This window comes from Amycolatopsis sp. NPDC047767 (assembly GCF_040704195.1).
GTDB lineage: Bacteria > Actinomycetota > Actinomycetes > Mycobacteriales > Pseudonocardiaceae > Amycolatopsis.
In genome coordinates this window covers 1-56,416 of record NZ_JBEYSJ010000038.1, presented here as the reverse complement: position 1 = coordinate 56,416, position 56,416 = coordinate 1, and the positions used below count along the sequence as shown (strand labels likewise).

Genomic DNA, 56,416 nt, shown 5'->3' with positions numbered 1-56,416 from the left:
ACGCACTCGCCGGCTTCCACCGCCTTCACTGCGTCGCGGTAGGCCCCCGCGGCCGTCGGCGCGCCTCGGTACACCGGGATGTGCTGCCCGGACCGCATCACCGACCCGACCACCGGCAGGTCCCACAGGCTCGACTTGGCCAGGTACCGCGGCACCCGGCCGGCGGCGAGGCAGAACGCCGTGAGCGTGGTCGGGTCGGCGAACGACAGGTGGTTCGACGCCACGAGCACCCCGCCCGAAGCCGGGATGTGGCGCGCGCCGCGCACCCGGAAGCGGCTGAACAGCACCAGGAACTGCCAGACCACCTCGATCGCGAAGCTGTACCAGGCCCCGCGGCCGGCGCGGGCGAAGCGCCGGCCGTAGGCCTCCATCTGACGGAAGGTGAGCAGCTCCCCCTCGTGTTCGAGCGGGATCCAGCGGTCGCGCGACCGGTTTCGCAGGGCCATGAGCGTCATTCGTAGCCGAAGACCACCCGGCTCGGTGACCCCGGGTCCCGGACGCGGCGCGGATCACACCCGCTCGAGGACCACCACGGGGATCTCGCGGTCGGTCTTCTTCGCGTATTCGTTGTAGTCCGGCCACACCGAGGCGAGCTTGTCCCACAGCCGGGTGCGTTCCTCGCCGGAGACCGTGCGGGCGCGAGCGGTGAACTTGTCGGCCAGCACCTGGACGCGAGCCTCCGGGTTGGCCTGCAGGTTGAGGTACCAGCCGGGGTGCGCCGGCGCGCCGCCCTTGGAGGCGACGATGACGGGGTTGCCGTCCACCTCCTGGTAGATGAGCGCGAACTTGCGGTCCTCACCGGATTTGCGGCCCTTGGTCGTCAGGACCAGGGTCGGCACACCGGGCTGCCACTCGTGGCCGACCTCGCCGTCGGTCTCCTCGTAGCGGCGGACGTGCTCGTCACCGTAAAGCATCCGTGTGATTCCTCTCGGCTCGTCGATCTCGTGCTCGGCCCAGCCTGCCGCGAACCGGTCCGTCGTGCTGATCAGCTCGTGCAGGGTCCGGGGTTCGTCGAAGGCGTGCCCGGCGTCGGAGATCATCTTCAGCTCCGCACCTGGCAGTACCTGCGCCAGCTCCCACGCCGTGGTGGCGGGAGTGACCACGTCGTACCTTCCCTGGACGAGAACGCACGGGATGCCCGCGAGCTTCCCGGCCTCGCGGATGAGCTGGTCCTCGGCCAGCCAGCCGCCGTGGCGGAAGTAGTGGTTCTCGATGCGCGCGATGGCGAGCGCGAACTCCGGTTCGGTGAACGCCGAAACCACTTCCTCCTGCGGCGTGAACTTCACCGTCTCGCCCTCCCACCGGCTCCACGCGACCGCCGCCGGTCCGTGGACTTCGGGGTCCGGGTGGTGCAGCAGCTCGTGGTAGACCTCGAGCAGGTTGTCGCTGCGGCGCGCGTACGGCACGGGCGCGAGGAAGCGCGACCACGCCTCGGGGAACAAGCACGCGGCGCCGCCGCCGAAAAGCCACTGGATCTCTTTCACCCGCAGTGTCGCCACCCCGCGCAACACGAGCTCGCTGACCCGGTGCGGGTACTGCTCCGCGTACGCGAGGGCAAGCACGCTGCCCCAAGAGCCCCCGAACAGCTGCCACCGGTCGATGCCGCGATCCTCGCGCAGGAGCTCCATGTCGGCGACCAGGTGCCAGGTGGTGTTCACCGACAGGTCCGCCTCGGCCGTGCTGCCGTGGGGTGTGCTGCGGCCGCAACCGCGCTGGTCGAAGAGCAGGATCCGGTACCGCTCGGGGTCGAACAGCCGCCGGTGCCGCGCCGACGCGCCGCCACCGGGACCGCCGTGCAGGAACGCGACCGGCTTGCCCGCGGGGTTCCCGCACTCCTCCCAGTAGATTACGTTGCCATCGCCCACCGGCAGCATCCCGTGGTCGTAGGGTTCGATTTCCGGGTACAGACCGAGCATGGGGCCACTATGCCCGAGGAACCACCATGGAGGAGCGATGAAGTCCGGGCCGCACGTGACGCTGGCGGACGTGGCACAAAGCGCCGACGTGTCACTCGCCACGGCTTCGCGGGTGCTCAACGGCACCGCGTCCGTCCGCACGGACCTGCGCGACCGCGTGATGTCGGCCGCGGCTGAGCTCGCGTACGCACCGAACGCACACGCGCAGGCACTCGCCGGAGGGACACATCGGACGGTCGGGGTGATCTGTCACGATGTGTCCGATCCGTACTTCTCCGCGGTCGCCGGCGGGGTCATGAAGGTGGCCAACGGCAACGGCCTGCTCGTGATGCTCGCCGACACCTTCCGCGACCCCGACCGCGAAGTGGCGTACGTCTCGGCGCTGCGGGCGCAGCGGGCGTCGGCGATCGTGCTGATCGGGTCGGCGTTCGAGGACCGCTCCTGGGAACGCGCGATGGCCGCGGAGCTCGACCCGTACCGCCGCGGCGGCGGCCAGGTCGCGGCCGTCAGCCGCCACCGCGGGCTCAAAGTGGACACCGTGCAGCCCGACAACCGCGGCGGCGCGGCCGCCCTCGCGAAGGCGCTGGTCGGGCTGGGGCACAAGCGCTTCGCCGTGCTGGCCGGTCCGATGCGGCTCACCACGGTGTGCGACCGGCTCGACGGGTTCGCCGAGGAGCTCGCCGCCCACGGCCTGCCGCTGTCCGACGAAGACGTCCTCGAGACCGAGTTCACCCGCGACGGCGGCTACGACGCGGCGAAGCGGCTTCTGGAGCGCCCGAAGCGGAAGCGCCCGACGTGCGTGTTCGCGGTCACAGACCTGATGGCGATCGGTGCGCTGGCCGCGTTGCGCGAGGCCGGCGTCGCCGTGCCGGGCGAGATCTCCGTGGCCGGCTTCGACAACATCCCCGTGGTCCGGGATCTCACTCCGGCGCTGACCACGGTCGCGCTTCCCCTGGAACAGCTGGGCGAACGCGCGATGGACCTGGCGCTCAAGGGGTCGGGCACGCGGGCCCGCACGGTCCGCGTCAACGCCGAGGTCGTGCTGCGCGAGAGCACCGCGCGCCCGCGGCGCTGAGCACCGTCCTATGTAGACGAAAAGCGCCGCCGCGGGTTTTCCGGCCCGGTCCGGCCGGGGTGTTGGTTAGGCTGCTCCCGTGGCCAAGGTGCTGGTGGTGGAGGACGACCTGACGATCGGCGGCGTCCTGGAGTCGTCGCTCGCGCGCCACGGTCACGAAGTGCGCTGGTGCCGCGACGGCCGCAGCGCCCTGAACGAGGCCGGCGCCGAGCTGGTGCTGCTCGACCTGGGCCTGCCCGACCTCGACGGCGTCGACGTGTGCCGCCGCCTGCGCACGAGCATGCCGGGCGCCGTGGTCGTGATCCTCACCGCGCGGGCCGACGAGATGGACGTGGTCGTGGGCCTCGACGCGGGTGCCGACGACTACCTCACCAAACCCATCCGCCTCGGCGAGCTCCTGGCCCGCGTGCGCGCGCACCTGCGCCGCGGCGCGCCCGCGAACCCCGCCGTGCCGGTCGTCACCGTCGGCTCGCTCGTGGTCGACCCGGCGAGCCGCCGGGCGATCGTCGGCGGGCAGGAGGTCGACCTGCGGGCGCGGGAGTTCGACCTGCTGGCCCGCCTCGCCGAACAACCCGGCGTGGCGGTGAGCCGGGAGCGGCTGATGGCCGACGTCTGGGACGCGAACACGCACGGCTCCACCAAAACGCTCGACGTCCACATCGCCGCGTTGCGGCGCAAGCTCGCCGACGCCGCGCCCGAGCCGGCGGACGTGCCCCGGATCGCCACCCTGCGCGGGCACGGCTACCGCCTGGAAGAGGCCTGAGCGTGCGCCGCCGGATCGTCACGCTGACGGTGCTGGCCGCCGTGGTGGCCACCGTGCTGTTCGGGCTGCCGCTGGCCGTCGCGGCGCTGTGGTACTTCCGGGAGAACACCGGCTCCGAGCTCGAACGCGCCGCCGACGGCACGGCCTTGGAGGTGTCCGACGCGCTCGCCGCCGGGCGTGTGCCCCGCCAGCCCGTGCAGGGCAGCGCGACCGTCGGGATCTACGACCCGCAGGGACGGCTCGTCTCCGGCACGGGCCCGGACACCGCCGACGCGGTGGTGAGCCAGGTGTCCGCCGCAGACGTCGACGTGGCGTCCGGACCGGTCGACGGCGAGGACGTGCTGGCGGTGCCGGTGATGGACGGCGCGCGGCTCGCGGGGGTGGTCCGCGCCGCGATGCCGCACGACGTGCTCCTGCGCCGCGTCGGCCTGACCTGGCTCGGGATGGTCGGGTTCGGCGTCGCGGCCGTCGCCGCGAGCTGGCTCATCGCGCGGCGCATCGCGGCCCGGCTGTCGAGCCCGCTGGAGGAGCTGTCGTCGGCCGCGGCCCGGCTCGGCGACGGCGACTTCACGGCTCGCAGCCCGCGCGCCGGCATCACCGAGATCGACCGGGTCGGCACGGCACTGGACGTGACCGCGGAGCGCATCGGCGAGACGCTCGATCGCGAACGCGCGTTCTCGGCCGAGGCGTCGCACCAGCTGCGCACGCCGCTGGCCGGCCTGCGGTTGCAGCTGGAGGCCGCGCTGGAGACGCCCGGGCTCGACCCGTACGAGGCGATCCGCGCCGGTATCGACTCGGCCGACCGGCTCGAGCGCACCATCGACGACCTGCTCGCGTTGTCCCGCGAACGCCGCGCACCACGCGCGGAGCTCGACCTCGCGGGGATACTCGCCGAGCTGCGCGACGCCGGCGCTCCGCTGCTCAACGGCCGCGGGCTTCGCGTCGAAGTCCAGGACCCGCCCACCGTCCGGGCTTCGGCGGCGGCCGTGCGGCAAGTGCTCGCCGTGCTGCTGGACAACGCGACTACCCACGGCCGCGGGCCGGTCACCGTCGTCGCGCGCGACGCGGGTGGCGCGCTCGCGATCGACGTGGCCGACGACGGCCCGGACCTCGGCGACACCGATCCGTTCGCCCTGGCCCGCACCGCTCCGCCCGGACACGGCATCGGGCTGCGGCTGGCCCGCAGCCTGGCCGAGGCCGACGGCGGGCGGCTGCGGCTCTCGTGCCCGCACCCGCCGACGTTCACGCTGCTGCTGCCCGCGAGTGACGACCCGGCGCGGCCCGCCACCCCGGTCGAGCCCGCTGAACCGGCCCGGCCGGCTGAAGCGTCGCCCGCCGTCGCGGAGTGAACAGATCACCGTTTCCGACCGTGAAAGTGCAATGAAACACCCAGATCTCATCCGAACGCGCAACGTTTTCCAGTTTTCGGGGCACACTTCGCTCGATACCGTGGCTCGCGCCCGATCTTCATCGCAGCCTCGACGACGAGGAGTAGCCAGGTGACGTCCACCCCGACCCGCGTACGGCTCGGCACGGCGCTGGGGCGCCGCAAACCGGTCGCGGACCTGGTGGCCGAAGCCGGCCACGGGCCGTTGAAACGCTCGCTCGGCCTGGGCCAGCTCACGATGCTGTCGATCGGCGCGACGCTGGGCAGCGGCATCTTCGTGGTGCTCGGCGAGGCCGTGCCGGTGGCCGGACCCGCCGTGGTGCTCTCGTTCGTGCTCGCCGGGGTCACGGCGCTGTTCTCCGCGCTGTCCTACGCCGAGCTCGCCGGCATGATCCCGCTGTCGGGCTCGTCGTACTCCTACGCGTACGCCACGCTCGGCGAGCTGGTGGCGTGGGTCTGCGGCTGGTGCCTGATCCTGGAGTACGGCGTGTCCGTGGCGTCGGTGGCCGTCGGCTGGGGCCAGTACGTCAACGAGCTGCTGCAGCTGGCGTTCGGGTTCGCGCTGCCGGAGTCGATCAGCGGCCCGCCCGGCGACGGCGGGCTGGTGAACATGCCCGCGATCGTCGTCGTGCTGCTGGCGATGGTGCTGCTGCTCTCGGGCGCGAAGGAGAGCGCGCGGGCCAACGCGATCATGGTCGGGGTGAAGATCGCGACGCTGGTCCTGTTCTGCGCCATCGCGTTCACCGCGGTGCAGGCCAAGAACTTCACGCCGTTCCTGCCGATGGGCCTCGCGGGCATGAGCGCGGGCGGCGCGAAGTTGTTCTTCTCCTACATCGGGTTCGACGCCGCGTCGACCGCCGGCGAGGAGGCCCGCAACCCGCAGCGCGACCTGCCGCGCGCGATCCTGCTCTCGCTCGGCATCGTGACGGTGCTCTACTGCCTGGTGGCCGTCGCGGCGGTCGGCGCCTTGCCGTGGCAGCAGTTCGACGACCAGCAGGCGGCCCTGTCCCACGTGCTGACCTCGGTGCTGGACAGCCCGTTCTGGGCCGGTATCCTCGCCGTCGGCGCCATCGTGGCGATCTCCAGCGTGGTGCTGACCGTCCTCTACGGACAGACGCGCATCCTGTTCGCCATGTCGCGCGACGGGCTCGTGCCCCAGGCACTGTCCACAGTGCACCCGAGGACCGGCGTGCCGCGCACGAACACCCTGGTGGTGTCGGCGTTCGTCGCCGTGCTCGCCGCGTTCGTGCCGCTGGGCAAGCTCGCCGACGCGACCAGCATCGGCACGCTCTTCGCGTTCGGCCTGGTCAACATCGCCGTGCTCGTGCTGCGCCGGCGCCGCCCCGACGACGCGCGCACGTTCCGCGTGCCGTTCTCCCCCGTCACGCCGATCCTCGGCGTGCTCTGCTGCGCGTACATGATGTTCAGCCTCGACGGCGCCACGTGGGTCGTGTTCGGCGGCTGGATGCTGCTCGGGCTGGTGCTGTACTTCGGGTACGGCATCCGGCGTTCGCGGCTGGCGGCGGCGAAATGATCGTCGCCGTCCACCAGGGGCCGTACGAGGAACTGCCGGCCGCACTAGCCGCCGCGGCCGAAGGCGGGGCCGTGCTCGTGGTCACCGCGGAGATGATCACCACGGGGTACGCGATCGGCGCCGCCGCGGTCGCCGAGCGCGCCGAGCCGGCAGACGGACCGCTGGCGCAGGAGCTGGGCATGCTCGCTCGTGCGCATGGTGTGGCACTGGTCTACGGCTACCCCGAACGCGACGGCGACGCCGTGTACAACTCCGCGCAACTGCTGTCGGCGCAAGGGGACCGGCTCGCGAACTACCGCAAGACGCACCTGTTCGGCGACCTCGACCGCGGCCAGTTCTCCCCCGGCACCGAACCCGTGGTGCAGGCCGACCTCGACGGTCTGCGCCTGGGCCTGCTCATCTGTTACGACGTGGAGTTCCCCGAGCTCGTCCGCGCCCACGCACTCGCCGGCACGCAGGTCCTGCTCGTGCCGACCGCGCTGATGCGGCCGTACGAACGCGTCGCCGACGCCGTTGTGCCTGTGCGAGCGTACGAAAGCCAGCTGTACGTGGTGTACGCCAACCGTTGTGACGTCGAGGGCGAGCTGTCCTACTGCGGCCACTCGAGCGTCGCCGCGCCCGACGGCACGGTGACGGCGGCGGGCGAAGGACCCGAGCTGATCTTCGCCGACGTCGACCCGGCCGTGCTCGCGCGGGCCCGCACCGAGAACACCTACCTGGCCGACCGCCGGCCCGCGTTGTACCGATCCCTGACCGAAGAAGGACCCCAGGCATGACCTCCGCCGTCCCGACCGCGATCCCCACGGACGAGCCGGCCGGGCGCCCGATCACCATGTTCGGCCCCGACTTCCCGTTCGCCTACGACGACTACCTCACCCACCCCGCCGGCCTCGGGACCGTGCCGGCCGAGCACCACGGCACCGAGGTCGCGGTGATCGGCGGCGGGCTGTCGGGCGTCGTCACGGCCTACGAGCTCATGAAGCTCGGGCTGCGGCCGGTCGTGTACGAGATCGCCGAGCTGGGCGGACGCCTGCGCACGCACCGCTTCCCCGGCCTGCCCGACGACGTCGTCGCCGAGATGGGGGCCATGCGCTTCCCACCGGCGTCGACCGCGTTGTTCCACTACATCGACAAGGTGGGGCTGCGGACCTCGCCGTTCCCGAACCCGCTCGCGCCCGCGACGCCGAGCACCGTCGTGGACCTCAAGGGGCAGAGCCATTACGCGCGCACGCAGGACGACCTGCCGCCCGTGTTCGGCGAAGTCGCGAAGGCGTGGCAGCGCACGCTCGACGAGCACGCGTCCTTCGCCGAGATGCAGACCGCGATCCGCGACCGCGACGCGAAAACCGTGAAGCGGATCTGGAACGAGCTCGTACCCCGCCTGGACAACCAGACGTTCTACGGGTTCCTGTGCGACTCGCCCGCGTTCGCGTCGTTCAGCCACCGCGAGATCTTCGGCCAGGTCGGCTTCGGCACGGGCGGCTGGGACACCGATTTCCCCAACTCGATCCTGGAGATCCTGCGCGTCGTCTACACCGGCGCCGACGACGAGCACCGCAGCATCACCGGCGGCAGCAGGCAGCTGCCCGTGCGATTGTGGGACCACGCACCGGAAACGCTCGCGCACTGGCCCGCCGGCACCAGTCTCGCGGCGCTGCACGAGGGCGGCCGGCCGCGCCCCGGTGTCACGCGGCTGCACCGCACGGCGCCGAACAACGTGACCGTCACCGACGCGTCCGGGCACATCCGCACCTTCCGCGCCGCGGTGTTCACCGCGCAGAGCTGGATGCTGCTGTCCAAGATCGAATGCGACGAGTCGCTGTTCCCGATCGACCACTGGACGGCCATCGAGCGCACGCACTACATGGAGTCCTCGAAGGTCTTCGTGCCCGTGGACCGGCCGTTCTGGCTCGACCGCGACCCCGTGACCGGGCGCGACACGATGAGCATGACGCTGACCGACCGGATGCCGCGCGGCACCTACCTGCTCGGCGACGACCCGGACAAACCCGCCGTGATCTGCCTTTCCTACACGTGGGCCGACGATTCGCTGAAGTGGCTGCCGCTGAGCGTGTCCGAACGCGTGGAGGTGATGCTGCAGTCGCTGCGCGAGATCTACCCCGGCGTCGACGTGCGCAAGCACCTCGTGGGCGACCCGGTGACCGTGTCGTGGGAGGCCGAACCGCACTTCATGGGTGCGTTCAAGGCGAACCTGCCCGGCCACTACCGCTACCAGCACCGCCTGTTCACGCACTTCAAGCAGGACAACCTGCCCGAGCGGTACCGCGGGCTGTTCCTCGCCGGAGACGACGTCTCGTGGACCGCGGGCTGGGCCGAGGGCGCGGTGCAGACGGCGCTCAACGCGGTGTGGGGCGTGCAGCACCACTTCGGCGGCGAGTCGGCGCCGGCCAACCCCGGCCCCGGTGACCTGTTCGACGACCTGGCCCCGATCGAGCTGCCCGACTGACCCCGCGGCCCGTCAACCCGTACCCGGCGGTAGCCAACCGATGGTGTCGCCCGGGCGCGACACCGCCGGAGATCGGTCGGCCCCACTGAACCGATCATGCGAAAATATTACTCATGAATACGGAGCCGGCGCCGAAGTGGCGGAGACTGGAACCGGACGAGCGCAGAGAGCAGATCTACGCCTGCGCGGCGCGCCTGTTCGGCGAACGGCCCTACTCGGCGGTGTCCACTTCGGACATCGCCGCGGCCGCCGGGGTCGCGCGGGGGTTGATCAACCACTACTTCGGCACGAAACGCGAGCTGTACCTGGAAATCGTGCGGCGCGCGCTGACCGTGCCGCGGCTCGCGATCGAGATCCTGCCCGAGGGCCCGCTCGAGCTGCGCGCCGACGCCGCCATCGACTGGTTCCTCGACATGGTGCGCGCGCAGGAGAAGACGTGGCTCGCCGCGATCGCCCCGGAGGGCATCGGGCGCGACGCGGAGGTCGACCGCATCCTCGAACAGGCCGACCGCGAGTCGGCCGACCGCGTGCTGGAGGCCGTCGGGCTCTCGCGCGACAGCGAGCACGGCGAGGAGCTGAACGCGGCCGTGCGGGCGTTCGCCGGCATGGTGAAGGCGGCCGGACGTGAGTGGCTCGTGCGGGGCTCGCTGAGCCGCGACCAGGTGCACACGCTGCTGAGCAAATCGCTCGTCACGCTCATCGGTGAGGTGTTCCCGCTGATCCAGGGCGAAGTCCCCGGGGAATGACGGAACCCCCGGCACCACGAGGGGGGAGGAAAGTGCCGGGGGCCCCGGCCGGAAGCCTCACGACCCCCGGCTGCTTTCCACGTTACCCCTGGTCGACGTGGGTTCGGTGTCAGTTTCCCCCGGATTCCACCGGGGTGGTCACACGTTCGGCCCACGCCGGAAGGCTGCCGCCACCCGATCAGGCGCGTGGCTCGGCCTCGAGCTCGGCCAGGCGGTGCGCCAGCCCGTCCACGCAACGGCGCACCGCGTAGTCGTACAGGCGGGCGCACCAGCCGGCCGCCAGCTCCGGGTCGGCCAGCAGCTCCCGCATCGCCCGGCCCTGCGCGGCCATGCCGGGCAGATCGGCGCGGTCGTGGTAGGTCGCGTACTCCTCGGTGTTGTCCAGGCTCAACGCGAGCGTGCTGTCGCGGTCGTCCTCCATCGCGACGAACTGGCAGGCCGTGGCGACGAGCAGGTTGTAGGCGAGCACGCTCTCGTCGCCGAAGCCCGCGGCGAGCAGCACGCTGACCCCGCGGTCGATGGTGCGGATCGCGGCCGACACCGACGGCCCGAACAGCACCAGCCGCCGCGCGGTGCCCGGGTGGGCCCGCAGCACCGTGCGCAGCTCGGCCAGCAACTCGGCGAACCAGTCCTGCCACGGCAGGTTTTCGTCGGGCAGGCTCAGCAGGCCGACGACGCGGTCGAGCACCGCGGCCACGACCGCGTCCCGGTCGCCGACGTGGTGGTAGATCACCGCCGGGTAGGCGTCCACGGCCGCCGCGAGCTGGCGCAGCGTCCAGTTGTCGAGGCCGCGCTCGGCGGTCAGCGCGACCGCCGCGTCGATCACCTTCTCGGCGGTGACGGCCGGCAGTCCCGCCGCCGCGCGCGAGCGAGGGCGGTTCCCGGCCCGCGAGGACGAAGACGGCATGCGATGTACCGTATCCGGACAACGACGGCCCGTGCCAGGATTCGGGGATCTAGGGCAGGATCAGGGCATGCCCCGTGCCCTGGCCAACGGCCTCGAACTCGAGTACGACACTTTCGGCGACGCCGCGAACCCGCCACTGGTGCTCGTGATGGGCCTCGGTGCCCAGATGGTGACCTGGGAGACCGGGTTCTGCGAGCTGATCGCGAGCCACGGTTTCTTCGTCGTCCGCTTCGACAACCGCGACATCGGCCTGTCGGCCTACCTCGACGACCTCGGCGCGCCCGACCTGGCGGGGATCGCGGCCGGGCAGGCCTCGGCGCCGTACCTGCTCTCGGACCTCGCCGACGACACCGTCGGCCTGTTCGACGCGCTCGGTTTCGCGACGGCCCACGTGGTGGGCGCGTCGATGGGCGGGATGGTCGTGCAGCAGCTCGCCATCGACCACCCGGACCGGCTGCTGAGCCTCACCTCGATCATGTCCACGACCGGCGACCCGACCGTCGGGCAGACCTCGCCCGCCGCGCTGGCCACGTTGACGCGACCACCCGCGGCGACGCGCGAAGAAGCCATCGAGCAGAGCATCGCGTCCTACCGCACCACCGGCTCGCCGGGGTACCCCGCGACCGACGAGCACCTGCGGTTCAAGGCGGCCCGGGGCTACGACCGCGCGCAGCACCCGATGGGCACGCTGCGCCAGGCCGCCGCCATCGTCGCTTCGGGCGACCGCACGGAAGCGCTGCGCTCGCTGCGCCTGCCGACGGTGGTCGTGCACGGCGACTCGGACCCGATGATCGACCTCAGCGGCGGCAAGGCCACCGCGGCCGCGATCCCCGACGCCGAGCTCGTGGTCCTCCCCGGCATGGGCCACGACCTGCCCGAACCGCTGTGGCCGGAGATCGTGGGCGCGATCGTGCGCGCCGCGAGCCGCAGTCGCCGATCCGGCCAAAAGTAGGCCGGCCCCCCGCGCGGTACGCAACCGTTGCCACGAAGGCATTCGGCCGTGACTGTGGTCGGATCGGCAACGTTCGGCACAGTTAAGGAGATGTCAAGAAGACGGCGCGGGCTGTAGGGAAAGCGTCCGCGCCTCTCGTGCGGTGCGGGCGGGCGCGCTGAGCTGGACCCATGCGCATCACCGGTGGTTTCGGCTTCCCGCTCGGTTGCGCGGCCGTGGTGGCCGCCGCGATCGGGGCGGACGTCGCGGGGGCGACCGCGCACCCGCTCTACGCGCTGGTGCCGCTGGCGCTCGTCGTGGTCGCCGCCGCTGCGGCCACGACCCCGGCCGCGGCGGCGGGGATCGCCGTCGTGGCCTGGGCCGTCGACTCCGGCTTCGTCCTCGGCCGCGAAGGCCAGATCGTCTTCGACACCGCGAGCGGCCGCGCCGCCCTCGTGCTCGGCACGGTGCTCGTCGCAGGCTTGCTGTCTCGGCTCGTGGTGACAGCGGCGGGCCGCGCCCGCCGCCGCGTTCACCCGCGGCCGCACCGGTTCGTGGCGTCCGTCCCCTCGCCGCGATCCGCCGGACAGCGGCGAGCCGATCACGCAGCCTCCGCTTGATCGGCTCGGCCGGTACCCCGTCCGGAGCGGCCAACCCGTCGTCGTTGGCCGTTCCCGGACGGGGTACCGGCGCGTCCGGCGCTGGTCGGGCGTGGTTGGCTGTGCGGGTGTGACCGGGTCCCGGTGTGTCGAAATCGACTCGCGTCGGGCACCCGGCGGTGCCAGGCTGGGACGGTCACACGTCGTCACCTTCGGAGGTAAGCATGAGTGATCCGCAACCGTCGCCCAGCGGCGAGGAGGACGACGTCAAGCGCAAGTTCCGCGAGGCGCTGGAGCGCAAGCAGGCCCACGCCCGCTCGGGCTCCGCCCACGAAACCGGCGGCGGCAAGAACCAGCACGCCCACGGGCCCGCCGCGAACAAGCGCACGTTCCGCCGCAAGAGCGGCTGAGCGTCACCCCACCGACGAAGGCCCTCTCACCGCGGTGAGGGGGCCTTTTTCCTGCCTTTCGCAGCTCGGGTCACGGGTCTCGGGGTTCCAGGAGCCGGGCCAGCCTTGCGGTGTCGCGCAGGTACTGCTCGTACGGGAAGCCGGCTTCGAGCAGGGCGGCGCGCAGCTCGTCGTAGAGCGGTTTCCCGTTGTCGTGGAAGGCTTTCGCGCCGACCTCGGTGATCGTCACGAGCCGGCGCCGGGCGTGTTCGGGATCCTGGCGGACCTGCACGAGCCCGGCGGTCTCCAGCGGGCGCAACGCGCGGCTGATCGCCGGATCGGACACCGACAGCGCCTGCGCCAGCTGGTGCTGGGTCACCGGCTGGATGTCCTCCAGCGTGCCCAGCAGCCGCATCTGGCTGTAGCTCAGGCCCCCGGCACCGTCGGCCCGCCGCCGCGCGGCCTCCCCCATCAGGAACACCACGCGGTGCAGCAAGTCAGCGAGATCGTCGTCCACGGGACCAGTCTACCTTGAGTCTTGCGAGGTTAATATTAACCATGCAACACTCAAGCCATGACCACCACCGCTTACCTCGCCCAGTCAGCCGTTCCCCTGCTCTTCATCGTGGTGCCGACCATCGGCGCCTTCGTCCGCACGCGGCACAGCCCCTCACGCCGAGCCGCGCTGGAGACCTGGCAACGGTGGTGGGCCATCGGCGCCCTCGGCTGCAGCAGCCTCTGGATGACGCTGGCGTTCCTCGGCGCCCCGGACGTGATGTCCACGGCGATCGGCTTCACCCGGACCCCGTTCGAGTTCGAAATCGCCTTCGCCAATCTCGGGCTGGCGGTCATGGGCTTCCGCGCCGCGTCGGCATCGGCCTCGGCCCGGGAACGCATCACGATCGGCATCGGCGCCGGGATGTTCCTCTGGGGCGCGGCCGTCGGTCACCTCTACCAGTGGTTCGCCAACGGCGACCACGCACCGGGCAACACGGGCGGCGTGGTGATCACCGATCTGCTCATCCCGGCGGTGATGATCATCCTGGCGCGCCGCGCGCAGCGACTGTCCACATCGGAGCAGACGACGCCGGCCCTCGTCTGAAACCCTTCCTGAACAAAGAAAAGCGGGCGCACGGTAACTCCCGTGCGCCCGCCGTCGGGCAAGAAGTCAGACTGTCAGGATCGACCGCAGCCGGCCGACGTCGGCCATGCGGCGTTCGGCGAGCCGGTCGGCCGCCGTGGCGGGCGGGACGCCGTCGGCCTTGGCCAGGGCGTACACGGCCTTCGTGGTGTCGAAGATGGCCGTGGTCTTGCGCTGGGCGCGGGCGAAGTCGAAGCCGTGGCGCTCGTCGTCGACCTGGATGACGCCGCCGGCGTTGACCAGGTAATCGGGGGCGAAGAGGATGCCGCGGTCGTCGAGGAGCTTGTCGACGCCCGGGTGGGCGAGCTGGTTGTTCGCGGCGCCGCAGACGATGCGGGCCTGCAGAGCGGCCACCGTCTCGTCGGTCAGCACGCCACCGAGGGCGCACGGAGCGAAGACGTCGAGGTCCGTGCCGATCAGGGTGTCCACATCGGACACCACCTCGACGCCGGGGTACGCGGCGCGGGTGCGCTCGACGGCGAGCGGCGAAACGTCGGTGATCACGACCTGCGCGCCCGCCTCCACGAGGTGGCCCACCAGGATGTGGCCGACCTTGCCGACGCCGGCGACGCCGACGCGACGGCCGGCCAGCTCGGGCACGCCCCACACGTGGTCGGCCGAAGCGCGCATGCCCTGGTAGACGCCGTACGCGGTAAGCACCGAGGAGTCGCCCGCACCACCGTCTTCGGGCGAGCGGCCGGTGACGAACTTCGTCTCGCGGGCCACCACGTCCATGTCGTGCACGTAGGTGCCCACGTCGCAGGCCGTGATGTAACGGCCGCCGAGGGACTGCACGAAGCGGCCGTAGGCACGCAGCAGCGCTTCGGACTTCATCGTGGCGGGGTCGCCGAGGATCACAGCCTTGCCGCCGCCGAGGTCGAGCCCGGCCAGCGCGTTCTTGTACGCCATCCCCTTGGAGAGCGCGAGCACGTCGTCGAGCGCGTCGTCCTCGGTGGCGTAGGGGTAGAAGCGGGTGCCGCCGAGCGCGGGGCCCAGTGCGGTGGAGTAGATGCCGATGATGGCCTTGAGGCCGCTCGCCTCGTCGTGGCAGTACACGACTTGCTCATGGCCGCTGTGCCGGCCGAACACTCCTTCGGTCACGGTGGTGACTCCCTTGTCTGACCGCTCGCGGTTCGTGGCCGCGCGCTCCGGAAGGTGGTGTGCCGGATGGAGGTCGTCCACCCCGCACACCGCCAACCTAGAGCCATCCGCGCGAACCGACCACCGCAGGTCGTCGATCAGCCGGCGACGACCTTCCCGAGCGTCGCCATCGCCGCTTCCAGCTGGCTGTCGGACAGGTAGGGAGCGGGGCCGAACCGCAGGTAGGAGCCCCGGCTGTCGGTGCGGACGCCGTGCTCGGCCAGCGCGTGCTGCAGCTCGCCGGCCGACGGGCTGCGCAGCGACAGGAACCCGCCGATCATGCCGAGCGGCGTCTCCCGGTCCCTCGACACCACGTCGGCGGGCAGGCCGAGGTCGTCGAAGCACTGCGCGAGCAGGCCGACCTGGTGCTGCGACACCGTGCGCAGGAACTCCGGCGTCAGGCCGTGCTCGGCGAAGAACCGCTGCACGCGCACCCCGCGGTAGTGGCTCGACGGGTCGTAGGTCGCGCCGGCGAAGCGGTCGCCGCCGGTGGCGTAGGCGACGCGGTCCGGGCGCTGCCGGTCGGCGAGCGCGCCGAACTCCGCGTACCAGCCGGTGACGACCGGGCGCAGTTCCTGCGCGTGGGCGGGCAGGCGCAGGAAGCAGTTGCCCTCGCCGAGCTGGAGGTACTTGTAGCCGCCGCCGACCACCCAGGCGTTGGTGAGCCCCAGGTCGTGCAGGGAGAACGGCACCACGCCCAGCGCGTGGTAGGCGTCCACGACCAGCTCTACGTTGCCGTCGCGGCAGACGTCGGCCAGGTGCGCGAGCCCGGGCACGAGCCGCGAGGTCTCGAACAGCACGGCGGACACGAGCACCGCGGCGGTGGTGCTGTCGACCTCGGCGGCCACGCGTTCGGCCAGCGTCGGCACGGGGTCGACGGGCACGCGCACGACCTCGACGCCCTCTTCCTCCAGCCGCGCGAGCTGGCGGCGCAGGGTGTGGAACTCGCCGTCGGTGGTCACCAGGCGCGGCCGGGCGCGCAGCTCGATCGCCGAGAGGAACCGGATCACGAGCTCGTGGGTGTTCTGCCCGAGCGCGTACTCGCCGTGCGGGTCGGACAGCAGCGCGCGGAAGCCGGCGCGCAGCTCGTCGGCCTTGGCGAACGCGGCCGCCCACTTCTCGTCGACGTCGCGGGCCGCGTCGGCGAACGCCTCCAGTAAGCCTTTCTCCGCGACGTCGGGCCAGGCCTGGTGCGAATGCGCCGAGAGCAGCAGCCGGTCGGCCACGCGGAAGCGCGAGTAGTGCGGCGCGAGCGCGTTGTCGTCCGCGCGCAGGGAGTCCAGCGTCGTCACAGCTTGCTCCGCACGGCCCACAGGTCCGGGAACATCGGCTGGAAGAGAGTGCTGCGCAGGTACTTCGCGCCCGACGACCCGCCCGTCCCGGTCTTGTCGCCGATGGTCCGCTCGACCATCTTCACGTGCCGGTAGCGCCACTCCTGCATCCCTTCGTCGAGGTCGACGAGACACTCCGCGACCACCGAGGGGCCGCCGTCGTCCTGGTAGACCTTCAGCAGTACCGCCTGCAGTTCCGCCGACGGTGCCACCGGCCGGGTGACGTCCCGATCACCGTCCACGGCATAACCGCTGTTCGCGAGGTACTTGAGGAACGAGTCGAACAGGGACGGCCGGGCCATCGCGGCGGCGATCCGGGCGCGCTGCTCGCCGCCTTCGGGGTAGTGCGCGAACACGCGCTCGTCGCGGCGGCCGAGCACCGCCTCCAGTTCGCGGAACTGCGCGGACTGGAAGCCACTCGACTGGTCGAGGCGCGCGCGGAAGCTCGTGAACTGGCTGGGCGTCATGGTCTCCAGCACGTCGAGCTGCGCGACGATCACCTTCAGCACGGTGAGGATGCGCCGCAGCGTGCGGATCGCGTGCGCGGTGTTGCCGGCTTCGAGGTTGGCCTGCAGGAACTCCGCCTCGTGCAGGATCTGCTTGAACCACAGCTCGTACACCTGGTGGATCACGATGAACAGCAGCTCGTCGTGCTCGTCGGAACGCGGGCGCTGGGCCTGCAGCACCTCGTCGAGCGCGAGGTACGACGTGTAGCTCAGCGCGGCCTGCGTGTCGTCGGTCTGGGTCATGGGGTCCTCACCTCGTCGAAATCACCGGTCCGCACGGCACGGTCGAAGTGCCGCTGCGCCGCGGGCGCGAGCGCGGCGTACAGGTCGTGGAAGAGCTCGACGGCCGCCGCGCGCCGGCCGGGCGCGGGGATCAGCTCGCCGGGCAGCTCGGGGTCGAGCGACGGGAACACGCGGAACTCGTGGACCAGTCTCGTCCGCACCGTAAACGCTTGCGCGTCGGACAGCCCGTCCGGGCCGCGCGGGGTGCCGCCGAACTCGGTCACGAAGGCGTCGTACCGGGCGGACAGCTCGTCGAGGTCCCAGGCGCGCCCGGCGAACCGGCGGACGTCCAGCGCCGCAGAGGGGGTGCCCAGCATCAGACCGGCGTGCTCGGTCACGCCCAGCTCGGCGAGCAGGCCGAGCACCTCGGCCTCGCGGTCGTGCGGCGCGATCCACGTGCCGTCCTGCACCGGGCCGAAGCCGAGGAACCGCAGGCGCCGCACGAGCGTCTCGCGGGCCTGGCGGCGGGTCTCGGGGATGTTCTGCCACAGCACCGTCCACGCGCCGGCGGGCCGGTCGCGGCGGCCGAGGCTGAAGATGCGCCGGTCGCCGTCGGCCAGGACCGCGACGGTGCGGCTCGTGAGCGAGTAGTGCACCAGCCGGCCTTCGCGGTGGCGCGCCAGCAGGTCGCGGTTGACCAGCCGGGTGAGCGCGATGCGGGCGGCGCCGTCGGAGAACCCCAGCTCGGTGAGCAGCGACACGAGGCCGCCCGACCACACGCGCCGGCTTTCGCGCGGCTGCACGTAGCTGCCGAGGAGGGTGATCACCAGCTCCTGCGGTCCGGTGGGCGATGGCTCGGGCACGCCATGACTCTATACACCTCAGCCCGCTGCGGTGTAGCTTTCGAACGAGCAGGTTGTCAGGAGGCTGGATGAAACGGCTGGTGGTCGTCACCGGCGGCACTCGCGGCATCGGCGCGGCGATCGCGGAACACTTCACCGCGGCGGGTGACACGGTGCACGCGCCCGGCAGACGCGAGTGCGACGTGTCCGACGAGCAGGCCGTGCGCTCGTACTTCGCCGAGCTCGGCCCGATCGACGTGCTCGTGAACAACGCCGGGATCTCGTCGAGCGCCCCCACTGCCAAGACGTCGCTGGAGGACTGGCGGGGGCAGTTCGAGGTCAACGCGACCGGCGCGTTCCTGTGCACCCGCGAGGTGCTGCCCGGCATGCGCTCGCGTGACCGCGGCCGGATCGTCACGGTGGCCTCGACGGCCGGCCACGTCGGGTACCGCTACACCACGGGGTACACGGCCTCGAAGCACGCCGCCGTGGGGCTGATGCGCGCGGTCGCCGCGGAGCTCACCGGCACCGGGGTGACGGCCAACGCGGTGTGCCCGGCGTTCGTGCGCACGGACATGACGGCCGACTCGGTCGCCCGCATCCGCGAACGCACCGGCCGCGACGAAGCCGACGCCGAGGCGGCGCTGGCGGCCGCTTCGCCGTTGGGGCGGTTGCTCGAACCGTCGGAGGTCGCGTTCGCGGTGGCGTTCTTCGCCGCGGAGGAAGCGGCGGCGATCAATGGACAGACTCTCGTACTCGATGGTGGAGGAATTCAGAAATGAGCCCGTTCCGTGCGACGGCCCCGATCACCAAGTCGTGGGACCACTTCGAGTTCACCGTGGCCGACGGCGTGGCGACGCTGACGTTCAACCGGCCGGAGAAGCTGAACGCGCTGACGTTCGACGTGTATGCGGATCTGCGGGATCTGGTTTTGGAACTGCCGCACCGCGGGGATGTGAAGGTGCTCGTGATCACCGGGCAGGGGCGCGGGTTCTGCTCGGGTGGGGATGTCGAGGAGATCATCGGCGAGCTGCAGAAGATGGAGACCGCCGAGCTGCTCGAGTTCACGCGGATGACGGGGGCGGTGGTGAAGGCGCTGCGGGAGACGCCGATTCCGGTGATCGCCGCGGTCAACGGGGTGGCGGCGGGGGCGGGGTCGGTGATCGCGTTGGCTTCCGATTTCCGGGTGCTGGCCAAGTCGGCGAAGTTCGCGTTCCTGTTCACGAAGGTCGGGTTGGCCGGTGCCGACATGGGTTCGGCCTATCTGCTGCCGCGGCTGGTGGGGCTCGGGCGGGCCACGGAGTTGCTGATGTTGGGTGACAAGCTGGAGTCGGCGCGGGCTGAGGCGGTCGGGTTGGCGACGTCGGTGGTGGAGGATGCCGAGTTGGCGTCGACCGCGGCGGCGCTCGCGCGACGGCTTGCCGATGGGCCGGCGTTGGCCTATTCGACGACGAAGGTTCTCCTGACGCGGGAATTGGACATGGATCTGGGGTCGTCGATCGAGCTCGAGGCGATGACGCAGGCGTTGCTGATGACGGCCCACGACCACAAGGAGTTCTACGCCGCGTGGTCGGCGGGGCGCAGTCCACAGTGGACCGGCCGGTAACACCTCACGACGAGGCCCCGGCACACCAGGTGCCGGGGTCTCGGTTCGTCCCGGGGCCGGCTACTGCGTCGCCAGGATCAGGCTGCCGAGCCCCGTCACCTCGGCGAACAGGGTGTCCCCGCCCGTGAACGGCGTCGGCGCGCACAGCGTGCCCGTCAGGACCACGGCCCCCGCCGGAAGCGACTCGCCCGTCTCCGCGAGGTGGTTCGCGAGCCACGCCACCGCGGCGGCCGGGTTGCCGTTCATCACCGCCGCGGCGGAGCCGGGGATGACCTGGTCCCCGATTTTGAGCGTGCACTTGAGGCCCGAAAGGTCGTGTGGCACCGGCGCCTGGGGGCCGAGGAAGACGTAGGCGGCGTTGGTGTTGTCGGCGGCGAGCATGGGCAACGTCGTCGGGCCGCCGGACCAGCGGGAGTCGACGATTTCGAAGGCGGGGGCGATCGCGGTGGTCGCGGCGAGGACGGCTTCGGGGGTGGTGCCGGGGCCGGAGAGGGGGCTTCCGAGGAGGAAGGCGACTTCGACTTCGGCGCGCGGGGCGAACATGGCGGCGGTCGGCAACGGTTGCCCGGCTTGCAGCACCGTGGAAGCCAGGACGTGGCCGAAGGCGGGTTCGGTGGCGCCGTAGGTGGCGCGGGCCGGGTCGGACGTGAGCCCGACCTTGTAGCCCGCGAGGCGGTCACCGGCGGCCAGGGCCAGGTCGCGGGTCGCGCGGGAGACGCGGTAGGCGTGCGCGAGGTCGGCCACGGGTGCGGGAGCGACGGCGGGGCCGCCGTGGGTGGCCTTGAGCAGGCGCCGGGCCAGGTCGTCGTCCGTCACCGTGTGCTCCTCAGGGGGTCCGGGATGGGCCCGGACATCTGATCACACCGCGGTGTGTGCGATGGCATTGCCCTCCAGCGAGCCGAACCAGAGGCGGCCGGCGTGTTCGCGGACGCCGACGAGCATGTGGAAGCCCGGGATCTCGCCCCACCGCTCGTGCTCCACGGCGCCGTCGGCGGCGATGCCGAGCACGCCGACCTGACGTTTCGGGGTGGGCTGGAGGGCAGCCGGCAGCGAGCGCACGGCGGCGCGCAACGAGGCGGGCAGGCGGCGGACGGCGTCCAGCGCAGGCACTCGCACGGAGGCCTGCGTGACCCAGATCAGGCCGTCGCTGCCGGTGGCGATGTTGTCGGGGAAGCCGGGCAGATCGTCCACGAGGGTGTCGCGCTGGCCTTGGCGCGTGCCGTGGAGCCAGAAGCGCGTGACGCGGAACTCGCCGGTTTCGGCGACGGCCACGAAGGACTCGTCCGGCGGCAGGGCGACGCCGTTGGCGAACTGGAGGCCGTCGGCGATCAGGTCGATGGTGCCGTCCGGGGTCCGGCGCAGGAGGCGCCCGCCGGCGGTCTGCTCGATGAGGTCGTCGCGCCAGCGGTCGATGCCGAAGCGGCGCGAGGAGTCGGTGAAGTAGATCGTGCCGTCGGTGGCGACGGCGGCGTTGTTGCAGAACACCAGGGGGAGGCCGGCGGCGGAGGTCGCGAGGACGCGCACCGCTCCCCCGGCCAGCGGCATCGTGAGCAGGCCGGCGCGGGCGTCGCAGATCAGGAGGTCCTCGCCGTGGAGCTCCAGGCCCAGCGGACGGCCGCCGGTGTCGCCGAGGACGTCGATGCGGCGGCCGTCGGGGGTCACGCGCAGGATCCGGCCGTCGTCGACGCCGGTGTAGACCCGGCCCTCGGCGTCGACCACCACGTCTTCGGGTGCGTGCCCGTTGACCGGGACCACCGTGACGTCACCGAAATCCATCACGAACCTCCTACCGGTAGGTGAGCAGCCGCGCCGCCTCCGCTTCGAAGTGCGGGTGTTCGTTGAACGTCAGCAGGTTCACGCCGCCGCGGCCCGAGGTGAGCTTGGTGATGCCGGTGTTCACGGTGACGCGGTTGAACTTCAGCAGGCCGACCTCGGGCACACCCAGGATCGCGCCCGCGATCGTGCCGATCACGCCGCCGGAGGTGAACACGAGCGCGTGCTCGCCCTTGCCGAGCGACGCGATGAGGTCGGTCAGCCCGGCCGTGCAGCGTTCGAGGAACGCCGGCCACGTCTCGGCGCACGGCCCGTCGGCGCCGGCCGCCACCCACGCGCCGAGCGCGGCGTCGAGCACGCCCTGGTACTCGCGGGAATCCTCCTGCGGCGCGCCGCCGGCGTGGTGGCGCGAAATGTCCACGTGGTCGTATTCGTTCCAGCGCGGGTCCTCGATCACGGCCACGTCGGAGCCGAGCGTCTTCAGCGCCGTCGCCGCCGTGTCGCGCTGGCGGGCCAGCGACCCGGAGCGCACCTGCGCGAACTCGACGCCGCGGCGCGCGAGCTCACGACCGACCACAGTGGACTGTTCGAAGCCGCGCTCGGACAGCGCGTCGTAGTCGGCCGCGCCGAACGAGGCCTGACCGTGGCGGACGAGGTAGATCGCACCCAACGCACTTGCTCCTTTGGCTCGTCAGGAAAACTTGGCCAGCAGGCCGGCGGGCAGCACGCGCATGACCGCACTGAGCGGCACCCACGGCCACGAAGGAACGTACGCCATTTTCGGCTCCGCCTCGATCGCCTTGGCCATCGCGCGGGCCCCCGCTTCGGCGCCGGTCAGCAACGGCGTGCTGCCGCTGCGCGCGGACATCTCGGACGCGATGTAGCCGGGGCGGACCTCGGTGACGCTGATGTCCGTGCGGCGCAGCTCGACGCGCGTCCCCGCCACGAACGCGGAAATCCCGGCCTTCGACGCGGCGTATGCGGTGAGGTTCCTGGGCAGGCCCCGGATCGCGCTGAACGACGAGACCACGGCCAGGTGCCCTTCGCGCTGCTCTCGGAAGATGCCGACGGCGGCTTCGATCTGGGCGGCCGCGGCGACGAAGTTGGTCTCCAGCGTCTGGCGGTTGGCGTCGAAGCGGCCCTTGCCGACGGGCTGGCCCTTGCCGAGCCCGGCGTTCACGATCACGCGGTCGAGCGAGCCGAGCTCACCACGGAATTCCTCGAAGACGGTGAACACGCGGTCGTGGTCGTTCACGTCGAGCGGGCGGGTGACGACCGTGATCCCGGGGTAGGCGGCCTTGAGCTCGGCCGCGAGCTCGTCGAGGCGGTCGGTGCGCCGCGCGCAGAGGGCGAGGTTGCGCCCACGGGCCGCGAACTGGCGCGCCATGCCTTCGCCGAGCCCCGAGCTGGCGCCGGTGATCAGGATGTTCTTCCGCAGGACCATGGGCCGGATCCTACCGGTTGGTAACCACCGTGCCCCGGCCCTTGACCGGTGGCCCGGCGCTGGGGGCATCGCCGGGCCACCGGTACCGGGTACGGCCGCCGGCCGTGCACGGGGCGCGGACCGCGGGCCGGGGCCGAAGTAACTCCGCCGCGACCGGGATCGCCGGTGCGGGGCTCGATGGCCATACAAACGCGACCCCGCAGGTCAGGGCAATGGTTCACAGTTGCCAGTACTAGCCCGTTCGCCCCAGTGGTGACGCGGAGTGCCTGGTCGGCTGCTGATACGGTCTGCGTGTCGGTTCGGACACTGTGGGTTTTCGGACACTCTGGGTTTTCGGGCGCTGGGTCCGGACACCCGATCGGCGGACCACGGGTTTCGGACCCGGGTTTTCACCACGAACCGGTGCGGTGCGAGACCACGGGCGGGGGCATGGCTGGTGGAACTGCGGACGAGTCCGGGGCCGACGGCGCCCGGACCGCGTTCGCGAGCGCGCTGCGCGCGGCGATCACCGCCAGCGGCCTGTCGCTCGACCGGATCCAGGCCCGGCTGCGGGCCCGCGGCGCGGCCGTCAGCGTCACGGCGCTGAGCTACTGGCAGTCGGGCAAACGCCAGCCCGAACGCGCGAGTTCACTGTCGGCGGTGCGCGTGCTGGAGGAGATCCTCGACGTGCCGGCCGGCTCGTTGCTCGGCCTGCTGCCCCCGCCGCGCCCACGCGGCGCGACCCGCCGCGACCGCGTCGGCGAGGAGCCGTTGACGTTCACCCGCGAGACGCTGCAGCCGCTGCTGGACCGCGTCGGCGCGCCGAACATGCTCGACCAGCAGCAGCACCTCAAGCTCGTCGGCCTCCACGACCGCTGCGAGATCGCCGCCGACGGCGGCCAGCAGGCCGTCACGTCCCGCGCCGTCTTCCAGGCCGGCGCCGACGGCCTCGACCGCTGGCTGCTCGTCTACGCGCAGGACGACGCCGCGTCCGTGCCGCAGGTCCACGCCGTGCGCAACTGCCGCGTCGGCCGCTTCGAGGCGGACGCCTCCCACGGCATCCTGGTGGCGGAACTGCTCTTCGACCGCCCACTCGACCGCGGCGAGACACACCTGATCGAGTACTCCCTCACCAACGCGGGCCCGCCCTACCCCCAATGCCGCGCCACGCACTACCGCGAATTCCGCCGCCCCGTCCGCGAATACCTGCTGGAAATCCGCTTCGCCCCGGAAGCCGAACCCGCACGCTGCTGGCAATACTCCCGCGGCGACTCGGCCCCCACCCGCCGCCGCCTCCGCCTCGACTCGGCGGGCGGCGTGCACGCCGTGGCCCTCGACTTCGGGCCGGGCATCTTCGGCATCGGGTGGGAGTGAGTCAGCGGGCCCGGTGGCAAAACCTCAACGAAGAAGGAACGGTCGTCACCGCGTGGGCGCGTTCCCGAGCCGGCTGGAGGCATGAGTGAACACCGTCATCGACACCCTCCCTGACGAGTTCCGAACCGTCATCACCAGCTTGCTCGGAGAACGAAACCCCGATCTGCTGCATGCCCTTCAGACGCGGGAAAAGCCGACCGTAGATCAGCAAGAGCTGGTCATCGAGGTCTTGTCCGACGCCTTCACGGAGCACCTGGGACCAGGCCAGGAGCCCACCGCGCGAGGAGCACTGATCGACAACGCGCTGGGCGCCTTCCTGACAAAGTGGCCCACCGAAGACCTCGCCGAGTGAGCGGGCCGGACAAGTCAGGTTCGGGGTTCGCGTGCGCTCAACTCGGACTCGGGCCACGCCGCCCGATTTCCCGGTACACACCAAGGAGAGCGATCCGCCGAAGTCTCGCAGGTGAGACCGCCGCCGGCCGTGAATGTCCGGTTCGGCAGCTTCCGGCCACGCGCACCGAGTCAGCTCAGCTTGGAGCGCAGCACCTTCCCCGTCGCATTGCGTGGCAGCTCGGCCAGGAACTCGACGTCGCGGGGGACCTTGTAGCGGGCGAGGTTCGACTTCACGTAGTCGCGCACGCCGTCGGCGTTTAGGGTGGAGTTCTCGCTGCGCACCACGAACGCCTTGAGGCGCTGGCCGAACTGCTCGTCGTCGACGCCGATCACGGCGGCCTCGATCACGTCGTCGCGTTCGACCAGGAGGTTTTCGACCTCGACGGGGAACACGTTCTCGCCGCCGGAGACGATCATCTCGTCGTCGCGGCCGTCGATGAAGAGGAGGCCGTCGTCGTCGAAGTGGCCGACGTCGCCGCTGGAGAGGAGGCCGTCGATGATCTCCTTGTGGCGCCCGTCGGTGTAGCCGCCGAAGCTGAGGCCGCTGCCGACGAAGACGCGGCCCGTCACGTTCGGCTCGGAGATCTGGCGGCCGTGCTCGTCGTACAGCGCGACGCGGCAACCCACGGGCGCGCGCCCGACGGTGCCCGGCGCCTTGCGCCAGTCCTCCGGCGTGGCGACGGTCGCGACGGCGACTTCCGTTGAGCCGTAAAGGTTGTGCACGACGTCGCCGAACTGCTCGTTGGCCCGGTTGCCCAGGTCCGGCGACAGCGCGGAGCCCGCGACGAAGATGATCCGCAGGCACGACGTGTCGTACCGCGAACGCACCGAAGCCGGCAGGTCGACGATGCGCTGCAGCATCGTCGGCACCAGCACGAGCGTGGTGCACCGGTGCTCGGCGACGCCCTTGAGTGTCTGCTCCGGGTCGAACTTGCGCCGCATCACCACCTTGCAGCCCAGCGCGAAGCTCAGGATGAACTGCGAAAGCCCCGTGCCGTGGAACAGCGGCGCGCCCATGTACGTGGCTTCGCCCGCGCGCAGCGGGATGCGGTCGAGGAACTGCGCGGACGCCAGCGGCGACGTGTGCGGCCGCGGCGCGCCCTTCGGCGTGCCGGTGGTGCCACTCGTGAGCAGCACGAACCCGCCGGGCTTGGCGGGCGCGGGCAGCGGGCGGTCGTCGGTGCTGGCGATGATCTCGTCGAGCACCGGCACGGAGTGGTCACCCGGCTCGTCGACCCACGCGAGGTAGCGCTCGACGTCACCGGAGATCGCGTCGAGCAGACCGGTGAACTCCTGGTCGTAGACGAGCGCGGTGACGCGTTCGCGCTGCGCGACGTCGGCCAGCTGCGGCTTGGCGAAGCCGGTGTTCATCAGCAGCAGGCGCGCGCCGAGCTTGCCGGCGGCGGCCATGGTGAGCACGAGGCCGCGGTGGTCGCGGCACAGCGCGGCGATCACGGTGCCCTCGCCGAGCCCGCGCTCGGACCAGGCCCTGGCCAGCGCGTTGGACCGGTCGTCGAGCTGCTTGAACGTGAGCGGGCCGAGCTCGTCGACGATCCCGACGGCCGCGGGGTCGCGGCGTGCGGCGATGTGGTTGGCGCCGGCGAACGGGCCGTACTTCCGGATGGCGACGACCGAGCGCACGCCCTCGTCGAGCCGCGGGAACGGCACGAGTCCCGCGCGGCGCATCACGTCGATGCTGCGCACGGTCTCGGCCACCTTGTCCGTGACCTGGCTGGCGAGGCCGAACACCCCGGCCGGGTTCCTCATCCGGGCACCTCCGTTGCTGCTGCGGGGGAAAGCCGCCCGTACCGCCGGTATGGGTGGCTACTCGACAGTAGACCAAGCCGGGCGGGCGTGCACCAGACCACGGCGGCCGGGTTCGGTGACCGGAATTGTCGGTGCCCCCGAGCACAATGACAACGTGCAGGTGATCACCGGCCAGGAGGAGGACTCCGGCTACACGATCTCGACGCCGGCGGGCACTTCCCGCGGGCTGTCGAAGGCCGAGTGGGTGGCCGAGGTGCGGCGGCTCGAGGAGGCCGAGGCGCCGCGCTGGGTGCTGCCCTCGGTCGACGCGCTGTACCCGAAGCTCATCGACGCGGGCGTGCGGCTGGGGCGCTGTTACGACCTGGGTCTGGCGGAAGGCCTGCTGCTCGCGTACGAAGGCCGCGAAAGCGAGTCGCGCAGCCTGCGCGCGGCGTGGGCGCGAGCGCGGGGCGAGGAGCCGCCCGACGACGGGCCGGCGTTCGGCGAGGCGGCGCAGCCCACGCTGTTCTCGCCGCGCGGACCGGGCCTGCCGCCTGACGTCACGGTCGTCGACGCGGTTCGTGGTGTGCTGGCGGAGCAGGACAAGCGCGTGGCTTCCGTCGCGTCGCCCGGGCGGATGCGGCTGCTGCTGGCGGCCGAGTCGGCGAGCGCGCTGGCCGCGGCGGAGATGTCGGCGGCGGGGCTGCCGTGGCGGGCGGACCTGCACCGGACGCTGCTGGAGTCCCGGCTCGGTCCGCGCGTGCCGTCCGGGCAGCGGCCGAAAGCGCTGGTCGCCTTGGCCGCGCAGATCACCGACGCGTTCGGCGGGCGGCCGGTGAACCCCGACTCGTCGCCGAGCGTCATCCGCGCGCTCGCCCGTGAGGGCATCGAGGTGCCGGCCGCGCGCAAGTACCTGCTGCGCGACATCGACCACCCGGCCGTCGCGCCGTTGCTGGAGTACAAGGAACTCTCGCGCCTGCACTCGGCCAACGGCTGGGCCTGGCTCGACGAATGGGTCACCGACGGCCGCTTCCGCCCCCACTACGTCGTCGGCGGCGTCGTCTCCGGCCGCTGGGCCACCCGCGGCGGCGGGGCACTGCAGATCCCCAAGGTGCTGCGCACGTGCGTCCGCGCGGATCCGGGGTGGAAACTCGTGGTCGCCGACGCCGCTCAGCTCGAGCCACGAGTGCTCACGGCGCTGTCGGGCGACCGCCGGCTGGCCGAGGTCTCGGCGGCCACGGACCTGTACGCCCGGCTGGGCGAGGCGCTTTTTTCGGGCGCCCGCTACGTTCCCCCGCCGTCCGGCTCCGCGGACGACCGCTCGCGGGCCAAGATCGCGATGCTGTCGGCCATGTACGGCGGCACCTCCGGCGAGGCAGGCCCGCTGCTCGCCCTGCTGCGCCAGCGTTTCCCCGACGCCGTGTCCTATGTGGAGCAAGCCGCGGCCGCCGGCGAGCGCGGCGAACGCGTGCGGTCCCGGCTGGGCCGCACCTCCCCCGCCCCCTCCGCCGCGTGGCGCGCCCTCACCGGCGGCCTCGCCGACGACGAGGCCACGGAAACCCGCGCCCGCCGCGCCTCCCGCGGCTGGGGCCGTTTCACCCGCAACTTCGTCGTGCAGGCCAGCGCGGCCGACCTGACCGCCGTCCTCCTCGCCACTCTCCGCGGCCGCCTCCCCGCCCCCGCCCACCTCGTGTTCTTCCAGCACGACGAGGTGATCGTCCACACCCCGGCCGACCTGGCGCCCACCGTGTCGGCCCTCATCGAGTCCACCGTGACCGAGTCCGCGCAGATGCTGTTCGGCGAAGCGTGCCCGGTGCACTTCCCCATGCAGGCCCTCGCCGTCGACACCTACGCCGACGCGAAATAACCCCGAGGAGATTCGTCAATGGGAGCCTCAGGCTGGCACTACCGCGCGCCCTTTGTCGGCAGCGTCAAAGCAACGCACCGGTTCGTCCAGGCACAACTCCTGTCCACCGGTGACTACCTCTGGCCGTGGGAGACCTTCGATCCCCAGTACGTCGCGCCCGTGCCCCGGCCCAGATCCCTGCCCGACCTCGAAGCCGCCAAGGACTCCGAAAACTTCTGGGACGCGGGCACCCACTCGATCCTCGACACCCACGAGATCTCCGAAGCCGGCAGCGTGGGCACCATCCGCCCGTTGAGCGCCACCGAACTGACCGAGGTATTCGGCACCCACCAACCGTCGGCGGCCGACTTCGACCGCGTCTTCCAGCCCGGCCCCTCCGGCCCCCTCGCCGACCTGATGGGCGAGCGCTGGACCGGCCGAAGCCTGGTGCTGTACCACAACGGCACCCCCACGGAGGTCTTCTTCTGGGGCTTCTCCGGCGACTGACGTCCGCCCACTCCTCGGCCCACGGGGCGCTCCGCTTTTCCGCGGGGTCGCCCTGTGGTTGAGTCACACCATGCTCTACAGCTACTTCACGGCGAATTCGGACGAAGCAGCCGTAACGTCCCTCGAAGCGCCCGAAGGCCCGGCCGCGCTGTTCCCCACGGCCTCCTTCAAGCACCTCGACCCGTATCTGCAGGTGCCGCGGGCCGAGGCGTTCCTCACGGGGATCGGCGAGGAAGCGGCCGCCGACCGGCCGCGGGCGATGAAGCTGCTCGCGGAGGTCGGGGAAGGCGACATCGTGGTCGTCACGCTCACCGACGAGTTCCGCGACGCCATCGCGGCCACCGACGAGGCGCGCCGCCGGGAGCTGGCGGGGTTCTGGTCGAGCGACGAGAAGCTCGAGGGCAGCGCCGCGGACCTGCTGCCCGTCGTGGACGAGCTCGCCGCCCTCGCGAAGCAGGCGAAGCCCTCGGGCGGCCGGCTGTACTGCCACATCGCCGGCTGACGGTCAGTACCGCGTGGGGTTCTGCAGCAGCGGCGGGTACACCCCGTGCTCCTGCCCGTTCACGGTCGCGCCCGCGTAGCGCAGCAGCGGGGCCATGCCGCGGTTCAGCTCGGCCGGGAAGTTGAGCCGAGGCGCGGAAACCTCGTCCAGCGCGGCGACCTGCTCGGCGCTCAGCCGAAGGTCGAGCGCGGCCAGGTTCTCCGTCAGGTGCTCCACCCGCCGGGGCCCGATCAACGTCGACGTGATCCCCGGCCGGCCCCGCACCCACGCCAGAGCCACCGCGGCCGGGCTCACGCCCAGCTCCTTCGCGATCCCGGCCACCACGTCGATCACCCGGAACTGCTCCTCCGTCGGCCCCACCCCGAACGCCGCGCTGCGCCGGGTGTCCGCGGCCGCGCCGTCGCGGGTGTACTTGCCGGACAGGAAGCCGCTCTTCAACGGGCTCCACGGCAGCATCGCCATCCCCGCATCCTCCGCCAGCGGCAGCAGCTCACCCTCGATCGTGCGCTCCAGCAGGGAGTACTCCATCTGCAGCCCGGCGACCGGCGCCCACCCGCGGAACTCGGCGATCGTCTGGGCCTTCGCGGTGAACCACGCCGGAGTGTCGGAGAACCCGACGTAGCGGATCTTGCCGGCCGCGACCAGATCGTCGAGCGTCCGCAGCGTTTCCTCGACAGGTGTGTGGCGGTCGTAGTTGTGCAGGTAGTAGAGGTCGAGGTAGTCGGTGCCGAGACGCCGCAGGGAGTCGTCCAGCTGGTGCAGGATCGCCTTCCGGCCGGCGCCGCCGCCGTTGGGGTCGCCGGGGTGCAGGTTGACGAAGAACTTCGTGGCCAGCACCACGCGGTCGCGTAGCCCCGGCGTCGCGGCGAGGAAGTCGCCGACGATCTTCTCCGAATGGGTGTTCGTGTAGAAGTTGGCGGTGTCGATGAAATTGCCGCCGCGGTCGAGGTAGGTCTGCAGGATCCTCTCGGACTCTTCGACGCTGCAGCCGGTGCCGGTGTCCTCACCGAAGTTCATGGCGCCGAGGCAGAACGGGCTCACGACGAGGCCGGACCGGCCGAGGTGGACGTAGGAATCAAGGCTCACGGGGATTCTCCTGGCTCATCACGGGATTTCGTTGCCCGTTTATGACACCAGCGCCGAGGCCGCCACCGTGAGCCCGAAAGTCGTAGCCTCTTGCCTGATCCTGTCACGATCGCCAGTTGCCCGGCCGTGGTCGGTCGTGGTCGAATCGACGGGTGTCCCTCGCCGAGCTGCGCACGCTGATCACCCGTCACGCCGGCCGCACCGACCTGCCGGGCGGCCTGATGCTGTCGTGCGAACGCGCGCCCACCGACCCGGCGGCGTCGCTGACCGGCCCGGTGCTCGCCGTCGTCGCGCAGGGCCGCAAACGCATCGGCACGGGCGAGCGCACCTACGAGTACGGCGCCGGCCAGTACCTCGTGGTGACCGTCGACATGCCCGTGACCGGGCACTTCGTGGAGGCCAGCCCCACGGAACCGTTCCTGGGCGCCGGCCTCGTCCTCAAGCCGGAAGCCGTCGCCGCCCTCCTGCTCGAAACGGGCACCACGAACTCGGCCCCGGCCACCCCGTCGGCCATCACGGTGAGCGACGCGCCCGCCGAACTGCTCGACGCGTTCGTCCGCCTGCTGCGCCTGACCGACCACCCGGCCGACCGCCGCGTGCTCGCGCCGCTCATCGAGAAGGAGATCCTCTGGCGCCTCGTCACCGGCGCCCAGGGCGCGACCATCCGCCAGATCGGCCTCGCCGACAGCAGCCTGTCCCCCGTGGGGCGCGCCATCCGCTGGATCCGCGACCACCACGCGGAGTCCCTGCGCATCGCCGACCTCGCCCGCCTCGCCGCGATGAGCGAGTCGTCCTTCCACCGCCACTTCCGCGCCGTGACGGCCATGACGCCCATCCAGTACCAGAAACACATCCGCCTGCAGGAGGCCCGCCTGCTCCTGCTCTCCCGCACCGACGACGACGTCGCCTCCATCGGCTACGCCGTGGGCTACGACAGCGCGTCGCAGTTCAGCCGCGAATACCGCCGCCAGTTCGGCGTCCCCCCGGGCCAGGACTCGACCCGCCTGCGGGCGGGGATCACGAACTGAATTCCCGCGCCCCAGGCACCACACGGCCCAACGCGAAGAAATCCCTTCGAGGCAACGAGGATCGCTCAGCGTGCAGTTCACGTTTCGCCAACAGCAGCGAATTCCCTCGTGGGCAGCTATCGGGCGAATGACGAAGATCAGTAGCTTCGGTTCGCATGGTCAGAAAGGCACGGAGAAGATCCTGCGAAGGCTGTGGGGTTCTGCCGCAACAACGCCAACGGCATCCTGCTCGGCTGCCACCTCCGGCAGCACAAGTTCGAGAAGCTCAAGCTCGCCGTGCGGCAGCGCGCGTGGAGCAAGGCCGCCGCGGTGGTCTTCAAGGGTGTCGGCGGTCAGGCCGCTGCCTTTTCGGCGTTCGCCGGGATCGTGTCGGCAGGTGCGGCGGCCGTGACGCTCGCTGTCAAACAGCCGCCACCGCGTCGTCCAGAGCCTTGGTGATGCGTTTCAGCGACACCGGATACGCGGTCCCCAAGGTCTGGGCGAAGAACGAGACCCGCAGTTCCTCGATCATCCACCGCACCTCCGACAGGGCGGGCGACGAGGTGCCCGCCGGCAGGGTGGCCAGGGCGGAGCGGTACTCCTCCGTGATCCACGCGATGTCGGCCGTCCGTTGCAGGTCCCGGGTGGGCTCGGAGACGAGTTTGTCGAGCCGGCGCGAGATGCCGCGCAGGTAGCGCTCGACGTCGCGCAGGCGGGAAGCGCCCGTTTCGGTCACGAAGCCCGCGTGGACGAGGCCGGTGAGCTGCGCGCGCATGTCGGCCAGTGATTCCGCGGGGCCGCGTGTGTCCGGCAGGACCGTCTCCACCTCGATGGCCGCGCGCAGGATGCGCTCGACGTCGGTGAGGACCGCCAGCACGGCCGGGTTCAAGCCGGCCCGAACGTGCTCCAGCAGCACCGCGAAGCCGGCCTCGTCCCAGACCGGGCCGCCGGCCGCGGCCATGAGCGAATCGACGGCACAGTCGACGCAGTCCTCCAGTAGGGCGGCGACGCTGCCGTGCGGGTTGCGGTTCAGCACGAGCTTGGAAGAGTTGGACAGCGACCGCGTGATGAACTTCATCGGCGAGTTCAGGTTCAGCCGCAGCATGCGCCGGGTGCCGGCCCACATCGCGTGCCGCTGCTGGGCCGGGGTGTCGAGCAGGCGGACGGCGACCGACGAGCCCTCGTCGACCAGCGCCGGGTACGCCTTGACGTCGTGGCCGCGCTGTGTGGAGGCGAAAACCTGAGGCAGGGAGCCGAAATCCGGCTTGACCAGCCCCGCCTTCTCGATGCTGTTGGCGGCCTTCGAAATCGTCTCGCGCACCTTCGGGGCGAGGCTGAGCTTCAACGCCTCCAGGTCCTTGCCCTCGGCCACCTTGCGGCCGCGGTCGTCGACCACGCGGAACGTCACCCGCAGGTGGTCCGGCACGGAGGACAGGTCGTAGGCCGACAGCGGCACGTCGACGCGGCGCAGCGCGAACAGCTCGTCGGACAGCACCTCGATCAGCGGACCGTCCGAAGGCGACACTCGCGAAAGGACATACGCGGCCGTGTCGGGAGCCGGGACGAAGTTGCGCCGCAAGGCTTTCGGCAGGGACTTGATCAGCGCGGTCACGAGCTCCGCACGCAGGCCCGGCACCTGCCAGTCGAAACCGTCCGGCGTCACCTGGTTCAGCACGGGCAGCGGGATGTGCACGGTGACGCCGTCGGCGTCCGCGCCGGGCTCGAACTGGTAGGTGAGGCCGAAGACCTGCGAGCCCTGCGTCCACGAGTCGGGGTAGTCCGACTCGCGCACGCCGCCCGCGGTCTCGTTGATGAGCATGGACTTCTCGAACGAAAGCAGGTCCGGGTCGCCGCGGCGGGCCTTCTTCCACCAGCTGTCGAAGTGGCGCACCGACACCACGTCGGCCGGCACGCGCTGGTCGTAGAACTCGAACAGCGTCTCGTCGTCCACGAGGATGTCGCGGCGGCGGGCGCGGTTCTCCAGGTCCTCGACCTCGTCGAGCAGCGCGCGGTTCTCCGAGAAGAACTTGTGGTTGGTGTGCCAGTCGCCCTCCACCAGCGCGTGGCGGATGAACAGCTCGCGCGACAGCTCGGGATCGATGCGCCCGTAGTTCACGCGGCGGTCGGCGACGAGCGGCACGCCGTAGAGCGTCACCTTCTCCACCGCCATCACGGCGCCCTGCTTGCGCTCCCAGTGCGGCTCCGAATACGACCGCTTCACCACGTGCGCGGCCAGCGGCTCGACCCACTCCGGCTCGATGCGCGCGTTCACGCGGCCCCACAGCCGCGAGGTCTCCACGAGCTCCGCCGACATCACCCAGCGCGGCTGCTTCTTGAACAGCGCCGAGCCCGGGAACACCGAGAACCGCGCCCCGCGCGCGCCGAGGTAGTCGCCCTTGGCCGGGTCCTTGAGGCCGATGTGCGAGAGCAGACCGGCGATCAGCGCCGTGTGCACGTGCTGCGGGTCGGCCGGGGTGGTGCTGAGGGAAATGTCCAGGGGCTTGGCCAGCTGGCGCAGCTGGCTGAAGATGTCCTGCCACTCGCGGATGCGCAGGTAGTTGAGGTACTCGTTGCGGCACAGGCGGCGGAACTGGTTGCCCGTCAACGCTTTCTGCTGCTCGCTGACGTACTCCCACAGGTTGAGGTACGCGAGGAAATCGGACGTCGGGTCGGCGAAGCGCGCGTGCTGCTGGTCGGCCGCCTGCTGCTTCTCCGCCGGACGCTCCCGCGGGTCCTGGATGGACAGTGCCGCGGCGATGATCATCACCTCGCGCACGCACCCGTTGCGCGCGGCCTCCAGCACCATGCGGCCCATCCGCGGGTCCACCGGCAGCTGCGCGAGCTTGCGGCCGATGTCCGTCAGCTTCGACGCGTCGTCCACCTCGAACGCGCCGAGCTCCTGCAGCAGCTGCACGCCGTCGGTGACCTGGCGGCGGTCCGGCGGCTCCACGAACGGGAACGCGGCCATGTCGCCCAGCCCGAGCGACGTCATCTGCAGGATCACGGACGCCAGGTTCGTGCGCAGGATCTCCGGGTCGGTGAACTCCGGCCGCGACTCGAAGTCCTCTTCGGAGTACAGGCGGATGCAGATGCCGTCGGACGTGCGGCCGCTGCGGCCCTTGCGCTGGTTGGCCGACGCCTGCGAGATCGCCTCGATGGGCAGCCGCTGCACCTTCGTGCGGTGGCTGTAGCGCGAAATGCGCGCCGTGCCCGGGTCCACCACGTACTTGATGCCCGGCACGGTCAGCGACGTCTCGGCCACGTTCGTCGCGAGCACGATCCGGCGGCCGGTGTGACGTTGGAACACGCGGTGCTGGTCGGCCGACGACAACCGCGCGTACAGCGGCAGCACCTCGGTGTTGCGCAGGTCGAGGCGGTTGAGCGCGTCTGCCGTATCGCGGATCTCGCGTTCGCCGGAGAGGAACACGAGGATGTCGCCGGGCCCTTCGGCACTCAGCTCGGCGACGGCGTCGAGGATCCCCTGCGTCTGGTCGCGGTCCGGGTCGGCCTCGGGGTCTTCCGGGTCGATGATCGGCCGGTAGCGGACCTCGACGGGGTAGGTGCGGCCGGAGACCTCGACGATCGGCGCGTTGTCGAAGTGCTTCGAGAAGCGCTCCGGGTCGATCGTGGCCGAGGTGATGATCACCTTGAGGTCGGGACGGCGCGGCAGCAGCTGCTTGACGTAGCCGAGGATGAAGTCGATGTTGAGGCTGCGCTCGTGGGCCTCGTCGATGATGAGGGTGTCGTACTGGCGCAGCATCCGGTCGGTCTGGATCTCGGCGAGCAGGATGCCGTCGGTCATCAGCTTGACCAGCGTGTCCTGGCCGGACTGGTCGGTGAAGCGGACCTTGTAGCCGACGGCGTCGCCCAGCTCGGTCTTCAGCTCGCTCGCGATGCGGTCGGCCACGGTGCGCGCGGCCAGCCGGCGCGGCTGCGTGTGCCCGATCTGTCCCCGGATGCCGCGGCCGAGCTCGAGGCAGATCTTCGGCAGCTGGGTCGTCTTGCCCGAGCCGGTCTCGCCCGCGACGATCACCACCTGGTTCTCGGCGATCGCCTTGCCGATCTCGTCCTTGAGCCTGCTGACCGGCAGTTCTTCGGGGTACTCGATCTTGGGCACGCTCTCGCGCCGCCGCTGCACGCGCAGCTCGGCGGCGGTCACGTCGGCGGCGATGCGCTCGGCCACGGCTTGCTTGTCGCGCGACCGGCGCGCGCCGTCGAGCCGACGGCGCAGGCGGTGCTCGTCGCGCGACATCAGCTCGGGCAGCCGCGCGCGCAACGCCTCGAGGGGGGATTGAGTGGACATACTTGTTTCGAGGATAGCGGTGCGTGACGGGCGTGGCTCCTGAATATGCCCGGGGTCTCCCGTCACCCCCGCTGCCGGGTCAGCCGAGCCGGCAAAAGCCAGGTCAGCCGCTCCGAACGCACCACCGCGAGCGGCCCGATCACGGCCAGGAGCAGCACGTATCCGGCGACGAACGGGGCCACGCGAGGGTCGAGCCCGGCCGCCGCCGCGAGCGTGGCGAGGACCAGCGAGAACTCGCCCCGGGTGAGCACGGTCAGCCCGATGTTCACCCCGGCCTGGCGGTCGAAGCCGTGCAACTTCGCGGCGAACGCGCCCGCGGCGAGGTTGAGCACCAGCGTCAGCGCGACGGCCGCCAGCACGGGGACCACGACCGTCCCGACGGCGCCCGGGTCGATCGAGAGGCCGAAGATGAAGAAGAACAGCGCCCCGAACGCATCGCGCAGCGGCAGCACCAGCTTGTGCACGCGCGGCGCGACCTTCGAGCCGCCGAGCATCATGCCGACCATGAACGCGCCGATCGCGTCGGACACACCCACCTCCTCGGCGACGGCCGCGCCCAGCACCGCGACGCCGACGAAGCACACGGTGAGCAGCTCGTCGTCGGCCGAACCGAACAGCCGCGACACGAGCCGGCCACCCCAGCGCGCCAGCGCCGCGAGCACGAGCAGGAAGCCGAGCGCCTTGCCGAAGTCGGCGAACGCCGCGCCGAAGCCGTCGGCGCCGCTGAGCACGGGCTGCAGCAGGGCCAGGTAGAGCGCGAGAAACAGGTCTTCGAGCACGATCACGCCCATGATCAGGCGCGATTCGGGGTTGGCGGCACGGCGGGTTTCGAGCAGCAGCTTGGTCACGATGGCCGACGACGAGATGCCGATCGCCCCCGCGATCACCAGCGCTTCGCGCGTGCCCCAGCCCAGCGTGAACCCGAACGCGAGCCCGCCGCCCACGTTGAGCAGCAGGTAGCCCAGCCCGGCCGCGGCCAGGCGTCTGCCGCCGCGCGCGAGGTCGTCGAGCGAGAACTCGAGGCCGAGGTAGAACAGCAGGAACACGAGGCCGAGCCCGGCCAGCACGCCGAGCTCGGCGGGGTCGTCCACAAGCGACAACCCGGGTGTGTGCGGACCGAACACGAAGCCGGCCAGCATGAACAACGGGATCGTCGGCAGCCCGATCTTACTGCCCAGGCGCGCGACGACCCCGGCCGCCAGGAACGCACCGCCGACGGCCAGCAAGGCATGACCGTTGGTCATGGGAAACCTCCAACAGCTGAGTACGGGTGAGGGGTGACGTACTCAGGTGGAGGGCGGTGCGCGGGCGGGGACTTTCGGGTCGGATCGGTGTCCTGTGGTGGTGCTTTTGTCGGCGGTGGCGGTGTTTGTCGCAGCCGGGCGCTGTTTCGCCTGTTCCGGCGGCGTGGCGTCCGGGATCGGTTGCGCGGCAACGAAGTGCGGTGACTGCTGGGCGACCAGCGTCGGCTTGGGTTCGTGGTGCTCCGCGCCGGCGGGCACCGGCCCGGGCGCGGCGACCCCGAGGAGCAGCAAGGCAGCGAGCAGGACACTGAGGATGGACCGGTGCCGTGGCGCGGTGGCGGCGGCAGCAGTCATCGTGGGGTCAGTTTACCAGCTCTTTAATGTAGTGCCGGCGATCCACAGTGGACGCTCGGCACGGGTGTGGCCGGATACCCTTCCCGTCGTGTCCACCGACTCCTGCAAGTGCACGGTCTCGGCGACCGGGACCGCCTCGACTCCGTCGACGCCGGCCTGTTCGAGCACGTCGCCGACCCCGGCTGGGGTCTGCTGGCGATCCCGGAGGACGAGGTCAGCGCGGGCTGGACGTTCACGGTCGGGCTGTGGCACTCGTTCCGCGTGCCGGAGCTCGCCGTGTTCGGGCTCGAGCCGGGACCCGGGATGAGGCTGCTCAACCTGATCGGCGAGCAGGTGGCCGCGGGCCGCCGACCGGCCGCCGGTGCCGAGCTGGACGACGTCCTCGAGTCCGGCCGTCTGGCGCTGCGGCCGGTCGACGAGGGCTGGCACGGCGTGTTCTTCGGGACGGCACAAGGCTTCTACCGCGCCACCCGTCCCGTCGTACCCTTCCTGCAGGTGCTCTGGCCCGATCGCGAGGGCCGTTTCCCGGAGCAGGACGAGTTCGCTCCGGACCTGGGCCTGCGGCAACCTCAGCTGTGGCTCGACCCGCACCGGCATCCGAAGGGGCCCTGGACCGCCGAGCTCTGAGCCGCCGTCACGCCGAGCGTTCGGCCGCCACCTGTTCGCGGACGGCCGGGATGGTCTCGGCGATGAACACGCGTGACGCCCGGTCGTCGGCGCCGGAGAGGACGAAGGTGTCGAAGCCGCCGGCGAGGGCGAAGTCGGCGAGTTCCGGGGCGGTCGGGGTGGCGCCGACGTTGAGGACGCGGCGGATCGAGGCCGGGTCGCGGCCGGCGTCGACGGCGGCCGCGTCGACGGCCGCGGCCATGCGGAGGGCTTCGGCGGGGTCGTCGCGGAGGCTGACGACCCAGCCGTCGGCCAGGCGGCCGGTGAGGCGCAGCGCGCGGGGGCCGTACGAGCCGAGCCACAGGCCGATCGGACGCGCCGGCACGGGGCCGGAGTGCGCGCCGGCCAGGGAGTGGAAGCGGCCGTCGAAGCGGAGGTTGTGGTCGCCGCTCCAGATCTTCCGGATGACGGTGATCGCTTCCTCCTCGGCGGCGAGCGCGTCGCCCGGGGTGCGGCGCGGGCCGCCGTAGGCGACGATCGCGTCCCAGAACGCGCCGGCGCCCACGGCGAGGTCGAAGCGGCCGCCCGAGAGCAGGTCGAGGCTGGCGGCGGCCTTCGCGAGCACAGCGGGGTTGCGCAGCGGCAGGTTGGCGACGTCGGGGAACACCCGGATCTTCGTCGTCGCGCCGAGCAGCACGCCCATGAGGGAGAACGTCTCCACGTACCGGCGCTGGTACGGGTGGTCCTGCACGGCGAGGTGCTCGAACCCCATCCGCTCCAGCTCGCGCGCGTGCTCGACCAGGGGGTCGGCCGCGTTCGGCACCAGGAAGTAACCCGTCGAGATGTCCCGCCCGAAGTCCGTCACACCGGGCTCAACCACGCCGGACGGGCGGAGATTCCGGCCCCGAAGTGACCCGGCGGTAACCTCGGACCCGGACCTTCGGGAGGCACGCGCATGGCCGACTACGACCTGGTGCTGTTCGGCGCCACCGGCTTCACCGGCACGCTCACGGCGGAGTACCTCGCGCGCTCCGCCCCGCCCGGCTGCCGCTGGGCGCTCGCGGGCCGCAACCGCGCCAAGCTCGAGGACCTGCGTACCCGGCTGACGGCCGTCGACGAGCGGCTGGGCACGTTGCCGCTGCTCAGCGCCGACATCGCGGACCCCGACTCGCTGCGGGCGGTCGCCGCGTCGGCCAAGGTCGTCGCCACGACCGTCGGCCCGTACCTGCACTACGGCGAGCCGCTGGTCGCCGCGTGCGCCGCCGAGGGTACGGACTACGTCGACCTCACCGGCGAGCCGGAGTTCGTCGACCGCATGTACCTCGCCCACCACGCGAAGGCCGCCGAGACGGGCGCCCGGCTCGTGCACAGCTGCGGCTTCGACTCGATCCCCCACGACCTCGGCGCCTGGTACACCGTCCGGCAGCTGCCGGAGGACGTCCCGCTGCAGGTCGACGGCTACGTCCGCGTCGGCGCCCTGCCCTCGGGCGGCACCTTCCTCACGGCGATGACGGCGTTCTCCCGCCAGGCCGCCGCCAACCGCGTGGCCAAGGTGCGCGCCGCGGCTGAGCCGCAGCCGCCCGGCCGACGGGTTCGGGTTCCGATCGGCAGCCCGCACCGCGTGCCCGGCACCGGCCAGTGGGCCGTCCCGCTGCCGACGATCGACCCGCAGGTCGTGGCCCACTCGGCGCGGGCCTCCGCCCGCTACGGCCCGGACTTCCGCTACCGCCACTTCGCGGCCTTCGCCGGCCTGCCTTCGGTGGCGGCCGCGACAGCCGGCGCCGGCGCACTGTTCGCCGCCGCCCAGCTCGCCCCCGCCCGCGACGCGCTGTCGAAGCTCCTCACCCCGGGCCAGGGACCGAGCCCGGCGCGGCGCGCGAAGTCCTGGTTCTCCGTCCGCTTCACCGGCTCAGGCGGCGGCCGGCACGTGACCACCGAAGTCTCGGGCGGCGACCCCGGCTACGACGAGACCGCGAAGATGCTCGCGGAATCCGCCCTGTGCCTGGCTTTCGACGACCTTCCCGCGACCGCTGGCCAGGTCACCACGGCGACGGCGATGGGTGATACGTTGATCGAACGCCTGGTGCGGGCAGGGATGTCGTTCAAGACTTTGTAGCCTAAGTCCTTTATGGACTCACTGGGGTCGACAAGGGATTCACCACAGCGCGCCGACACCTATTTCACCTCGGGCACAACGGTTTCCCGTTCACCGGAACCCTGTACCGCCCTCCGGGCAACAACTCCCGCCGTCGGCGAAAACTCGATCTACCCCTTGCCGCCGGGGTCACGCGCGGTTATCGTTGCGCTACGCCGCAGCAGCACCGGAGTCGGGTTTTCCCTGGCGTGTCAGGGAAATCGCGGCTTCGTCCGCCTTGCCCACCTGCCAGGGCCGTGCCCTGGCAATTCTGCGGAAAGGGAATTCCCCCCATGCGCAAGACGATGCGGCCTGCCCTGGTTGCCGGTCTCACCGTGGCGTCGGCCCTCACCGTCGTCCTGGCCACCCCCGCCCTCTCCACGGCCGCCGCGAACCCCGCGTCCCTCAGCAGTGCAGCCTCCATCCTCGCCTCCGGCGGCGACCTCGCCTCACCGGAGAAGAAGGACATCGCGATGCAGCTGGTGTCCAGTGCGGAGAACTCGAGCCTCGACTGGAAGGCTCAGTACAGCTACATCGAGGACATCGGCGACGGCCGCGGCTACACCGCCGGCATCATCGGCTTCTGCTCGGGCACCGGCGACATGCTCGAGCTCGTGCAGGCCTACACCAACTCCGTACCGAACAACCCGCTCGCGAAGTACCTGCCGGCGCTGCGGAACGTCAACGGCTCCGACTCCCACTCCGGCCTCGGCCAGGCGTTCGTGGACGCGTGGAAGGCCGCGGCGAAGACGTCGCAGTTCCAGGCCGCGCAGAACAGCGAGCGTGACCGCGTGTACTTCAACCCGTCGGTGAACCAGGCGAAGTCCGACGGTCTCGGCGCACTGGGCCAGTTCATCTACTACGACGCCATCGTGATGCACGGCCCGGGCAACAGCTCCGACAGCTTCGGCGGCATCCGCAACTCCGCCATCAAGAAGGCCAAGCCGCCGTCCCAGGGCGGCAACGAGACCACCTACCTCAAGGCGTTCCTCGACGCCCGCAAGGTGATCATGAAGCAGGAAGAAGCCCACGCCGACACTTCGCGCGTGGACACCGAACAGCTCGTGTTCCTCAACGCGGGCAACCTCGACCTCCACACGCCCCTGAAGTGGAAGGTCTACGGCGACTCCTACCAGATCAACTGAGCAAGAACCCGGGTCGCCGATTTCCCTGCGGCGGCCCGGGTTCTTGCCGTAAGCTCGCGCCCCATGAGAACCGTTCTGGGGACGCTCGTCTGCGTCGCGTTGGGTACGCTCGCCACCGTCGCACCGGCTTCACCCGAGCAGAATCCGGCGCAGGATCCCCCGCTGGCCTACCACGGTTCCGCCGGACAGATGGTCACGGTCACCGCGCCGGACCCGTCGTCGACCACCGCGACGCTGATCGCGTGGCAGCGCAAGGGTTCCCACTGGGTCCGGGCTCTCGGGCCGTTCCCGGCGTTCGTCGGCACGCAAGGCATCGGCGAAGCGAGCGAAACGACGTCGCACACTCCTGCCGGCGTCTGGACCCTCACCGAAGCGTTCGGCATCCAGCCCACCAACGGCACCCGGCTGCCCTACCGCCAGGTCACCGACCACGACTGGTGGGTCTCCGACGTCAAGTCGCCCTACTACAACACGCACTACTCGTGCGCGCCCGGCACCTGCCCGTTCGACGAGGCGGCCGGCGAGGACCTCGGCAAGGCCGGCCCCGTCTACGACCACGCCACCGTGATGGACTACAACCGCTCGCCCGCAGTGCCGGGCAAGGGTTCGGCGTTCTTCCTGCACGTCTCGGCGGGCAAACCGACGGCGGGCTGCGTGTCCATCCCGGGCGCTGACCTCGACGCCGTGATGCGCTGGCTCGACCCGGCCGGCCACCCGGTGATCAACATCGGGATCAGTCCACAGTAGACTAGACGAGCTCGTCGGCGGGGCGAGTGTTGATCACGCGGTCCGCCGTGAGACCGACCTTTTCGGCGCGCGCGCACCCGTAGACCTGCCAGTCGAGCTGGCCGGGGGCGTGCGCGTCGCTGTCGATGGCGAACTCGCAGCCCAGCTCCACGGCCATCCGCAGCAACGGCATGGGCGGGTCGAGCCGCTCCGGGCGCGAGTTGATCTCCACCGCCACGCCGTTTTCCCGGCAGGCGGTGAACACCTTCTCGGCGTCGAACGTCGACGGCGGCCGCGCCCGCGGTCCGCGCACGAGCCGGCCGGTGCAGTGGCCCAGCACGCGCACGTGCGGGTTCGCGACGGCCGCCAGCAGCCGCGGCGTCAGCTCCCGCGAGGGCATGCGCAGCTTCGAATGCACGCTGGCGACCACGAAATCCAGCCGCTCCAGCAAGTCCGGACGCTGGTCGAGCGCGCCGTCGTCGAGGATGTCGACCTCGATGCCGTGCAGCAGCCGGAACGGGGCGAGCTCTTCGTTGACGCGCGCGACCTCGTCCATCTGCTTGCGCAGCCGCTCGGGCGAAAGGCCGTTGGCCACGGTCAGGCGCGGCGAGTGGTCGGTGAGCACGATCCACTCGTGGCCGAGGTCGCGCGCGGCCTCGGCCATCTCCTGGATGGGGCTGCCGCCGTCGGACCAGTCGGAGTGCGTGTGGCAGTCGCCGCGCAGCGCGGCGCGCAGTTCGCCGCCGTCGGGCAGATCGGCTTCGGCGACCTTCGCCGCGTACGCGGGCACGCGGCCGAGCCACGCGTCCTCGATGACCCCGGCCGTCGCCTTGCCGATGCCCTTGAGCGCCTGCAGCGTGCCCGAGCGCACGCGGCTCTCGAGCTCTTCCTGCGACAGGTGGTCGACGACCGCCGCGGCCTGCCGGAAGGCGCGGACGCGGTAGGTCGGCTCAGCCGCGCGTTCGAGCTGGAACGCGATGTCGCGCAGTGCGCGTGCCGGGTCCATGCGTCCTGTTTACCCGCTCAGGAGCGCCGGGGCAGCTCGTGGAGCTCGACGTCGGTGAGTTTCCCGGCGTGGATCTCGGCGGTGGTGTAGGTGCAGAACTCCTGCCGGCGCCGGTCGGTGGGCGAGCCGGGGTTGAGCAGGCGCAGGCCGCCGGGCGTCACGGTGTCCCACGGGATGTGGCTGTGGCCGAACACGAGCACGTCGGTGTCGGGGAACTGCGCGTCGCAACGCGCTTCGCGGCCCTTCGCGTCGCCCGTTTCGTGGATCACGGCCAGACGCACGCCACCGAGCGTGACGCGGGCGACCTCCGGCAGCCAGTCGCGCAGCTCGGGTCCGTCGTTGTTGCCGTAGACCGCGATGAGCCGTTTGCTGGCCACGGCGAGCTCGTCGAACGCGTCGAGATCCACCCAGTCACCGGCGTGCACCACGACGTCGGCCCGCTCCACCTCGGCCCAGACCTCGTCGGGCAGCTCCTTGGCGCGCTTGGGCAGGTGGGTGTCCGCGACGAGCAGCAGCCGCACGGTGTTACGCCCCCTCTTCGGGGATCGCGGCCAGCACCCGATCGAGGAACGCGCCGATGTGCTTGCGCAGCAACTCGGCCGCACCCTCGGCGTCGCCCTTCTTCGCGGCGGCGAGCACGGCCTTGTGCTCGCTCCACTCCTTGCGCCAGCTGGGGTTCGTGTCCCAGCCGACCACGGTGATGAGCGCGGCGCGGTCCTTGAGGTCGTCGAGCATCGAGACCATCAGCGGGTTGCCGCACCCGGCGTAGAGCGCGCCGTGGAACCGGCGGTTGAGCAGGCTGAGCGCGGTGTGGTCCTTGTCCGCGAGCGCCGCCTGCGCCTCCTTCAGCGCTTCGGCGGCGTCGTCGAACGACGCCCCGGCCGCCACCGAACGGCGCAGCGCCTCGGGTTCGAGCACCATGCGCACGTCGTACACCGAACGCGCGAGCTCCGCGTCGACCACACACACCGAAGCGCCGCGGTACGGGCTGAACGTGACCAGCCCGGAGTTCGACAGCACCTTCAGCGCCTCGCGCACCGGCGTCTTCGACACCCCGAGCCGCTGTGCCAGCTCCGCCTCCACCAGCGGCTGGCCCGGGAGCAGCTCGCGGGTCAGGATGCCGCGCCGGATCTCCTCCAGGACCACTTCGGTCCGGGAGGCGGGCAGGCTGAACGTCGGTGGCATCGGACACTCCAGGCTCGCGCGGTCTGCCGCGGTGAACAGACCGACATTCAACCAGGCGGGCGCGGACGGTGCCCGCGACCCGCGTGGCGGACTGTGATCATATATCAGATGCCATACTGCCCGTAGCGACGAAAGGCGGCCCGGCCATGAAAACACCGGAGGACCTGCGCAGCCACCGCTGGTTCGGGGGCGACGAGCTGCGCAACTTCAGCCACCGTGCGCGGGCCCGCCAGCTCGGTTACGAGCCCGGGGAACACCAGGGCAAGCCGGTGATCGCCGTGCTCAACACGTGGAGCGACATCAACCCGTGCCACATGCACCTGCGCGAACGCGCCGAACAGGTGAAGCGCGGCGTGTGGCAGGCGGGCGGATTCCCGCTGGAGTTCCCGGTGGCGACGCTGTCGGAGACGTACCAGAAGCCCACGCCCATGCTGTACCGCAACCTGCTGGCGATGGAGACCGAGGAGATCCTGCGCTCCTACCCCGTCGACGGCGCGGTGCTGATGGGCGGCTGCGACAAGACCACGCCCGCGTTGCTGATGGGCGCGGCGAGCGCCGGGTTGCCGGCGATCTTCGTGCCGGCCGGCCCGATGCTGCGGGGCCACTGGCGCAACGAGGTGCTGGGCAGCGGCACGGACATGTGGAAGTACTGGGACGAGCGCCGCGCCGGCACCATCGGTGACGAGGAGCTGTCAGAGCTGGAACGCGGTCTGGCCCGCTCCCCCGGCCACTGCATGACGATGGGCACGGCCTCGACCATGACCTCGGCCGCGGAGGTCCTCGGCGTGACGCTGCCGGGGGCGGCGTCGATCCCGGCCGTGGACTCGGCGCACCACCGGATGGCGGCGGCCAGCGGCGCGCGGATCGTGGACATGGTGTGGGAGGACCTCACGATCACGAAGGTCCTCGACGAGCGCGCGTACGCCGACGCCATCACCACCGTGCTGGCGCTCGGCGGCTCGACCAACGCCGTGATCCACCTGATCGCGATGGCCGGGCGCAGCGGCCTGTCGCTGAGCCTGGCCGACTTCGACGAGATCGCGCGCCGCGTGCCCGTGCTGGCCAACATCCGCCCGGGCGGCGCGTGGCTGATGGAGGACTTCTACTACGCGGGCGGCCTGCCCGGGCTGCTGTCGCGGCTGACGGACCTGCTGCACACCGACCGGCTCACCGTGTCCGGCCGCACCCTGGGCGAGACGCTGACGACCGCGCGCGTGCACAACGACGACGTGATCCGCCCGCGCGACAACCCGCTGGCGGCCGAAGGCGGCGTCGCCGTGCTGCACGGCAACCTGGCGCCGTCGGGCGCGGTGATCAAGCACATCGCCGCCACTCCGGAGCTGCTCACCCACACCGGCCCCGCCGTCGTGTTCGACGACTACGCCGACCTCAAGAAGCGCATCAACGACCCGGCGCTCGGCATCACGGCCGACTCCGTGCTGGTGCTGCGCGGCTCCGGCCCGCTCGGCGGCCCGGGCATGCCCGAGTACGGCATGCTGCCGATCCCCGACCACCTGCTCGCTCAGGGCGTGCGCGATATGGTGCGGATCTCCGACGCGCGCATGAGCGGCACCTCCTACGGCGCCTGCGTGCTGCACGTCGCCCCGGAATCGCACGTCGGCGGCCCGCTCGCCCTGGTCCGCGACGGCGACCTGATCACGCTCGACGTGCCCGCCCGCGCGTTGCGGCTGGAGGTGCCCGACGACGAGCTGGCGCGCCGGCGGGCGGATTGGCTCGAGCCTGCGCCGCGCTTCGAACGCGGTTACGGTGCCCTGTACGCCGAGCACATCACCCAGGCCGACGAAGGCTGCGACTTCGACTTCCTCGCGCGTGCCGGCGCCAACCCGGAGCCCGACGCACGCTGACCGGTTTGTTCCGCAAGGGGCACTAGTCCGGCATGTCCGGCTCAGGCCGTACGCTGTGGCGCGGGACGCAGCAAACGGAGGGTCGAACAGGTGCCGTACGAACCGCGCTGGCCGGAGTCCGAGGACGAGCAGACGGTCGTGCTGCCGGCGGTCGGCTCGTCGGATGCCGAGCCCGAATCGCGCCCTCGGCTGCGCAGGACCCTGTGGATCTCCGGCGGCGTGCTCGCCGCGCTGCTGGTCGTGTACCTGATCGACCTGCTCACCAGCCAGGGCAGCGTGCCACGCGGGACCACGGTCGCGGGCGTCGACGTCGGCGGCCTCGACCGGCCGGTGGCCGAGCGGGAGCTGCGGGGCCTCATCGAGCCGCGGCTGACGCGGCCGCTGACGGTGACCGCGGGTGCGGCCCGGACCACCTTGTCGCCGACGCTGGCGGGCCTGCGCCTCGACTGGTCCGCAACGCTGGACCAGGCCGGTGACCAGCCGCTGAACCCGTTCACGCGGCTGGCGTCGTTCTTCTCGACGCACGAGATCGGCGTCGTCTCGCACGCCGAGGGCGACCGGCTGGACCCGGCGCTGGAGGACCTGCGCGGGCGGGTGGATCGGGCCGCGGTGGAGGGCACGGTGCGGTTCGACGGCACCACACCGGTCGCCGTGGCGCCGCAGCCGGGGCAGAAGCTCGATGTCGCCGCGGCGAAGGCCGCGGTGCTGAGCCAGTGGGCGTCCGGGTCCGAACTGGCTTTGCCCGTGGTGCCGGCGCCGGTGCGGACCACTGCCGCCGGGGTGCAGGCGGCGCTGGAGCAGTTCGCACGTCCCGCGGTGGCTGCGCCGGTGACGATCGAGGGTGAGGGCGCCTCGGCTGTGCTGGAGCCGCGTGACATCGCCGCGGCGCTGACTTTCGCGCCCGCCGACGGCGGCGGGCTGGTGCCGGTGGTGGACCAGAAGAAGCTCGTCTCGGTCGCCGGCCCGCAGCTGAAGTCCACCGAGAAGGAGGGCAAGGAGGCGACCATCGGGTTCAGCGGCGGGAAGCCGACCGTCGAGCCTTCGGTGGACGGGAAGACCGTCGACTGGGAGCCGAGCCTGAAGGCGCTACCGGACGTGCTGAAGCGCGCCGACGGTCGTTCGCTGAAGGCCGTGTACAAGAACAGCCCGGCCAAGGTGACGACCGAGCAGGCCAACGCGCTGGGCGTGAAAGAGGTCGTCGGCGAGTTCACCACCGGCGGCTTCGCGCCCGACTCGGGCGTCAACATCCGCGTCGTCGCCCAGAAAGTGAACGGCGCCATCGTGAAGCCCGGCGAGACCTTCAGCCTCAACGGCTTCACCGGCCCCCGCGGCAAACCCCAGGGTTACGTCGAGGCCGGCGTCATCGAAAACGGCGCCCCGGCCCGCGAGGTCGGCGGTGGCATCTCGCAGTTCGCGACGACCCTGTACAACGCGGCGTACTTCGCGGGCATGAAGGACGCGGGGCACAAGGAGCACAGCTACTACATCAGCCGCTACCCGGCGGCTCGTGAGGCGACGGTGTTCCAGAACCCCAACGGGTCGAGCGTGATCGATCTGAAGTTCACCAACGACTCGTCGACGGGGATCGCCGTTCAGACGATTTGGTCGCCTTCGTCGTTGACGGTGAAGCTGTGGGGCACGAAGCGGTACTCGGTGGAGTCGATCCCCGGGGAGCGGACCAATCCGACTCCGCAGCCGACCAAGCCGGGTCCGGCGGAGAACTGCCACGCGTCCAATGGGGCCCCTGGGTTCACGACTACGGATACGCGCGTGCTGAAGGACGCGGCCACGGGGCGGGAAGTCTCGCGCCACACGCGGACGGTGCGGTACAACCCGCAGCCGAAGATCACCTGCGGGGCTTAGGTGCTTGTGGTCAACATGGTGGAGAAGTTCGGCGCGGACGAACTCCTCGAACGGGAGTGGGATCTGCCGGCGGAGGTCGTCGAGCCGTTGCGCGGACAGGTCGACATGACGCCCGACGGCTGGATCATGCACATGTGGCGGATGACGGCGGAGATCGCCGACATCGTGCAGCCTTGGGTCGACGAGCCCATCGACGTCGAGTCGGGCTCCTGGTACGTCAGCTCGGCGCAGGTCGACTGACGCGTTTCGACCTGAAGATCGCAGGCTGGCATCCTTCTGACTGAGCTTCAGGAGGATGACTTGGCGACAGTGCTGATCCCCGTCCCGGCGCAGGACTCGGACCCGTCCGAAGTGGCCGTCAGCCGGGCGATGCTCGACGGGCACACGGTGGTCTTCGCGACTCCCGAGGGCGCGCAGGCGACCTGCGACGAGCTCATGGTCACCGGCGAGGGCCTCGACCTGTGGAGCCGCGTGCGGGGCCTGCGGAAGCTCACCGCCGTCGGCCGCGTGCTGCGCGCCGATTCGGCCGCGCGCTCGGCGCACGCCGCGTTGCTCGCCGACCCGGCGTGGCGCACCCCGATCCGCTGGGCCGACATCAACCTCGACGACTTCGACGGCCTCCTGCTCCCGGGCGGGCACCGCGCGCGCGGGATGCGTTCCTATCTCGAAAGCCCCGTGCTTCAGGACGTGGTCGTCTCCGCGTTCCAGCGCGACCTCCCGGTCGGCGCCATCTGCCACGGCGTGCTGCTCGCCGCCCGCAGCGTCGACCCGGCCACCGGCCGCTCGGTCCTGCACGGCCGCACGACCACCGCCCTGACCTGGCAACTGGAACGCACGGCCTGGCAGCTGGCACGCCGGACCCGGTTCTGGGACCCGGACTACTACCGCACCTACCGCGAGGAGCCCGGGCAGCCCGCGGGGTACATGTCGGTGCAGCAGGAGGTCACCCGCGCCCTCGCGCGCCCGGAGCACTTCCGCGACACGACGGACCGGGTCCAGGCGAGCGGCCGCGCCCGCGACTCGATGGAGGACTCACGCCCGGCGTTCGTGGTCGAGGACGGGAACTACGTGTCCGCTCGCTGGCCCGGTGATGTGCACACGTTCGCGAAGACGTTCGCCACACGGCTCTGACTCAGGCGGCCGAAGATCACTCACGGCTGGCGGACTGGCCACCAACACACCTGAGATCCACGGTCACACGCGATCGTGCCAGACCAGGAATTCTCTTGGCTCCCTGCTCGCGAGAAGATCACCGATGGGTGACCTCGAGACGGTGTCCAGCCAGCTTTCGAGGGGCGTCCCATCATCGGGAAACCACCATTCCGAAAATCCCCCGGCGGACTCGAGGTCGCGATCCAGGTCATATCTGTACTCCAACTGCACCTGCGAATAAGCTTCGTGCGCCCCGGCCGCGTCGAGAACCTCCAACTGCCGCACCATGCCGACGACCAGCGTGGGCGATGACAGCCAGCCGGCTTTCCCGTACTGGAAGAGCAGCCCGTCCGCGTCCTGGCCGGCGGGGACATCGAACTGCGTCGCGAAGAACCTGCGGGCCAGCTCGACAAGAGCCGGCACCGGCGGGCCGGCCGGCCCGGCCCCGGCAACCAGACCGGTAGCGATGGCGAGCGCGTCGCCGACGGGGCGCTTGTCCGGCAAGCGAACCTCCGAGTCGTGCCACCTGATGACAAGCTCAACGTATCGCTTACCCGGCGCGGGATGAACGCCGAATATCCCGAACGTCACCGAGCGTAACCACCTCGCAACCCACCCCAACCCAGCGCCCTCCGCAACTCACCAACACCCGCAAACACCGCGCACACCTCCCCCAATCCGCGTAATCTCCCCTTCCAGACCACGGAAGGGGGCACTCGTGGCCGAGAACGGCGCGGACGCCGCAATGGGCCTGTACGGGCTCACCAAACGGTTCGGCACCACGCTCGCCGTCGACAGCGTCACCCTGGAGGTTCCGCGGGGCTCGTTCTTCGGGCTCGTGGGGCCGAACGGTGCGGGCAAGACGACGTCGCTGTCGATGGCGGTGGGGTTGCTGCGGCCGGACCAGGGGCAGGCGAACGTGTTCGGCGTGGACGTGTGGCGGGAGCCGGAGCGGGCGAAAAGCCTGATCGGGGTGCTTCCGGACGGACTGTCCATTCCGGAGCGCCTCACGGGCCGCGAGCTGTTGACGTACATGGGACTTCTGCGGGGCCTGCCGCCCGACACGGTGGCGGCGCGGGCGCAGGAGCTGCTGGGCGTGCTGGAGCTGCTGGAGGCCGAGCGCACGCTCGTGATCGACTACTCCGCGGGCATGCGCAAGAAGATCGGGCTCGCGATGGCGCTGCTGCACGGGCCGCGGCTGCTGGTGCTGGACGAGCCGTTCGAGGCGGTGGACCCGGTGTCGGCGTCGACGATCCGGACGATCCTACAGCGGTTCGTCGGCTCGGGTGGCGCGGTGGTGCTCTCGAGCCACGTGATGGCGCTGGTCGAGCAGCTGTGCAGCCACGTCGCGGTGATCACGCGAGGGCGGGTGGTCGCGGCGGGCGCCGTCGACGACGTGCGGGGCGGCGGGAGCCTGGAAGACGCGTTCGTGCACATCGTGGGCGGGCGCACCGGCGGAGCGGAAGGACTGTCGTGGTTGGCGTCCTCGTCCGACTGAAGCTGCGCGTCCTGCGCAATTCCCTGCGCGGCAGCCGCGTCGCGGGCATGGTCGTCGGCGGGGTGATCGGGCTGACGGCCGCCGTGCTGACGATCGTGCTGGCCCTCGTGCCGATCCGCGGCGGCGGTGGCATCACCGTCGACCTGCTGACCACGATCTACGCGGGGTGGGCAGCCGGCTGGGTGCTCGCGCCCATCGCCACCGGCGGCGGGGACGACACGCTGCGCCCCGAGCACTTCGCACTGCTGCCGATCGGCCGGCGCAAGCTCGCCGTCGGGCTGCTGGCCGCGAGCTTCGTCGGCGTGACGACGCTGGTCAGCCTGGTCGCGTTCCTCGGCCTGTTCTTCTACGGCCTGCGCCTCGGCGCGGGCGCGGCGCTGGTCGGGCTCGTGTTCACGGTGCTGCAGCTGGCGTTCGTGGTGCTGCTCTACCGCGTGGTGATGGCGGCGCTCGGCGCGCTGCTGACGTCGCGCAAGGGCAAGGAGCTGGGCATCATCCTGGTCGCGCTGACCGGTCTGTCCGGGGTCGGCGTGAACCTGGCGATCAACAGCCTCGGCCCCGCGATCATCAACGGCCGCGTGCCGGGCTTCGTGAACGTGATGCACGTGCTGCCGTCCGGCTGGGGCACGGTCGCCGTGCACGCGGCCGGCACCGGCGAGTGGGGCACGGCGCTCGGGCTGCTGGTCGCGATGCTCGCGCTGATCGCCGTGCTGCTCGCGGCGTGGGGCGCGCTGCTCGCGCGGCAGGTGACCAGCCCGTCGTTCCGCGGCGCGTCGCGCACGAAGGTGCGGGCCGAGGGTGCGCGCGTGCGCCGCAGCCTGCTGCCCGCGACTCCTGTGGGTGCCGTGGCGCGCAAGGAGCTGTTCACGTGGTGGCGCGACGCCCGCCGGCGCGTCGCCCTGCTGTCGACGCTGATCGTCGGGGTCGTGGTCACGGTCCTGCCGGCGCTGTCCGGCGGCGGGCGGCCGGCGATCGTGCCCTATCTCGGCGTCGCGGTGGTGTTCTTCGCGTGCATGCAGTCGGGCAACCTCTACGGCTTCGACGGCAGCGCGCTGTGGCACACGCTCACCGTGCCCGGTGCCGAACGCGCCGACGTCCGGGGCCGGCAGCTGGCGTGGGCGTTGATCGTGGCGCCGGTGGCGCTGCTGCTGGCCGCCGTCCTGCCGGGTGCGGTCGGCGAGACCGGCGCGTATCCGTGGGTGTTCGGCCTGGTGCCGGCGCTGCTGGGTGGCGGGGCGGGCGTGCTCATGCTGCAGTCGGTGTTCCTCGCCTACCCGCTGCCCGACCAGCGCAAGAGCTCGAGCCCGTGGTCGTCCGGCGGCCGCCCGGGCTGTGCGCGGCTGCTGCAGATGTTCGCGACGATGCTGCTGGTCGCCGCGGGAGCGCTGCCGGTGCTCGCGCTGTGCGTCACAGGCGCGGTGCTCGGCTCGCCGGTGCTGCAGTGGCTCGGCGTGCCGGTCGGGATCGTGGTCGGCGCCGTGCTGGCGTGGTGGTGGGGCGGCCTTGCGCAGCGACGGCTCGCCGCGCAAGGCCCCGAGTTGCTGGCGACCGTGTCCAAGGAGCGGTGAACGACGGGCCGCGGGTCCGGGCGGCCCGTCGTTTCACGGCAACTCGGCCAGGGAAGCGGCGAGCACGTCGTCGGACAGCTCGTTGTCCACCATCTCGCCGGAGAGGTACGCGCCGTACGCGGGCAGGTCGAGGTGCGCGTGCCCGCACAGCGCCGTGAGGATCACCTTCTCTTCCCCGGTTTCCTTGCAGCGCAACGCTTCCTGGATGCACGCGGCCAGCGCGTGCGTCGGCTCGGGCGCCGGGATGATGCCCTCCGCCCGGGCGAAGCGCACACCCGCCGCGAAGCACTCCTGCTGCCCGACGGCGAGCGCCTCGATGAGGCCCAGCTCGTAGATGTGCGAGATGAGCGGCGACATCCCGTGGTAGCGCAGGCCGCCCGCGTGGATCGGGTCGGGGATGAAGCCGTGGCCGAGCGTGTGCATCTTCAGCAGCGGGGTGAGGCCGGCCGTGTCGCCGAAGTCGTACGCGTACGTGCCGCGCGTGAGGGTCGGGCACGCTGCCGGCTCGACGGCGCGGATCACCGGGTTCATCCGGCCCGCCAGCTTCTCGCGCAGGAACGGGAACGCGAGCCCGCCGAAGTTGGAGCCGCCGCCGGTGCAGCCGACGAGGAGGTCCGGCGTGTCGCCCGCGAGCTCGAACTGCTTGAGCGCTTCCTCGCCGATCACCGTCTGGTGCATCAGCACGTGGTTGAGCACGCTGCCGAGCGCGTACCGCGCGTTCGGGTCGGCCGCGGCCTGCTCCACGGCCTCGCTGATCGCGATGCCGAGGCTGCCCGGGGAATCCGGGTCGTCGGCGAGGATCTTCCGCCCGGACTCGGTCAGCGCCGACGGGCTCGGGTGCACGGTCGCGCCGAACGTCTCCATCATCAGCTTGCGGTAGGGCTTCTGGTCGTAGGAGGCGCGGACCTGCCACACCTCGCACTCGAGCCCGTACTGCGCACACGCGAACGCCAGCGCACTGCCCCACTGCCCGGCGCCCGTCTCGGTCGTCAGGCGCGTGACGCCCTCCGCGGCGTTGTAGAACGCCTGAGGCACCGCAGTGTTCGGCTTGTGCGACCCGACCGGGCTCACGCCCTCATACTTGTAGTAGAGGCGGGCCGGGGTGCCCAGCGCTTTTTCCAGCCTTCTCGCGCGGTACAGCGGCGAGGGGCGCCACAGGCGGTAGACCTCGCGGACCTCCTCGGGAATGTCCACGTACCGCTCGGTGGACACCTCCTGCGCGATCAACGCCTGCGGAAACAGCGGCGCGAGATCCTCCGGCCCCACCGGCTCACGCGTCCCCGGGTGCAACGGCGGGGGCGGCGGCTCCGGCAGATCGGACACCACGTTGTACCACTGCGTCGGGAGATCGGCTTCGTCCAGGATGTACTTGGTGCGCTCCGCCATCACGACTCCTCCGGTCTGGAAAACTCAACATAGATCGCCGGAGGCCCGGTGGGCCAGCCTGATTGTCCACAGTGGATCTACTTGGGAGGAAACTTGCCAACTCGCGTCGATCACCTGCAGCTGGCCGACGGTTCCCGCAGGACCGGCCGCCGCGGCGAGTTGCGCGGAGAGGAATAGCCGCTGGAGCGGTCACGGAGGACGTTGCGCGGATCTACCAACTCATCGCCAGGGAGACGTGGCAGCGACAGGGTGGGCCGTTCTCGCGAACGGCTCATCGCCCGTTCAGCGCATCAGCTTTATCACGGTCCACAGCGCGGTCCCCGCCCGGCAGATCCCCAGTCCGACGGCCTCCCGTGGGTGTACACGCCGGAGTCCAGGCAGGTGTAGGACGGCGCCGCGTACCGGATCCCGTACCGCGACTCGGCTTCGCGTGGTGCAACCAATCCTCCCCTTCAGGCGTGTAGGTCGTGCATGCCTGCAACAGGGGAAGGGCCAGCATGACCTTACGAAGATCACTGACGTTGCTCGCCGTCGCGCTCACGATCGGGCTCACCGTCACCGATGGCGCGATGGCGGCAGCGGAAACCACTGGTCAACAGCGTTCCGAGATGACGCTGTCCGCGACGTCCTGGGGTTACGTCGACTCAGCGACACCGACCACCGCCAATTTCAAGCCGTCCGGCAACTTGCCGATCGGCACCTGGGACGCCACACCGCACCTTCAACGCTCGTACGTGAATTTCGACCTGAGTTCGTTGCGAGGTGTTCCGTTCACGACAGTGCTGCTTTCGGCCGGCGAGACGCACTACGTCGACTGCGACAGCCGCGCCACCGAGGTGTGGCGGACCTCCGCCTACACCAAGCAGTCGACCTGGCAGAACCGCCCGGCGGAGCGGACACGGGTAGCCGCCAGGGGCGCCGACGGCACCTGCATCGACAACGACGCCACGTTCGACGTCACCTCTGCGGTGCGGGACGCGGTCGACCACAAGGACCGTCACCTCACGCTGGGCTTCCGCGTCGCCGAAGCCCACGAGGCGGACCCGGCGTTCTATCGGCTGATCGAGGCCCCGGCAACGCTGCGGGTGGTCAACAACGCGCCGCCCGCGGCGCCGACCGACCTCCGCACCAACGACGAACCCTGTGCCAAGGACGGCACCGGGGCACTGGTGAGCGGCCAGCTGGAGCTGAGCGCACAGGTATCCGACCCGGACGGCGACTTCACGTCCGGGCAGTTCACGTGGTGGCCGGTGGCGGACCCGTCGCAACGGCACACGGGTGCCGGGTCGGGCAACCCCGCCGCGGCGTACCCGGACACCTCGGACCTCGCCGACGGCACCTACGCGTGGGAGGTGTACGCACAGGACAGCTGGGGTGCGAAGTCGTCCACGGTGGGCCCGTGCCGGTTCACCGTCGACCGCACGGATCCGAACGCGCCTGCCGTCGTCTCCGCGACGTACCCGGCGGGCGTCGAGGGCGGCGGGGTCGGTGTGGCCGGCGAGTTCACCTTCTCCCCCAACGGTTCCACCGACGTCGTGCGGTACGACTACAGCTTCGGCGCGAACACGCGTGAGATCGCCGCAGGCCCCGACGGCACGGCCACCGTCAGCTTCACGCCAACGGCCAACGGCTGGCAGTCGGTGATCGTGCGGGCGTGGGACCGGGCGGGCAACCTCTCGGGCAGCACCTACTACTCATTCCTCGTCAAGGAGACGCGGCCGACGGTCACGTCCGACCGCTACCCGCCGCAAGGCGGCCCGGACGGCGGCATCGGCGTGCCGGGCGTGTTCCGGTTCGCGCCGGGGATGCCGAACGTCGTGACGTATGACTACCGGCTGGACGACGGCGCGTCCGCCACGGTCACGGCCGGCCAGGACGGCGTCGCCGAGGTGACGATCACGCCGGCCACCGGTGGTGATCACGTGCTGTTCGTGCGCAGCACCGACACCTCGGGCGTAACGACGCCGGAACGGGAGTACCGATTCCTCGTCGATGCGTCACCGGTGGTAAGCGGGCCCGCGAACGTCGACCTGGGCACCTCGGCCACGTACACGGCAACCCCGAGAATGCCGGACGTCGTCGAGTACGACTACTGGTTCGCGAGTGCCGAGAGTACGAAGTGGACGGTCAAGGCGAACGCCGACGGAACCGCCACGCTGCCGATCGAGTTCACCTCGGCTGACCAGAGCCTGCTGCGGGTCCAGGCCCGCGACGCGTCCGGCGGGCTGTCCCCGGTAACGGAGAAACGGTTGTCGCTCAACACCTGGCGACCGACGATCGGCTACGAGGGCGACATCGCGACGGAGGGCAGAGCCGCCACGTTCACGTTCACCACCCCGATGCCGAACGCCGTGGAGTTCGAGTACTGGCTGACGGCGGACCCGGCGACCAGGTGGACCGTGCCCGTCAGCGGGAACACCGCGACGGTGAGCTACACCCCACCAAGGATCGGCGACTACGAGATGGTGGTGCGCGCGAGGAACACGGCGGGCGTGTGGTCGTCAACGGACAACATCACGTGGACAGTGACGAACGATCCAACGGTGACCTCGAAGGAGTTCCAGGCGAACGGGCGGGCGTTCCCCGGCACCTTCACGTTGGAAGCCCGCCAGCCGGGCGCGGTGGCGTTCGAGTACTCGTTCGACTGGGGTCCGTTCCAGCAGGTGGCCGCTCAGAACGGCCGCGCTGTGCTGGCATGGACTCCCCCGCTGCCACCGGAAGGCTGGGCCTCCCACAACCTGCGGGTGCGTACGGTGACGGCCGACAAGGTCGCCTCGCAGGAGAACACGTACGGGTTCAGCATCTCGAGCGCGCCGTACGTGTCGTCCAAGGAATACCCGGAAAACGAGTGGTCGGGCGGTCCTGGTGTGCCGGGGACGTTCACCTTCACGCCGGGTATGCCGGGCATCGTCTCGTACACCTACTCCGTGCGGAACGACCGGGGTGCCGTGACAGAGGAGTTCACCGTGCCGGCGGACAGTTCGGGTGCGGGGACGATGACGTGGACCCCACCGGACCGAGGCATCTACTCGGTCACCGTGTGGGGCAACACGGCCGACGGCACCAGGTCGGGTGACATCGGCTACTCGGTGTACGTCGACTAACCGCCGTTCGTCGACCCCGGCCGCGGCCGGGAGTACACCGTCGGGGTGCTGCTGCTCGGCATCGTCGTGGGGTTGGCGCTGTTCCGCCGCGGCGTGCTGCGGACGCCCGGGCCGTGGC

The 56,416-nt window shown here is 71.1% G+C and carries 54 protein-coding genes (1 of these 54 cut by a window edge); 31 read left to right on the top strand and 23 right to left on the bottom strand.

Annotated features, from left to right (window positions below; genetic code table 11):
- Positions 1–446 carry the 5' portion of a lysophospholipid acyltransferase family protein gene (locus AB0878_RS41555; protein ID WP_366587246.1) on the bottom strand. The gene continues 340 nt to the left of window position 1, outside the view, so 446 of the gene's 786 nt are visible here — the first part of the coding sequence; its start codon is at positions 444–446; its stop codon lies off the left edge, out of view.
- A 63-nt stretch (positions 447–509) separates the two neighbouring features.
- Positions 510–1,916: a prolyl aminopeptidase gene (gene pip, locus AB0878_RS41550; RefSeq protein WP_366587244.1), complete on the bottom strand. Its 1,407-nt coding sequence runs from the start codon at positions 1,914–1,916 to the stop codon at positions 510–512.
- A 37-nt stretch (positions 1,917–1,953) separates the two neighbouring features.
- Here pip and AB0878_RS41545 point away from each other — a divergent pair, with 37 nt between their 5' ends.
- The 7 genes from AB0878_RS41545 (at position 1,954) to AB0878_RS41515 (ending at position 9,888) form a co-directional block, all read left to right on the top strand.
- Positions 1,954–2,991, top strand: coding sequence for a LacI family DNA-binding transcriptional regulator (locus AB0878_RS41545; protein ID WP_366587242.1), 1,038 nt, complete (start codon positions 1,954–1,956; stop codon positions 2,989–2,991).
- A 79-nt stretch (positions 2,992–3,070) separates the two neighbouring features.
- On the top strand, positions 3,071–3,754 hold the full coding sequence (locus tag AB0878_RS41540; RefSeq protein ID WP_366587240.1) for a response regulator transcription factor: 684 nt from the start codon (positions 3,071–3,073) through the stop codon (positions 3,752–3,754).
- 2 nt (positions 3,755–3,756) lie between these two features.
- Positions 3,757–5,103 (top strand): HAMP domain-containing sensor histidine kinase, encoded by a 1,347-nt coding sequence (locus AB0878_RS41535; protein WP_366587238.1) that lies wholly within the window; start codon positions 3,757–3,759, stop codon positions 5,101–5,103.
- A gap of 150 nt (positions 5,104–5,253) precedes the next feature.
- Positions 5,254–6,675 (top strand): amino acid permease, encoded by a 1,422-nt coding sequence (locus tag AB0878_RS41530; RefSeq protein ID WP_366587235.1) that lies wholly within the window; start codon positions 5,254–5,256, stop codon positions 6,673–6,675.
- Entirely contained in the window at positions 6,672–7,451 is a 780-nt protein-coding gene (locus tag AB0878_RS41525; protein ID WP_366587233.1) for a carbon-nitrogen hydrolase family protein, read from the top strand. Before AB0878_RS41530 ends, AB0878_RS41525 begins: the two co-directional genes overlap by 4 nt.
- Positions 7,448–9,142: an NAD(P)/FAD-dependent oxidoreductase gene (locus tag AB0878_RS41520; RefSeq protein ID WP_366587231.1), complete on the top strand. Its 1,695-nt coding sequence runs from the start codon at positions 7,448–7,450 to the stop codon at positions 9,140–9,142. Before AB0878_RS41525 ends, AB0878_RS41520 begins: the two co-directional genes overlap by 4 nt.
- A gap of 113 nt (positions 9,143–9,255) precedes the next feature.
- Positions 9,256–9,888: a TetR/AcrR family transcriptional regulator gene (locus AB0878_RS41515; protein ID WP_366587228.1), complete on the top strand. Its 633-nt coding sequence runs from the start codon at positions 9,256–9,258 to the stop codon at positions 9,886–9,888.
- 178 nt (positions 9,889–10,066) lie between these two features.
- Here the strand turns inward: AB0878_RS41515 and AB0878_RS41510 are convergent, their stop codons facing one another.
- Entirely contained in the window at positions 10,067–10,795 is a 729-nt protein-coding gene (locus tag AB0878_RS41510) for a TetR family transcriptional regulator (RefSeq protein WP_366587226.1), read from the bottom strand.
- Between the two features lie 67 nt (positions 10,796–10,862).
- Here AB0878_RS41510 and AB0878_RS41505 point away from each other — a divergent pair, with 67 nt between their 5' ends.
- The 3 genes from AB0878_RS41505 (at position 10,863) to AB0878_RS41495 (ending at position 12,735) form a co-directional block, all read left to right on the top strand.
- Positions 10,863–11,747 (top strand): alpha/beta hydrolase, encoded by an 885-nt coding sequence (locus AB0878_RS41505; protein WP_366587224.1) that lies wholly within the window; start codon positions 10,863–10,865, stop codon positions 11,745–11,747.
- Between the two features lie 170 nt (positions 11,748–11,917).
- Complete coding sequence (locus tag AB0878_RS41500; protein WP_366587222.1) at positions 11,918–12,346, top strand: hypothetical protein; 429 nt, start codon at positions 11,918–11,920, stop codon at positions 12,344–12,346.
- A 203-nt stretch (positions 12,347–12,549) separates the two neighbouring features.
- On the top strand, positions 12,550–12,735 hold the full coding sequence (locus tag AB0878_RS41495; RefSeq protein ID WP_285973648.1) for a DUF5302 domain-containing protein: 186 nt from the start codon (positions 12,550–12,552) through the stop codon (positions 12,733–12,735).
- Positions 12,736–12,805: 70 nt separating this feature from the next.
- On the opposite strand, the gene AB0878_RS41490 is transcribed toward AB0878_RS41495, so the two are convergent.
- Positions 12,806–13,231 carry a MarR family transcriptional regulator gene (locus AB0878_RS41490; RefSeq protein ID WP_366587219.1) on the bottom strand — a complete coding sequence of 142 codons (426 nt, stop codon included), beginning with the start codon at positions 13,229–13,231 and terminating at the stop codon, positions 12,806–12,808.
- Between the two features lie 57 nt (positions 13,232–13,288).
- On the opposite strand from AB0878_RS41490, the gene AB0878_RS41485 reads away from it, so the two are divergent.
- Positions 13,289–13,816: a DUF6790 family protein gene (locus AB0878_RS41485; RefSeq protein WP_366587217.1), complete on the top strand. Its 528-nt coding sequence runs from the start codon at positions 13,289–13,291 to the stop codon at positions 13,814–13,816.
- Between the two features lie 66 nt (positions 13,817–13,882).
- Here the strand turns inward: AB0878_RS41485 and AB0878_RS41480 are convergent, their stop codons facing one another.
- The 4 genes from AB0878_RS41480 to AB0878_RS41465 all read right to left on the bottom strand — a co-directional run bounded on the left by AB0878_RS41480 (position 13,883) and on the right by AB0878_RS41465 (position 17,917).
- Positions 13,883–14,956 carry a Glu/Leu/Phe/Val dehydrogenase dimerization domain-containing protein gene (locus AB0878_RS41480; protein ID WP_366587215.1) on the bottom strand — a complete coding sequence of 358 codons (1,074 nt, stop codon included), beginning with the start codon at positions 14,954–14,956 and terminating at the stop codon, positions 13,883–13,885.
- A 137-nt stretch (positions 14,957–15,093) separates the two neighbouring features.
- On the bottom strand, positions 15,094–16,287 hold the full coding sequence (locus tag AB0878_RS41475; protein WP_366587212.1) for a kynureninase: 1,194 nt from the start codon (positions 16,285–16,287) through the stop codon (positions 15,094–15,096).
- A complete protein-coding gene (locus AB0878_RS41470; RefSeq protein WP_366587209.1) occupies positions 16,284–17,075 on the bottom strand; it encodes a tryptophan 2,3-dioxygenase family protein in 792 nt (263 codons plus the stop codon). Before AB0878_RS41470 ends, AB0878_RS41475 begins: the two co-directional genes overlap by 4 nt.
- Complete coding sequence (locus tag AB0878_RS41465; protein WP_366587207.1) at positions 17,072–17,917, bottom strand: PaaX family transcriptional regulator C-terminal domain-containing protein; 846 nt, start codon at positions 17,915–17,917, stop codon at positions 17,072–17,074. Before AB0878_RS41465 ends, AB0878_RS41470 begins: the two co-directional genes overlap by 4 nt.
- Positions 17,918–17,985: 68 nt before the next feature.
- Between AB0878_RS41465 and AB0878_RS41460 the strand changes: the two genes are divergently transcribed.
- Together AB0878_RS41460 and AB0878_RS41455 are read left to right on the top strand one after the other, a co-directional pair.
- On the top strand, positions 17,986–18,678 hold the full coding sequence (locus tag AB0878_RS41460) for an SDR family oxidoreductase (RefSeq protein WP_366587205.1): 693 nt from the start codon (positions 17,986–17,988) through the stop codon (positions 18,676–18,678).
- Positions 18,675–19,502, top strand: a complete 828-nt coding sequence (locus AB0878_RS41455; protein ID WP_366587203.1) for an enoyl-CoA hydratase family protein — start codon at positions 18,675–18,677, stop codon at positions 19,500–19,502. Before AB0878_RS41460 ends, AB0878_RS41455 begins: the two co-directional genes overlap by 4 nt.
- A gap of 60 nt (positions 19,503–19,562) precedes the next feature.
- Here the strand turns inward: AB0878_RS41455 and AB0878_RS41450 are convergent, their stop codons facing one another.
- From AB0878_RS41450 to AB0878_RS41435, 4 genes are read right to left on the bottom strand one after another with little or no spacing between them, the layout of a single operon-like run.
- Positions 19,563–20,318: a fumarylacetoacetate hydrolase family protein gene (locus tag AB0878_RS41450; protein WP_366587201.1), complete on the bottom strand. Its 756-nt coding sequence runs from the start codon at positions 20,316–20,318 to the stop codon at positions 19,563–19,565.
- A 42-nt stretch (positions 20,319–20,360) separates the two neighbouring features.
- Complete coding sequence (locus AB0878_RS41445; RefSeq protein ID WP_366587199.1) at positions 20,361–21,278, bottom strand: SMP-30/gluconolactonase/LRE family protein; 918 nt, start codon at positions 21,276–21,278, stop codon at positions 20,361–20,363.
- Positions 21,279–21,288: 10 nt separating this feature from the next.
- The gene (locus tag AB0878_RS41440; RefSeq protein WP_366587197.1) at positions 21,289–21,945 is read right to left on the bottom strand and encodes a histidine phosphatase family protein; all 657 of its coding nucleotides are present in this window, start codon (positions 21,943–21,945) and stop codon (positions 21,289–21,291) included.
- 21 nt (positions 21,946–21,966) lie between these two features.
- Positions 21,967–22,719, bottom strand: a complete 753-nt coding sequence (locus AB0878_RS41435) for an SDR family oxidoreductase (protein ID WP_366587195.1) — start codon at positions 22,717–22,719, stop codon at positions 21,967–21,969.
- A gap of 429 nt (positions 22,720–23,148) precedes the next feature.
- Here AB0878_RS41435 and AB0878_RS41430 point away from each other — a divergent pair, with 429 nt between their 5' ends.
- Together AB0878_RS41430 and AB0878_RS41425 are read left to right on the top strand one after the other, a co-directional pair.
- Complete coding sequence (locus AB0878_RS41430; RefSeq protein WP_366587193.1) at positions 23,149–24,072, top strand: hypothetical protein; 924 nt, start codon at positions 23,149–23,151, stop codon at positions 24,070–24,072.
- 85 nt (positions 24,073–24,157) lie between these two features.
- Positions 24,158–24,424 (top strand): hypothetical protein, encoded by a 267-nt coding sequence (locus tag AB0878_RS41425; protein ID WP_366587191.1) that lies wholly within the window; start codon positions 24,158–24,160, stop codon positions 24,422–24,424.
- A gap of 170 nt (positions 24,425–24,594) precedes the next feature.
- Here the strand turns inward: AB0878_RS41425 and AB0878_RS41420 are convergent, their stop codons facing one another.
- Positions 24,595–26,232 (bottom strand): acyl-CoA synthetase, encoded by a 1,638-nt coding sequence (locus AB0878_RS41420; RefSeq protein WP_366587189.1) that lies wholly within the window; start codon positions 26,230–26,232, stop codon positions 24,595–24,597.
- 154 nt (positions 26,233–26,386) lie between these two features.
- Between AB0878_RS41420 and AB0878_RS41415 the strand changes: the two genes are divergently transcribed.
- The 3 genes from AB0878_RS41415 to AB0878_RS41405 all read left to right on the top strand — a co-directional run bounded on the left by AB0878_RS41415 (position 26,387) and on the right by AB0878_RS41405 (position 29,066).
- Positions 26,387–28,078 carry a bifunctional 3'-5' exonuclease/DNA polymerase gene (locus AB0878_RS41415; RefSeq protein ID WP_366587187.1) on the top strand — a complete coding sequence of 564 codons (1,692 nt, stop codon included), beginning with the start codon at positions 26,387–26,389 and terminating at the stop codon, positions 28,076–28,078.
- Positions 28,079–28,096: 18 nt separating this feature from the next.
- Positions 28,097–28,564, top strand: coding sequence for a hypothetical protein (locus AB0878_RS41410; protein WP_366587185.1), 468 nt, complete (start codon positions 28,097–28,099; stop codon positions 28,562–28,564).
- Between the two features lie 70 nt (positions 28,565–28,634).
- Positions 28,635–29,066 (top strand): hypothetical protein, encoded by a 432-nt coding sequence (locus tag AB0878_RS41405; protein ID WP_366587182.1) that lies wholly within the window; start codon positions 28,635–28,637, stop codon positions 29,064–29,066.
- 3 nt (positions 29,067–29,069) lie between these two features.
- On the opposite strand, the gene AB0878_RS41400 is transcribed toward AB0878_RS41405, so the two are convergent.
- Positions 29,070–30,152 (bottom strand): aldo/keto reductase, encoded by a 1,083-nt coding sequence (locus AB0878_RS41400; RefSeq protein WP_366587180.1) that lies wholly within the window; start codon positions 30,150–30,152, stop codon positions 29,070–29,072.
- Between the two features lie 152 nt (positions 30,153–30,304).
- Between AB0878_RS41400 and AB0878_RS41395 the strand changes: the two genes are divergently transcribed.
- Entirely contained in the window at positions 30,305–31,180 is an 876-nt protein-coding gene (locus tag AB0878_RS41395) for an AraC family transcriptional regulator (protein WP_366587178.1), read from the top strand.
- A 192-nt stretch (positions 31,181–31,372) separates the two neighbouring features.
- Positions 31,373–31,618, top strand: coding sequence for a hypothetical protein (locus AB0878_RS41390; RefSeq protein ID WP_366587176.1), 246 nt, complete (start codon positions 31,373–31,375; stop codon positions 31,616–31,618).
- Here AB0878_RS41390 and hrpA read toward each other — a convergent pair.
- From hrpA to AB0878_RS41375, 3 genes are all read right to left on the bottom strand, one after another.
- Positions 31,581–35,462 (bottom strand): ATP-dependent RNA helicase HrpA, encoded by a 3,882-nt coding sequence (gene hrpA, locus AB0878_RS41385; RefSeq protein WP_366587174.1) that lies wholly within the window; start codon positions 35,460–35,462, stop codon positions 31,581–31,583. The genes AB0878_RS41390 and hrpA overlap by 38 nt on opposite strands.
- A gap of 62 nt (positions 35,463–35,524) precedes the next feature.
- Complete coding sequence (locus AB0878_RS41380) at positions 35,525–36,706, bottom strand: cation:proton antiporter (RefSeq protein ID WP_366587172.1); 1,182 nt, start codon at positions 36,704–36,706, stop codon at positions 35,525–35,527.
- A gap of 42 nt (positions 36,707–36,748) precedes the next feature.
- Entirely contained in the window at positions 36,749–37,060 is a 312-nt protein-coding gene (locus AB0878_RS41375) for a hypothetical protein (RefSeq protein WP_366587170.1), read from the bottom strand.
- 108 nt (positions 37,061–37,168) lie between these two features.
- On the opposite strand from AB0878_RS41375, the gene AB0878_RS41370 reads away from it, so the two are divergent.
- A complete protein-coding gene (locus AB0878_RS41370; protein WP_366587168.1) occupies positions 37,169–37,687 on the top strand; it encodes a DUF4262 domain-containing protein in 519 nt (172 codons plus the stop codon).
- Positions 37,688–37,694: 7 nt separating this feature from the next.
- Here AB0878_RS41370 and AB0878_RS41365 read toward each other — a convergent pair whose 3' ends face one another.
- Positions 37,695–38,531, bottom strand: a complete 837-nt coding sequence (locus AB0878_RS41365; protein ID WP_366587166.1) for an LLM class flavin-dependent oxidoreductase — start codon at positions 38,529–38,531, stop codon at positions 37,695–37,697.
- A gap of 90 nt (positions 38,532–38,621) precedes the next feature.
- Here AB0878_RS41365 and AB0878_RS41360 point away from each other — a divergent pair, with 90 nt between their 5' ends.
- The 3 genes from AB0878_RS41360 (at position 38,622) to AB0878_RS41350 (ending at position 41,692) form a co-directional block, all read left to right on the top strand.
- Positions 38,622–39,782: a saccharopine dehydrogenase NADP-binding domain-containing protein gene (locus AB0878_RS41360; RefSeq protein WP_366587164.1), complete on the top strand. Its 1,161-nt coding sequence runs from the start codon at positions 38,622–38,624 to the stop codon at positions 39,780–39,782.
- Positions 39,783–40,093: 311 nt separating this feature from the next.
- Positions 40,094–40,945, top strand: a complete 852-nt coding sequence (locus AB0878_RS41355; RefSeq protein ID WP_366587162.1) for a chitosanase — start codon at positions 40,094–40,096, stop codon at positions 40,943–40,945.
- A gap of 63 nt (positions 40,946–41,008) precedes the next feature.
- On the top strand, positions 41,009–41,692 hold the full coding sequence (locus AB0878_RS41350; protein WP_366587159.1) for a L,D-transpeptidase family protein: 684 nt from the start codon (positions 41,009–41,011) through the stop codon (positions 41,690–41,692).
- A gap of 1 nt (position 41,693) precedes the next feature.
- Here AB0878_RS41350 and AB0878_RS41345 read toward each other — a convergent pair whose 3' ends face one another.
- From AB0878_RS41345 to AB0878_RS41335, 3 genes are read right to left on the bottom strand one after another with little or no spacing between them, the layout of a single operon-like run.
- Positions 41,694–42,677 carry a PHP domain-containing protein gene (locus tag AB0878_RS41345; RefSeq protein WP_366587157.1) on the bottom strand — a complete coding sequence of 328 codons (984 nt, stop codon included), beginning with the start codon at positions 42,675–42,677 and terminating at the stop codon, positions 41,694–41,696.
- Between the two features lie 17 nt (positions 42,678–42,694).
- On the bottom strand, positions 42,695–43,198 hold the full coding sequence (locus AB0878_RS41340) for a metallophosphoesterase (RefSeq protein WP_366587155.1): 504 nt from the start codon (positions 43,196–43,198) through the stop codon (positions 42,695–42,697).
- A 4-nt stretch (positions 43,199–43,202) separates the two neighbouring features.
- A complete protein-coding gene (locus tag AB0878_RS41335; protein ID WP_366587152.1) occupies positions 43,203–43,862 on the bottom strand; it encodes a GntR family transcriptional regulator in 660 nt (219 codons plus the stop codon).
- 146 nt (positions 43,863–44,008) lie between these two features.
- Between AB0878_RS41335 and araD the strand changes: the two genes are divergently transcribed.
- The 4 genes from araD (at position 44,009) to AB0878_RS41315 (ending at position 48,721) form a co-directional block, all read left to right on the top strand.
- Positions 44,009–45,727 (top strand): L-arabinonate dehydratase, encoded by a 1,719-nt coding sequence (gene araD, locus AB0878_RS41330; protein WP_366587150.1) that lies wholly within the window; start codon positions 44,009–44,011, stop codon positions 45,725–45,727.
- A 90-nt stretch (positions 45,728–45,817) separates the two neighbouring features.
- Positions 45,818–47,590: a VanW family protein gene (locus tag AB0878_RS41325; protein ID WP_366587148.1), complete on the top strand. Its 1,773-nt coding sequence runs from the start codon at positions 45,818–45,820 to the stop codon at positions 47,588–47,590.
- Between the two features lie 15 nt (positions 47,591–47,605).
- Positions 47,606–47,830, top strand: coding sequence for a hypothetical protein (locus tag AB0878_RS41320; protein WP_366587145.1), 225 nt, complete (start codon positions 47,606–47,608; stop codon positions 47,828–47,830).
- 69 nt (positions 47,831–47,899) lie between these two features.
- Positions 47,900–48,721: a DJ-1/PfpI family protein gene (locus AB0878_RS41315; RefSeq protein ID WP_366587307.1), complete on the top strand. Its 822-nt coding sequence runs from the start codon at positions 47,900–47,902 to the stop codon at positions 48,719–48,721.
- 63 nt (positions 48,722–48,784) lie between these two features.
- Here AB0878_RS41315 and AB0878_RS41310 read toward each other — a convergent pair whose 3' ends face one another.
- Positions 48,785–49,333, bottom strand: a complete 549-nt coding sequence (locus tag AB0878_RS41310) for a hypothetical protein (protein ID WP_366587143.1) — start codon at positions 49,331–49,333, stop codon at positions 48,785–48,787.
- 154 nt (positions 49,334–49,487) lie between these two features.
- On the opposite strand from AB0878_RS41310, the gene AB0878_RS41305 reads away from it, so the two are divergent.
- Together AB0878_RS41305 and AB0878_RS41300 are read left to right on the top strand one after the other, a co-directional pair.
- Positions 49,488–50,240 carry an ABC transporter ATP-binding protein gene (locus AB0878_RS41305; RefSeq protein WP_366587305.1) on the top strand — a complete coding sequence of 251 codons (753 nt, stop codon included), beginning with the start codon at positions 49,488–49,490 and terminating at the stop codon, positions 50,238–50,240.
- Positions 50,216–51,808, top strand: a complete 1,593-nt coding sequence (locus tag AB0878_RS41300; protein ID WP_366587141.1) for a hypothetical protein — start codon at positions 50,216–50,218, stop codon at positions 51,806–51,808. Before AB0878_RS41305 ends, AB0878_RS41300 begins: the two co-directional genes overlap by 25 nt.
- Positions 51,809–51,841: 33 nt before the next feature.
- Here AB0878_RS41300 and AB0878_RS41295 read toward each other — a convergent pair whose 3' ends face one another.
- Positions 51,842–53,194 (bottom strand): TrpB-like pyridoxal phosphate-dependent enzyme, encoded by a 1,353-nt coding sequence (locus AB0878_RS41295; RefSeq protein ID WP_366587139.1) that lies wholly within the window; start codon positions 53,192–53,194, stop codon positions 51,842–51,844.
- A gap of 497 nt (positions 53,195–53,691) precedes the next feature.
- Between AB0878_RS41295 and AB0878_RS41290 the strand changes: the two genes are divergently transcribed.
- Positions 53,692–56,298 carry a hypothetical protein gene (locus tag AB0878_RS41290; RefSeq protein WP_366587137.1) on the top strand — a complete coding sequence of 869 codons (2,607 nt, stop codon included), beginning with the start codon at positions 53,692–53,694 and terminating at the stop codon, positions 56,296–56,298.
- Positions 56,299–56,416 lie beyond the last annotated feature (118 nt).

Coding starts and splice junctions, on each gene's coding strand:
- hrpA (WP_366587174.1), bottom strand. CDS start 35,462: ATGTCCACTCAATCCCCCCTCGAGGCGTTGCGCGCGCGGCTGCCCGAG.
- AB0878_RS41455 (WP_366587203.1), top strand. CDS start 18,675: ATGAGCCCGTTCCGTGCGACGGCCCCGATCACCAAGTCGTGGGACCAC.
- AB0878_RS41545 (WP_366587242.1), top strand. CDS start 1,954: ATGAAGTCCGGGCCGCACGTGACGCTGGCGGACGTGGCACAAAGCGCC.
- AB0878_RS41345 (WP_366587157.1), bottom strand. CDS start 42,677: ATGGACCCGGCACGCGCACTGCGCGACATCGCGTTCCAGCTCGAACGC.
- AB0878_RS41420 (WP_366587189.1), bottom strand. CDS start 26,232: ATGAGGAACCCGGCCGGGGTGTTCGGCCTCGCCAGCCAGGTCACGGAC.
- pip (WP_366587244.1), bottom strand. CDS start 1,916: ATGCTCGGTCTGTACCCGGAAATCGAACCCTACGACCACGGGATGCTG.
- AB0878_RS41520 (WP_366587231.1), top strand. CDS start 7,448: ATGACCTCCGCCGTCCCGACCGCGATCCCCACGGACGAGCCGGCCGGG.
- AB0878_RS41470 (WP_366587209.1), bottom strand. CDS start 17,075: ATGACCCAGACCGACGACACGCAGGCCGCGCTGAGCTACACGTCGTAC.
- AB0878_RS41350 (WP_366587159.1), top strand. CDS start 41,009: ATGAGAACCGTTCTGGGGACGCTCGTCTGCGTCGCGTTGGGTACGCTC.
- AB0878_RS41510 (WP_366587226.1), bottom strand. CDS start 10,795: ATGCCGTCTTCGTCCTCGCGGGCCGGGAACCGCCCTCGCTCGCGCGCG.
- AB0878_RS41505 (WP_366587224.1), top strand. CDS start 10,863: ATGCCCCGTGCCCTGGCCAACGGCCTCGAACTCGAGTACGACACTTTC.
- AB0878_RS41335 (WP_366587152.1), bottom strand. CDS start 43,862: ATGCCACCGACGTTCAGCCTGCCCGCCTCCCGGACCGAAGTGGTCCTG.
- araD (WP_366587150.1), top strand. CDS start 44,009: ATGAAAACACCGGAGGACCTGCGCAGCCACCGCTGGTTCGGGGGCGAC.
- AB0878_RS41515 (WP_366587228.1), top strand. CDS start 9,256: ATGAATACGGAGCCGGCGCCGAAGTGGCGGAGACTGGAACCGGACGAG.
- AB0878_RS41495 (WP_285973648.1), top strand. CDS start 12,550: ATGAGTGATCCGCAACCGTCGCCCAGCGGCGAGGAGGACGACGTCAAG.
- AB0878_RS41320 (WP_366587145.1), top strand. CDS start 47,606: ATGGTGGAGAAGTTCGGCGCGGACGAACTCCTCGAACGGGAGTGGGAT.
- AB0878_RS41290 (WP_366587137.1), top strand. CDS start 53,692: ATGACCTTACGAAGATCACTGACGTTGCTCGCCGTCGCGCTCACGATC.
- AB0878_RS41410 (WP_366587185.1), top strand. CDS start 28,097: ATGGGAGCCTCAGGCTGGCACTACCGCGCGCCCTTTGTCGGCAGCGTC.
- AB0878_RS41500 (WP_366587222.1), top strand. CDS start 11,918: ATGCGCATCACCGGTGGTTTCGGCTTCCCGCTCGGTTGCGCGGCCGTG.
- AB0878_RS41435 (WP_366587195.1), bottom strand. CDS start 22,719: ATGGTCCTGCGGAAGAACATCCTGATCACCGGCGCCAGCTCGGGGCTC.
- AB0878_RS41305 (WP_366587305.1), top strand. CDS start 49,488: ATGGGCCTGTACGGGCTCACCAAACGGTTCGGCACCACGCTCGCCGTC.
- AB0878_RS41375 (WP_366587170.1), bottom strand. CDS start 37,060: ATGACTGCTGCCGCCGCCACCGCGCCACGGCACCGGTCCATCCTCAGT.
- AB0878_RS41445 (WP_366587199.1), bottom strand. CDS start 21,278: ATGGATTTCGGTGACGTCACGGTGGTCCCGGTCAACGGGCACGCACCC.
- AB0878_RS41295 (WP_366587139.1), bottom strand. CDS start 53,194: ATGGCGGAGCGCACCAAGTACATCCTGGACGAAGCCGATCTCCCGACG.
- AB0878_RS41360 (WP_366587164.1), top strand. CDS start 38,622: ATGGCCGACTACGACCTGGTGCTGTTCGGCGCCACCGGCTTCACCGGC.
- AB0878_RS41485 (WP_366587217.1), top strand. CDS start 13,289: ATGACCACCACCGCTTACCTCGCCCAGTCAGCCGTTCCCCTGCTCTTC.
- AB0878_RS41430 (WP_366587193.1), top strand. CDS start 23,149: ATGGCTGGTGGAACTGCGGACGAGTCCGGGGCCGACGGCGCCCGGACC.
- AB0878_RS41380 (WP_366587172.1), bottom strand. CDS start 36,706: ATGACCAACGGTCATGCCTTGCTGGCCGTCGGCGGTGCGTTCCTGGCG.
- AB0878_RS41460 (WP_366587205.1), top strand. CDS start 17,986: ATGAAACGGCTGGTGGTCGTCACCGGCGGCACTCGCGGCATCGGCGCG.
- AB0878_RS41525 (WP_366587233.1), top strand. CDS start 6,672: ATGATCGTCGCCGTCCACCAGGGGCCGTACGAGGAACTGCCGGCCGCA.
- AB0878_RS41355 (WP_366587162.1), top strand. CDS start 40,094: ATGCGCAAGACGATGCGGCCTGCCCTGGTTGCCGGTCTCACCGTGGCG.
- AB0878_RS41405 (WP_366587182.1), top strand. CDS start 28,635: ATGCTCTACAGCTACTTCACGGCGAATTCGGACGAAGCAGCCGTAACG.